Annotated in this window: 55 protein-coding genes and 1 pseudogene (2 of these 56 cut by a window edge); 18 read left to right on the forward strand and 38 right to left on the reverse strand. The window is 44.4% G+C overall.

Going from position 1 to position 57,671, the window contains the following annotated elements; genetic code table 11:
- Positions 1-225, forward strand: partial view of a DUF6944 family repetitive protein gene (locus tag ACQ4XT_RS19785; protein ID WP_446855317.1) — the 3' end only. It extends 321 nt beyond the left edge of the window; the window shows 225 of its 546 coding nt (coding positions 322-546); its start codon lies beyond the left edge, outside the window; its stop codon occupies positions 223-225.
- Positions 226-257: 32 nt separating this feature from the next.
- Here ACQ4XT_RS19785 and ACQ4XT_RS19790 read toward each other — a convergent pair whose 3' ends face one another.
- Positions 258-683, reverse strand: coding sequence for a hypothetical protein (locus ACQ4XT_RS19790; protein WP_446855319.1), 426 nt, complete (start codon positions 681-683; stop codon positions 258-260).
- 17 nt (positions 684-700) lie between these two features.
- On the reverse strand, positions 701-1,528 hold the full coding sequence (locus tag ACQ4XT_RS19795) for a DUF2785 domain-containing protein (protein WP_446855321.1): 828 nt from the start codon (positions 1,526-1,528) through the stop codon (positions 701-703).
- A gap of 133 nt (positions 1,529-1,661) precedes the next feature.
- Here ACQ4XT_RS19795 and ACQ4XT_RS19800 point away from each other — a divergent pair, with 133 nt between their 5' ends.
- Positions 1,662-1,925 (forward strand): NifU N-terminal domain-containing protein, encoded by a 264-nt coding sequence (locus tag ACQ4XT_RS19800; protein ID WP_446855322.1) that lies wholly within the window; start codon positions 1,662-1,664, stop codon positions 1,923-1,925.
- A 28-nt stretch (positions 1,926-1,953) separates the two neighbouring features.
- On the opposite strand, the gene ACQ4XT_RS19805 is transcribed toward ACQ4XT_RS19800, so the two are convergent.
- Positions 1,954-2,868, reverse strand: a complete 915-nt coding sequence (locus tag ACQ4XT_RS19805) for a BsuPI-related putative proteinase inhibitor (protein ID WP_446855324.1) — start codon at positions 2,866-2,868, stop codon at positions 1,954-1,956.
- Positions 2,869-2,931: 63 nt separating this feature from the next.
- Positions 2,932-3,780 carry a YitT family protein gene (locus ACQ4XT_RS19810; protein WP_446855326.1) on the reverse strand — a complete coding sequence of 283 codons (849 nt, stop codon included), beginning with the start codon at positions 3,778-3,780 and terminating at the stop codon, positions 2,932-2,934.
- 181 nt (positions 3,781-3,961) lie between these two features.
- On the opposite strand from ACQ4XT_RS19810, the gene fakB reads away from it, so the two are divergent.
- A complete protein-coding gene (gene fakB / locus ACQ4XT_RS19815) occupies positions 3,962-4,822 on the forward strand; it encodes a fatty acid kinase binding subunit FakB (protein ID WP_446855328.1) in 861 nt (286 codons plus the stop codon).
- Between the two features lie 132 nt (positions 4,823-4,954).
- Positions 4,955-5,881 carry a DUF4349 domain-containing protein gene (locus ACQ4XT_RS19820; protein ID WP_446855330.1) on the forward strand — a complete coding sequence of 309 codons (927 nt, stop codon included), beginning with the start codon at positions 4,955-4,957 and terminating at the stop codon, positions 5,879-5,881.
- A 126-nt stretch (positions 5,882-6,007) separates the two neighbouring features.
- Here ACQ4XT_RS19820 and ACQ4XT_RS19825 read toward each other — a convergent pair whose 3' ends face one another.
- The 8 genes from ACQ4XT_RS19825 to ACQ4XT_RS19860 form a co-directional block, all read right to left on the reverse strand.
- A complete protein-coding gene (locus ACQ4XT_RS19825; RefSeq protein ID WP_446855332.1) occupies positions 6,008-7,420 on the reverse strand; it encodes an alpha-amylase family glycosyl hydrolase in 1,413 nt (470 codons plus the stop codon).
- A 202-nt stretch (positions 7,421-7,622) separates the two neighbouring features.
- Positions 7,623-8,336 carry an SIS domain-containing protein gene (locus tag ACQ4XT_RS19830; protein ID WP_446855334.1) on the reverse strand — a complete coding sequence of 238 codons (714 nt, stop codon included), beginning with the start codon at positions 8,334-8,336 and terminating at the stop codon, positions 7,623-7,625.
- Between the two features lie 10 nt (positions 8,337-8,346).
- Positions 8,347-9,069, reverse strand: coding sequence for a GntR family transcriptional regulator (locus tag ACQ4XT_RS19835; protein ID WP_446855336.1), 723 nt, complete (start codon positions 9,067-9,069; stop codon positions 8,347-8,349).
- Positions 9,070-9,074: 5 nt separating this feature from the next.
- Positions 9,075-9,812: a glucosamine-6-phosphate deaminase gene (gene nagB, locus ACQ4XT_RS19840; RefSeq protein ID WP_446855338.1), complete on the reverse strand. Its 738-nt coding sequence runs from the start codon at positions 9,810-9,812 to the stop codon at positions 9,075-9,077.
- Positions 9,812-10,993, reverse strand: coding sequence for an N-acetylglucosamine-6-phosphate deacetylase (gene nagA / locus ACQ4XT_RS19845; RefSeq protein ID WP_446855340.1), 1,182 nt, complete (start codon positions 10,991-10,993; stop codon positions 9,812-9,814). The genes nagB and nagA overlap by 1 nt, the downstream gene beginning before the upstream one ends.
- Positions 10,986-12,923, reverse strand: coding sequence for an N-acetylglucosamine-specific PTS transporter subunit IIBC (gene nagE / locus ACQ4XT_RS19850; RefSeq protein ID WP_446855342.1), 1,938 nt, complete (start codon positions 12,921-12,923; stop codon positions 10,986-10,988). The genes nagA and nagE overlap by 8 nt, the downstream gene beginning before the upstream one ends.
- Positions 12,924-13,782: 859 nt before the next feature.
- A complete protein-coding gene (asnB, locus tag ACQ4XT_RS19855; RefSeq protein WP_446855343.1) occupies positions 13,783-15,624 on the reverse strand; it encodes an asparagine synthase (glutamine-hydrolyzing) in 1,842 nt (613 codons plus the stop codon).
- A gap of 905 nt (positions 15,625-16,529) precedes the next feature.
- Entirely contained in the window at positions 16,530-16,889 is a 360-nt protein-coding gene (locus ACQ4XT_RS19860; protein WP_446855344.1) for a YisL family protein, read from the reverse strand.
- 161 nt (positions 16,890-17,050) lie between these two features.
- On the opposite strand from ACQ4XT_RS19860, the gene ACQ4XT_RS19865 reads away from it, so the two are divergent.
- A complete protein-coding gene (locus tag ACQ4XT_RS19865; protein ID WP_446855346.1) occupies positions 17,051-18,247 on the forward strand; it encodes an ornithine--oxo-acid transaminase in 1,197 nt (398 codons plus the stop codon).
- Between the two features lie 38 nt (positions 18,248-18,285).
- Here the strand turns inward: ACQ4XT_RS19865 and ACQ4XT_RS19870 are convergent, their stop codons facing one another.
- From ACQ4XT_RS19870 to ACQ4XT_RS19880, 3 genes are read right to left on the reverse strand one after another with little or no spacing between them, the layout of a single operon-like run.
- Positions 18,286-18,789, reverse strand: coding sequence for a GDYXXLXY domain-containing protein (locus ACQ4XT_RS19870; protein WP_446855348.1), 504 nt, complete (start codon positions 18,787-18,789; stop codon positions 18,286-18,288).
- Entirely contained in the window at positions 18,786-19,985 is a 1,200-nt protein-coding gene (locus ACQ4XT_RS19875; protein ID WP_446855349.1) for a DUF2157 domain-containing protein, read from the reverse strand. The genes ACQ4XT_RS19870 and ACQ4XT_RS19875 overlap by 4 nt, the downstream gene beginning before the upstream one ends.
- Before the next feature lie 18 nt (positions 19,986-20,003).
- Positions 20,004-21,194: a DUF418 domain-containing protein gene (locus ACQ4XT_RS19880; RefSeq protein WP_446855351.1), complete on the reverse strand. Its 1,191-nt coding sequence runs from the start codon at positions 21,192-21,194 to the stop codon at positions 20,004-20,006.
- 87 nt (positions 21,195-21,281) lie between these two features.
- Between ACQ4XT_RS19880 and ACQ4XT_RS19885 the strand changes: the two genes are divergently transcribed.
- From ACQ4XT_RS19885 to ACQ4XT_RS19910, 6 genes are all read left to right on the forward strand, one after another.
- On the forward strand, positions 21,282-21,503 hold the full coding sequence (locus ACQ4XT_RS19885) for a spore germination protein (RefSeq protein WP_160911940.1): 222 nt from the start codon (positions 21,282-21,284) through the stop codon (positions 21,501-21,503).
- A gap of 11 nt (positions 21,504-21,514) precedes the next feature.
- A complete protein-coding gene (locus ACQ4XT_RS19890) occupies positions 21,515-21,742 on the forward strand; it encodes a spore germination protein GerPB (protein ID WP_446855353.1) in 228 nt (75 codons plus the stop codon).
- Positions 21,743-21,786: 44 nt separating this feature from the next.
- Positions 21,787-22,341, forward strand: a complete 555-nt coding sequence (gene gerPC, locus ACQ4XT_RS19895; protein ID WP_446855354.1) for a spore germination protein GerPC — start codon at positions 21,787-21,789, stop codon at positions 22,339-22,341.
- Positions 22,338-22,541 (forward strand): spore germination protein GerPD, encoded by a 204-nt coding sequence (locus tag ACQ4XT_RS19900; protein ID WP_446855355.1) that lies wholly within the window; start codon positions 22,338-22,340, stop codon positions 22,539-22,541. The genes gerPC and ACQ4XT_RS19900 overlap by 4 nt, the downstream gene beginning before the upstream one ends.
- The gene (locus ACQ4XT_RS19905; protein WP_446855356.1) at positions 22,534-22,905 is read left to right on the forward strand and encodes a spore germination protein GerPE; all 372 of its coding nucleotides are present in this window, start codon (positions 22,534-22,536) and stop codon (positions 22,903-22,905) included. The genes ACQ4XT_RS19900 and ACQ4XT_RS19905 overlap by 8 nt, the downstream gene beginning before the upstream one ends.
- Before the next feature lie 63 nt (positions 22,906-22,968).
- A complete protein-coding gene (locus ACQ4XT_RS19910) occupies positions 22,969-23,187 on the forward strand; it encodes a spore germination protein (protein ID WP_160911930.1) in 219 nt (72 codons plus the stop codon).
- A 178-nt stretch (positions 23,188-23,365) separates the two neighbouring features.
- On the opposite strand, the gene ACQ4XT_RS19915 is transcribed toward ACQ4XT_RS19910, so the two are convergent.
- The 5 genes from ACQ4XT_RS19915 to ACQ4XT_RS19935 form a co-directional block, all read right to left on the reverse strand.
- Positions 23,366-23,653 (reverse strand): HNH endonuclease, encoded by a 288-nt coding sequence (locus ACQ4XT_RS19915; protein WP_446855357.1) that lies wholly within the window; start codon positions 23,651-23,653, stop codon positions 23,366-23,368.
- The gene (addA, locus tag ACQ4XT_RS19920) at positions 23,637-27,356 is read right to left on the reverse strand and encodes a helicase-exonuclease AddAB subunit AddA (RefSeq protein WP_446855358.1); all 3,720 of its coding nucleotides are present in this window, start codon (positions 27,354-27,356) and stop codon (positions 23,637-23,639) included. Before addA ends, ACQ4XT_RS19915 begins: the two co-directional genes overlap by 17 nt.
- The gene (gene addB / locus ACQ4XT_RS19925; protein ID WP_446855749.1) at positions 27,356-30,856 is read right to left on the reverse strand and encodes a helicase-exonuclease AddAB subunit AddB; all 3,501 of its coding nucleotides are present in this window, start codon (positions 30,854-30,856) and stop codon (positions 27,356-27,358) included. Before addB ends, addA begins: the two co-directional genes overlap by 1 nt.
- 675 nt (positions 30,857-31,531) lie before the next feature.
- A complete protein-coding gene (gene lepB, locus ACQ4XT_RS19930; RefSeq protein WP_446855359.1) occupies positions 31,532-32,068 on the reverse strand; it encodes a signal peptidase I in 537 nt (178 codons plus the stop codon).
- Between the two features lie 54 nt (positions 32,069-32,122).
- Positions 32,123-32,770: a TVP38/TMEM64 family protein gene (locus ACQ4XT_RS19935; RefSeq protein ID WP_226588015.1), complete on the reverse strand. Its 648-nt coding sequence runs from the start codon at positions 32,768-32,770 to the stop codon at positions 32,123-32,125.
- A 210-nt stretch (positions 32,771-32,980) separates the two neighbouring features.
- Here ACQ4XT_RS19935 and ACQ4XT_RS19940 point away from each other — a divergent pair, with 210 nt between their 5' ends.
- Positions 32,981-33,397: a YhjD family protein gene (locus tag ACQ4XT_RS19940; RefSeq protein WP_226588013.1), complete on the forward strand. Its 417-nt coding sequence runs from the start codon at positions 32,981-32,983 to the stop codon at positions 33,395-33,397.
- On the opposite strand, the gene ACQ4XT_RS19945 is transcribed toward ACQ4XT_RS19940, so the two are convergent.
- Positions 33,318-33,845 carry a competence protein ComK gene (locus tag ACQ4XT_RS19945; RefSeq protein ID WP_446855361.1) on the reverse strand — a complete coding sequence of 176 codons (528 nt, stop codon included), beginning with the start codon at positions 33,843-33,845 and terminating at the stop codon, positions 33,318-33,320. The two genes, ACQ4XT_RS19940 and ACQ4XT_RS19945, sit on opposite strands and share 80 nt — an antisense overlap.
- A 306-nt stretch (positions 33,846-34,151) precedes the next feature.
- Here ACQ4XT_RS19945 and ACQ4XT_RS19950 point away from each other — a divergent pair, with 306 nt between their 5' ends.
- Positions 34,152-34,601, forward strand: coding sequence for a DUF3939 domain-containing protein (locus ACQ4XT_RS19950; protein ID WP_446855363.1), 450 nt, complete (start codon positions 34,152-34,154; stop codon positions 34,599-34,601).
- Here the strand turns inward: ACQ4XT_RS19950 and ACQ4XT_RS19955 are convergent, their stop codons facing one another.
- From ACQ4XT_RS19955 to ACQ4XT_RS19970, 4 genes and pseudogenes are all read right to left on the reverse strand, one after another.
- Positions 34,602-35,348: an SDR family NAD(P)-dependent oxidoreductase gene (locus ACQ4XT_RS19955; protein ID WP_446855365.1), complete on the reverse strand. Its 747-nt coding sequence runs from the start codon at positions 35,346-35,348 to the stop codon at positions 34,602-34,604.
- 1,405 nt (positions 35,349-36,753) lie between these two features.
- Positions 36,754-38,295: a fatty acid--CoA ligase family protein gene (locus tag ACQ4XT_RS19960; protein WP_446855366.1), complete on the reverse strand. Its 1,542-nt coding sequence runs from the start codon at positions 38,293-38,295 to the stop codon at positions 36,754-36,756.
- Between the two features lie 159 nt (positions 38,296-38,454).
- Positions 38,455-39,454: pseudogene (lplA, locus tag ACQ4XT_RS19965) on the reverse strand (lipoate--protein ligase).
- 66 nt (positions 39,455-39,520) lie between these two features.
- Positions 39,521-40,252 carry an MBL fold metallo-hydrolase gene (locus ACQ4XT_RS19970; RefSeq protein WP_446855368.1) on the reverse strand — a complete coding sequence of 244 codons (732 nt, stop codon included), beginning with the start codon at positions 40,250-40,252 and terminating at the stop codon, positions 39,521-39,523.
- A gap of 120 nt (positions 40,253-40,372) precedes the next feature.
- Between ACQ4XT_RS19970 and yhfH the strand changes: the two genes are divergently transcribed.
- Positions 40,373-40,501: a protein YhfH gene (gene yhfH / locus ACQ4XT_RS19975; protein WP_074735206.1), complete on the forward strand. Its 129-nt coding sequence runs from the start codon at positions 40,373-40,375 to the stop codon at positions 40,499-40,501.
- 625 nt (positions 40,502-41,126) lie between these two features.
- On the opposite strand, the gene ACQ4XT_RS19980 is transcribed toward yhfH, so the two are convergent.
- Positions 41,127-42,143 (reverse strand): LacI family DNA-binding transcriptional regulator, encoded by a 1,017-nt coding sequence (locus tag ACQ4XT_RS19980; protein ID WP_446855370.1) that lies wholly within the window; start codon positions 42,141-42,143, stop codon positions 41,127-41,129.
- A gap of 188 nt (positions 42,144-42,331) precedes the next feature.
- Here ACQ4XT_RS19980 and ACQ4XT_RS19985 point away from each other — a divergent pair, with 188 nt between their 5' ends.
- The gene (locus ACQ4XT_RS19985; RefSeq protein WP_446855372.1) at positions 42,332-43,276 is read left to right on the forward strand and encodes a nucleoside hydrolase; all 945 of its coding nucleotides are present in this window, start codon (positions 42,332-42,334) and stop codon (positions 43,274-43,276) included.
- Positions 43,277-43,319: 43 nt separating this feature from the next.
- Here ACQ4XT_RS19985 and hemY read toward each other — a convergent pair whose 3' ends face one another.
- The 4 genes from hemY to ACQ4XT_RS20005 form a co-directional block, all read right to left on the reverse strand.
- On the reverse strand, positions 43,320-44,726 hold the full coding sequence (hemY, locus tag ACQ4XT_RS19990; RefSeq protein WP_446855373.1) for a protoporphyrinogen oxidase: 1,407 nt from the start codon (positions 44,724-44,726) through the stop codon (positions 43,320-43,322).
- A 6-nt stretch (positions 44,727-44,732) separates the two neighbouring features.
- Positions 44,733-45,662 carry a ferrochelatase gene (gene hemH, locus ACQ4XT_RS19995; protein ID WP_446855375.1) on the reverse strand — a complete coding sequence of 310 codons (930 nt, stop codon included), beginning with the start codon at positions 45,660-45,662 and terminating at the stop codon, positions 44,733-44,735.
- Positions 45,663-45,696: 34 nt separating this feature from the next.
- Positions 45,697-46,734: a uroporphyrinogen decarboxylase gene (gene hemE, locus ACQ4XT_RS20000; RefSeq protein ID WP_160916990.1), complete on the reverse strand. Its 1,038-nt coding sequence runs from the start codon at positions 46,732-46,734 to the stop codon at positions 45,697-45,699.
- A 107-nt stretch (positions 46,735-46,841) separates the two neighbouring features.
- Positions 46,842-48,992 carry a transglycosylase domain-containing protein gene (locus ACQ4XT_RS20005; protein ID WP_446855377.1) on the reverse strand — a complete coding sequence of 717 codons (2,151 nt, stop codon included), beginning with the start codon at positions 48,990-48,992 and terminating at the stop codon, positions 46,842-46,844.
- 94 nt (positions 48,993-49,086) lie between these two features.
- Here ACQ4XT_RS20005 and ACQ4XT_RS20010 point away from each other — a divergent pair, with 94 nt between their 5' ends.
- Entirely contained in the window at positions 49,087-49,593 is a 507-nt protein-coding gene (locus ACQ4XT_RS20010) for an antibiotic biosynthesis monooxygenase family protein (protein WP_446855378.1), read from the forward strand.
- A 35-nt stretch (positions 49,594-49,628) separates the two neighbouring features.
- Here the strand turns inward: ACQ4XT_RS20010 and ACQ4XT_RS20015 are convergent, their stop codons facing one another.
- From ACQ4XT_RS20015 to liaF, 5 genes are all read right to left on the reverse strand, one after another.
- Complete coding sequence (locus ACQ4XT_RS20015) at positions 49,629-50,126, reverse strand: thioredoxin family protein (RefSeq protein ID WP_446855379.1); 498 nt, start codon at positions 50,124-50,126, stop codon at positions 49,629-49,631.
- Entirely contained in the window at positions 50,123-50,548 is a 426-nt protein-coding gene (locus tag ACQ4XT_RS20020) for a disulfide oxidoreductase (protein WP_446855381.1), read from the reverse strand. Before ACQ4XT_RS20020 ends, ACQ4XT_RS20015 begins: the two co-directional genes overlap by 4 nt.
- 151 nt (positions 50,549-50,699) lie before the next feature.
- Complete coding sequence (locus ACQ4XT_RS20025; protein ID WP_446855383.1) at positions 50,700-51,326, reverse strand: response regulator; 627 nt, start codon at positions 51,324-51,326, stop codon at positions 50,700-50,702.
- Complete coding sequence (locus tag ACQ4XT_RS20030; protein WP_446855385.1) at positions 51,323-52,387, reverse strand: sensor histidine kinase; 1,065 nt, start codon at positions 52,385-52,387, stop codon at positions 51,323-51,325. The genes ACQ4XT_RS20025 and ACQ4XT_RS20030 overlap by 4 nt, the downstream gene beginning before the upstream one ends.
- A 12-nt stretch (positions 52,388-52,399) precedes the next feature.
- Positions 52,400-53,155, reverse strand: a complete 756-nt coding sequence (gene liaF / locus ACQ4XT_RS20035) for a cell wall-active antibiotics response protein LiaF (RefSeq protein WP_446855386.1) — start codon at positions 53,153-53,155, stop codon at positions 52,400-52,402.
- A gap of 227 nt (positions 53,156-53,382) precedes the next feature.
- On the opposite strand from liaF, the gene ACQ4XT_RS20040 reads away from it, so the two are divergent.
- Both ACQ4XT_RS20040 and ACQ4XT_RS20045 read left to right on the forward strand, forming a co-directional pair.
- The gene (locus ACQ4XT_RS20040) at positions 53,383-53,820 is read left to right on the forward strand and encodes a ferritin-like domain-containing protein (RefSeq protein WP_446855388.1); all 438 of its coding nucleotides are present in this window, start codon (positions 53,383-53,385) and stop codon (positions 53,818-53,820) included.
- A gap of 138 nt (positions 53,821-53,958) precedes the next feature.
- A complete protein-coding gene (locus tag ACQ4XT_RS20045) occupies positions 53,959-55,128 on the forward strand; it encodes a M20 metallopeptidase family protein (RefSeq protein WP_446855389.1) in 1,170 nt (389 codons plus the stop codon).
- Here ACQ4XT_RS20045 and ACQ4XT_RS20050 read toward each other — a convergent pair.
- The 3 genes from ACQ4XT_RS20050 to ACQ4XT_RS20060 form a co-directional block, all read right to left on the reverse strand.
- On the reverse strand, positions 55,125-55,826 hold the full coding sequence (locus ACQ4XT_RS20050; RefSeq protein WP_446855390.1) for an EcsC family protein: 702 nt from the start codon (positions 55,824-55,826) through the stop codon (positions 55,125-55,127). The genes ACQ4XT_RS20045 and ACQ4XT_RS20050 overlap by 4 nt on opposite strands.
- A 109-nt stretch (positions 55,827-55,935) precedes the next feature.
- Positions 55,936-57,150 carry an ABC transporter permease gene (locus ACQ4XT_RS20055; protein ID WP_446855393.1) on the reverse strand — a complete coding sequence of 405 codons (1,215 nt, stop codon included), beginning with the start codon at positions 57,148-57,150 and terminating at the stop codon, positions 55,936-55,938.
- A protein-coding gene (locus tag ACQ4XT_RS20060; RefSeq protein ID WP_446855395.1) for an ABC transporter ATP-binding protein crosses the window boundary here: on the reverse strand, positions 57,143-57,671 show its 3' portion. It continues 215 nt past the right edge of the window; the window shows 529 of its 744 coding nt (coding positions 216-744); the start codon falls outside the window, past its right edge — the gene reads right to left on this strand; its stop codon occupies positions 57,143-57,145. Before ACQ4XT_RS20060 ends, ACQ4XT_RS20055 begins: the two co-directional genes overlap by 8 nt.

Genomic DNA, 57,671 nt, shown 5'->3' on the forward strand with positions numbered 1-57,671 from the left:
GGATTTTCGGAAACTTACGAGGCGGATCCTTCTTTAACTAACATGTACAAATTAAATGGAGAATTATTACAGGCGGTTGGGAATTCTATTCAGGCGATTGCTGCAGGACGTGAATTGAAAGAAATGGATGCCAGCCATTTTGCTGCACTTGGAAGTTGGATACAAGCAATTGGAGCCATTATTGTAGCCCTTGCCATTACTAAACAGGAATGGAGAAGAGCATAAAATACATAAAGGCCGGGAGCATTCCCGGCCTTTTACTCAAATCGGTAATAAGACTTCTTCAATGTGATTGCATATAGGACATGCCCGATCAACCAATACAGGATCGCTGTCCCATCTGTCAAAGCTGGGGTCTCTTTAATGGCCAGTATCGTCAACGGTACATAGGTGGTGGCAGCAACGGCTGTAAGCAAAAGAGCGAGCCCCCAGCGATTGCGATTGGTTTCCTTCAACTTATGCATAAAGGCATAACTATATAGGATACCGATGATCCAGGAAATAATCATGTGGAAAAGCCACTCCATGAAAACAGGCCATTCAATGTCACCAATCACAGGGATAAAATCCACATTCATAAGCAAGGTGTACACTTTCTTCCCTGTTATTTTTTCGACAAACCACATATACAAACCAAGAACAATACCTGATGTTGTTCCTATAAAGATACCCCATCGAATCATAAGCAGCCTCCAAGGTTTTAGTAAGCTTCCTGTTTCCTAAGTTCCCTTAATAGCATCTCTAAAACCTGTCTGAGCTCTCGATAATCCCCTTCGAGCATACGGAAGTAAAGAGCTCTCATAAAGTGTTTGCTGTTATTGATGATGATATCCTCATTTGGGTCCTGCCAGGTGTCCCGGACGTAAAGCAATGTTTCCAGCCACTCGACCCGCTCCGCATGGCTGATCTTACCAAACATTTTCATGACCGCTGTCACCATCCGCTCCTCTTCATCAAAAAGATACGGATGATCAATCAGGAACTGATCTCTGATTACAGGCAGCATAGCGAGAATTTCTTCTTTTGTTATTTCTTCACAGGCAGCGACACTGTAGATCGCGTCAGCCGCATGCGCCATCGCATGGGCCCATCCTTTATCTTTCACATATCCGCGATGATCTTTTTCCTGCTGCATATATTTTTTCAAGTGATCCCACACACGATGGACTTCTTCTTCCTTCAAAAACGGGGCATGTCTGTGCTTTTCCATGATAGGCGGAATGAGCAATACGGAAAAACTGCGTTTAAACACAGCATCCTCTTCTTTTTTTGATGTTCCAATTCGGTAGAATAAATAGTTCTTGTTCAATACAGACTGCAAAATATTCTTTAACTGTTCATTTGAATAATGACCACGTTCAATAAACGTTGTAAATATAGAATGGATCAAATCATCTCGCAATACAGGATGGACAGATCCGATTTTTTGTAGCATCATAGTGGTGAGCTCTTGTAAGTTTTGACCTTCAGGCAGCGTGTAATCATTATCTTTGATCGGTTGTAACACTTCAATCAATCTTGATTCCATCGCACACACCTCCTAAACATTGCTCTCATTGTACCACAGATATAGGGCAATCATATATCCAGGAGGTTCAGAGTTTTGAAGGTTATTATTTTTTGATAAAATAAGAGGAGACGTAACAGAGGAGGACACTATTATGACAATTCAAGTACAGGAAACACCAAACCCTAATGCACGTAAATTTACGACTGAGTCTATGATTTTCCAAGGGGACGGCAGCGTGTCTGTCATGCCTGGTCAAACAAGTGAACATAAAATCATGAATGACTTGATGGAACTGGATGGCGTTGATAACGTTTTTGGCTTCCAAAACTTCATCACAGTCAATAAGCTCCCTCAAGCCGACTGGGAGGAATTGACCCCTAAAGTAATGAGTACACTAGAAGAATACGGTTATTAAAAAAAATCCGCCCTAATGGCGGATTTTTTTATTCTTCCGGCTGGAAGTTTTCTAATGGGATGTAATTCACATTCGTAGGACTTCCATCTTGTGCACTTTCTTCAAACAATGTAAGGGTTAATGTTCCAAACATCGGAAGGTCTTCTTCAGGAATATCAATCTCAAGCTCAAATGTAGACCATGAAGGAGCTCCTTCATCGACTTGGAAGGCTGTTGGTTCTACTTGCACATTATGACCGTCTTCGACACTGTACATGAAGCTTCCTTCAAACACACGTGCCTCTCCTTTCACTACATACGAACCTTTTTCTCCTGTCACAGTAAGATCACGGAAAGCCTGGCCATCTCCATCATGGTGAGAGGTTGGGGTTTCTTTTTCAGAGCTTTCTTCCGCTGACTCTTCGTCCTTTTCTGTGTCCTCTTCAATCGTAAAGCTTTGAGTCACTTGGAAAGGATTTGCTTCCAATGGTTGATCATTGATCGTATTCACAAGAAAAGTCATGGTTGCTTCATAAGTTCCAGGTTTATCAATTCCCGTCCACGTTTCTTTCACATCAAAGACATCCCCTTGAGACAATTCTTCTGTCGTCAATTCCTGGGTGAACATTTTATCAGCAGAGAAGGTATACACACTCTCCCCCGCTTCATTCTTGACCTGTATTTCGTACTTTTGACTGGAAGTAAATCCTAGCGTGACCGGTTCTTCCCCTGCATTTTCTAAGGAAAAGTTAAAGGTCGCCGTGTCTGCTGTCGTATCAATCGTCGCGTCCATGGCTATTTGTTCAATAAGAGCCTGCACGTCCACTTCTGGTTCCTGTTCAGATGGTTCTTCCGTCATCTGGTCCTCCTTTTCTTCTCCACTCGCTTCGTTTTCTGTTTCATTCCCACAAGCTGCTAACGAAAGCAGCATGGTTCCTAACAAAATGACCAAAAACTTTTTCATGACCCCACTCCTCTATTTTTTTCTATTTATTACATGAGTCGTTTGTTTATGGAAAAGGTTTCACTATTGGTCATCTTTTCTGAAGAAACCGAAAATACCAGTGGTTTGCACAATGTTCGTGAATGCTTGAGGATCCACTTCCTGAATAATATGTTGCAAATCGTACAGTTCATATCTAGTGATGACCATGACAAGCATATTCTTATCCTGCTGTGTGAAAGCTCCTCTAGCCGGCAACGTAGTAATCCCACGCACCATATGTCCGTGAATCGCTTTTTCTAAATCGGCTGCTTTCGATGTAATGATCATCGCCGTCAGTTTCTCATGACGTGTATGGACCGCATCAATGACCCGGGTCGTCACATACAATGTCAGCAACGTGTAGAGCGCATTCTCCGGCTCATACAGTAACCCTGCAATAGCAATAATCGCGCTGTTAAGTATAAGAAAATAAATGCCGATCGGGCGGTCTTTCATCCGGGACAGTACCATCGCTACAATATCGAGACCACCGGTGGAGGCACCCCATTTCAAAGTAATTCCAACACCCATTCCACCGATAACTCCACCAAACACAGCATTCAGGATGATATCCTCAGATAACTGCTGGACAGGAATCAATTCAAGAAATAGAGTGGTAAAAGCGACGGATATGGCACTGTAAACAGTAAACCCTTTGCCCACCTTCAGCCATCCAAGAATAGCGACTGGAATGTTAAGTAAGAATAGTAGAATACCTGTACTAACCGGGATTCCGGCAAAATCATTCAAAATACTAGTGAGCAACTGGGCAACCCCCGTAAACCCACTCGCATAAACATTAGCTTCAATCAAGAATAAATTCAGCGAAACCGCATTTAACACGGCGCCGAACAGAACAATCAAGATACGTTTTATTTCAACAGTAAACACAAGCGAACCTCCTAGCCTAAATTCATCTATTCATTTTTATCACCGTAGTAGAGTAAAATCAAGATAATTTTAGTAGAATCATGTAAAGTTTTGTCGAATGGTTTGCATCCGGTATATTTTGACTATCTCACGTTTTGTGCCTAAACTAAAAGTACATCCTATAAAATAGAAGGTGACGCGTATGCATGTACAAGTATTGTGTGATTCTGCAAGTGATTTGAACCAAGAAATGTTCCAGAAACTTTCCATCCAATCCCTTCCACTAAAAGTCATCATTAACGACGAAGAATATGAAGACGGCATTGATATCACTCCAAAAGAAGTGTACGACCGGATGCGGAATGGAGAAGCACCTAAAACGGCCCAAGTATCCCCTCAGGCTTTTCGAGAAACGTTCACTACTTTAGCTGAAAAAGGACAGCCTTTCATTTATTTTGCTTTCTCTTCCGAACTATCAGGTACATACCAAACAGCAAAAATGATTGAACAAGAAGTAAAAGAAGAATATGAGAACGCCCAATTTGATGTCATTGATACAAAAGCCGCTTCGCTTGGCTACGGGCTCATTGTTCTAAGAGCTGCAGAAATGGCAAAGGATGGCGCCTCTTACAATGAAGTGCTTGAACTTGGACAATACCACTCTGCTCACATGGAACACATCTTCACAGTCGATGACCTGGAATACTTACAGCGTGGAGGTCGTGTAAGTCGAACAGCCGCATTTGTAGGAGGATTGTTGAAAATCAAGCCACTCCTGCATATGGAGGATGGAAAACTTATTCCTCTTGAAAAAATCCGCGGTTCGAAAAAAGTATTGAAGCGCATGCTCGAAGTTATGGATGAGCGTGGAGCAGACTTTCAAAACCAACGGATGGCCATCAGCCATGGAGATGATCTGGAACGAGCCGAACAGCTTGCGGAAATGATCAAAGAAACCTATGGAACAAAAGAAATCCACATTGATTATGTGGGAGCAACCATTGGAGCCCACTCCGGGCCCGGCACCATTGCCCTGTTTTTCTTGAATGACACTTATAAATAAACATTCCCAAATACATGTAACCCTACTCCCTTAATTACGACTAATAACTAAAGGCGCTGGGAGGTTGGGGATGCTCTTTCAATGGAGCGTTCCACCTCCTGTCCTGCCTAGTCTAATTTAGGGGGTCTTTTTATGTACAAAAAAAGAAGAATGATCTTACTTATTTTCACCCTCATCATGCTGCTCGCGGCGTGCAGCGGAGAAGACAGCAACGAAGAGATCGCAAGTGAGGAATCGACAAGTGAAAGTACTTTGGACCGTACCAATGACTCGATGGACACAGGTACAGAAGATGCACCGAAAACGGGGCTAACGGATGCACCAGAAGCAGCGGAAAATGAAACAGAGCAAACGGAAGCTCAGCAAGAGAGAATGATGATCTATGAAGCACACATCGATATTGAAACCAAGGATTTTGACAAGTTCCAGGAGAACCTTCAGACCCAAATGAATGAACAAGAAGCTTATATGGTGGAAACCAATGTTCAAAGGACCGAACGCGGAAACAGGCAGGGTCATATTCGGATCCGCGTCCCTCAACCAAATTTTGAGGCCATGCTAAGTGGGTTCAATAATATATCAGATCAAATCAAATCCAGGAATATTAATAGTAGAGACGTAACGAAGAACTATGTGGATCTTGAATCCAGGTTAAAAGCAAAGGAAGAAATCGAAGCAAGGCTTCTAAGTTTTTTGGAAGAAGCTAGTGCAACAGAAGACTTAGTGGAAATATCTCAGGATCTGGAACGCGTCCAATCAGACATTGAATCTCTTAAGGGCGAGATGAACTACTTAGAAAATCAAAGTGACTTTTCCACTATAACCATTTCCTTTACTGAAACCAAAGTCATTGTCGGTGGTGTCGATCAGCAAGACCTGAACACATGGGAGCGGACAAAACAAGCCTTTTTCAACAGCATCAACGGGATAGCAAATATTGCTTCCTGGTTGTTCGTAGCAGCGATAGGTTACTCTCCAGTCCTTGTACCCATTCTAATTGTCTCCGCCTTGTGGATTTGGCGCCGCAAGAAAAGAAAGAGCACATCTGCTGACCAATAACCCCTTTCCACAAGTTGTATGTTTGGGGTTGAAAGACACTAAAGAAGATATAAAGGACGTTGACGTTCTACAGATAAAGCTTGCAAAAATATACTCAAAAAAAAACAGGCCTATATGGGGCCTGTTTTACGTTTTATCCGCTTTGCGATTCTTCAAGCTGATCACGATGACTGCTAGGACAAACAAGGAGAGGACTCCACCTACGAATCCTATAAACAACCAATTGTAGCCACTATTCGGTTCCACAATGAAAACATCGGCTGTTTCACGCTCCATTCCAAGACGGTAGGAGCCATCGCTTTGCTGACGGACAAGCCCATCGTGGAGCAAACCTCTCAATTGGTGGTCATCTTCCAGCCCTTCCAGAGTCATCGTCCGGGTCTCTTTAGCATTATTGATGGCAATAACCATTTCATTTTCCTCATAGGTGCGTTTGAAAACGGCGAGCCCGTCCTCGTTATACACTTCGCGGTAATCCCCTCTGGTGAGGGCCGGGAACTGTTCTCTCATTGAAGTCAGTTTTTCTATCCGCTTTTTCAGTTTTTCATCCCCGGCCTTAAAATTCATCATCGGGAGGTTTTGCGGATCTCCCCCATCATCTAATGGGGTTTCCGTTCCGTAGTACACCACCGGGATACCCGGCACCGTAAATACATGCGTTAAAGCCAGCTGCCACCTTGTGATAGGGTTTTGTCCTTCTTCGACAGCTTCATGTGTAAAACGGGACACGTCATAAAAGTCAAGCTGATGCGGTTGTGTAAGATCTTCTTCTGTTAAAAGGTTATTTAGAGTGTTTCCAGCTTGACTAAAAGCCTCTCTAGTCACTTCTCTAAACGTATGATCTTCTTTAGTTGATGAGTTGTACACAATAAGTGAATCATCCTGTAAGGACGTTTCACTTAAATGCGAACCATTCGTGATGGTCCTGAAACCATCCACCCCTGTTTTTTCTTTCCAATAATCCATTGTTTCTTTGAAGTAAGTGCCTACATCTTTCTGATTCACATCGACTTGAAGCATTTGATCAAACCACGGATGCTCGCTTGAGACTTCTTCCCCTGTCAGCCACTCGGACTTAGTATCATTCTCTGCCCACGGATGGCTTTCAGATACAAATCCTATAGGAAGATCAAAAATCACTTTTATATCACGGGCGTGCGCTTCTTCCACAACTTTTCTCGCTTCTTCCATCGTGCCGAAATGTTCTTCAACATTACGGAAGTCTGAAATATGGAAGCCGTGGTAACTATCCCCCTCATTCTTCATAATCGGGGAAAGTTGGATAGTAGTAAAACCCAATTCTTTTATGTAATCCATTTGATCTACAATCCCAGGTAAATCCCCCCCGTGATAAGCCTGGGGATTTTCCAAATCTGCGCCCTTATTGTTGTTCATGTCTCCGTTCATGAACCGATCGACAACAATATAATAAACGCTTTCATCCTGCCATTGCCTCTCTCCACTTTCCTCAGCCTCCGTCGCGATAGGTAACCCCAGCAAAAACGGGAGGCATGCCAACAGCATTATTGCTCTTTTCATCTTTTGTGTCCCCCTTACAGATGTCATACCTCACTCTAGATTATCCCTTCCAACCTTCCTCCGTCAATCGCCTGCCCGATTATCCATGAAATTGACACAGGTCACCTAAAAAAAAAAACAGACCTATGGAAGGTCTATTTTATAACCGAACGTGTTCATTTAGCATAAACTCCAGATTGTTGGATAAAACAACACCCCTCATTTAGAAAGAGATGCGTTTGTAGGCCTGCATCATATTTTGGTTATGTTGGTCAGAGCCATCAACATTACCACTCTTGAAAACAGGAGGGTTTTCTCCACTTTCTCCGATTCTCTCAATCGTTCTTGTCATGAGCTCATGTAAAATCCCTGCTCCTATTACTGAAGAAACTGGTGAATAGGATTGATCTCCTTTTTGCATGATCGTATCCCCAACCGGAACTTCCATGTCAATGACCTCATCTACAACATCCTCAATCCTGTAGTTACTGTGGTGCCGCGAATATTGACTTTCTTTATAATCCAAAGAGGTCAATCCCACGGTGTACAAACCTTTCTCCCTACAATAAATAGCTGTTTCAATAGGAGCTGGATTTCGTCCGGATGTAGAAATAATGAGGACCGCATCTTTTTTCTGCAAGTCTTCCTTCTCCAAATAGGGCTGAACCACTCCAGATTTTCGTTCACTTTCACTAGCTTGCCTTGCTCCTCGATGCAGCATCAATTCTTCTATCCATATCGGATGCACAGGTACCAGTCCTCCCGCCCTGTAAAAAACGTCCTGAGCAAGTAAGCTGGAGTGGCCACAACCAAATGTATGGACAATCCCTCCTCCTTGAATAATTCGGGAAAGGTTTTCACTAACTTCAGCAAATTTATGAAACTGAGAAGATTCAATGTCCAACAATTTCTGGGATACTTTTGTTAAATAGCTCATCTCGAACTCCTTATCGATCAATATCCGTGATGAATTTATAACGATCCGCACGATAGGTGGATTTAACGACTTCAAACGGAACACTTTGAGCAAGAAAGCTTTTTCGTTCGATATGAAGCACTGGCGAATGAGGAGAAATATTTAAGTGTTCGGCTTCTTCCTCATCGGCAGCACGCGCTTCGATAATCTGGCGTGCCTGGCTGATGGCCATGTCTAAATCGTGCTCTACATAATGATAGATCGATCCATGGACAATATCTTCGGTTAAATTTGGCAGTAATTTTTCAGGCATAAAAGTAGTTTCGATGGCCATAGGTTTATCCTCAGCTATCCTTATCCGCTGAATACAGTACACTTTTTCCTCTTCTTCCAAATTCAGCTTTTCCTGAATATCTCTTGGTGCTGCAATGACATCAAAGGCTAGCAGTTGACTGCTCGATGTCATGCCTCTCTGTTTCATGTCTTCCGTAAAACTCGTCAAACCTTTTAGCGGCTGTTCGAGTTTCTTTTCTGCCACATATGTCCCTTTTCCTTTTTCACGATAAAGGACTCCTGCATTTACCAAATTCGTCACTGCCTGCCTTACGGTCATACGACTGACTTCAAACTGCTCGGAAAGCTCACGCTCGGATGGGATCATTTTACCGACCTCATACTCTTGTTGCTCTATTTTTTCCTTCAAATACTCTTCAATCTGATAATACAGTGGTAACGGAACGTTTTTCTTTAACAAAGGATTCACCCTTTCCGTTGTACTTTCTTATACGCATCCTGATCCACGATTAAAGTAATGTCATCATGGCTTTTCAATGAAGAGGCAGGAAACTGCTCATCAAGCTCCCCCCGAATCAGTTGGAGGATGGCCTCTGCCTTTCGTTCTCCGGAAGCCAAAAGAATGATTTTTCTACTTTTCAATATGGAACGGATGCCCATCGTAATCGCTTTTGTCGGTACATCTTCCATAGATTCAAAGAAACGGGCATTGGCTTCCCGCGTTGAATCGGTCAGGTGCACAATATGGGTCTCACTATCAAACGAAGTGCCTGGTTCATTAAAGCCGATATGTCCATTCTCTCCAATTCCGAGTAGTTGAAGATCAGGTGGACCAATCTGGTCGATCACTTTTTCATAACGCCTGCACTCTTGTTCCAATTCCTCGGTTTTACCAAAAGGAATGTGAGTGTTTTCAAGATCGATATTGATCAATCGAAACAAGTGTTGGTCCATGAAATGTCGGTAGCTCTGAGGATGTTCAGGAGCCAGACCAACGTATTCATCTAAATTGATTGTACTTAATAGAGAATAATCTGCACGTCCCTCGTGATAGCCCTTGATCAACTCCTGGTAGGTACCAAGAGGCGTTCCACCTGTAGCTAATCCTAGCACAGAATCCGGATTTTCTGTGATTTGTTCTTCTATCATTCGGGAAGCTGTCTGACTCATTTCCTTATAATCCTTCGCAACGAGTACATTCATCACGCTCCCCCCTTCCCATCATAACTGATAACTCCGCGGCAGATCGTTGTCACTACACGACCCTCTTCATCTAAAAGGACCAGGTCTGCATCTTTCCCTTTCGCAATGCTTCCTTTTCGGTCATATAGCCCCAGCTCACGAGCTGCATTGGCGGAAGTCATTTTTACTAATTCAGTTAGATCTACTCCAGCAAGGGTGCGCATTTTTCTTGCCGCTTCTTCCAATGTTAATATACTGCCTGCAAGCGTGCCGTCAGAAAGGCGGGCTTCCCCATTATTCACCGTCACGTTCTGTCCCGCAAGGTCATAAGTGCCTGCAGGAAGGCACTTGGCCCTCATCGCATCTGTAATTAGTATCGTTCGATCACTCCCAAGGATCTGATAAGCTAATCGGACCGCTTCTGGATGAATGTGGATGTGATCGACAATCATCTCAACGAGAAGCTCCTGGTTCGTTAATGCTGCTCCAACCAAGCCCGGTTCCCGGTGGTGTAAACCACTCATTTGATTGTATAAATGTGTCACATGGCTCGCGCCTTTCTCAACCGCCTCATTCGCTTCGGCCAAAGTGGCCTCGCTATGTCCCAATGAACAGATGACATCTTGTTTCCTGACCTCTTCAATAAAGGAAAGAGCGCCCTCCAATTCAGGAGCCAAGGTTACGAGTTTGATTTGTTGTTGACTATCTTTCTGCCAATTTTCAAAAAGGGTGAGGCTAGGTTCGGTAATATGCTCCGCAGGCTGAGCCCCCGCTTTTGACGGTGAAATGAAGGGCCCTTCGAGATGAATGCCAAGAACTTCTGCTTGTCCATCTCTTTGCTGCTGTTCCATATACTTTCCTACATTTGTGACGGCTTGAGTAATTCTCTCTCTTGATTGTGTCATGGTTGTGGCAAGAAAACTCGTCGTTCCTTCCTTAGGTAACTGAGCGGCCACCCCGCGCAATGCTTCTTCAGTAGCGTCCATCACATCATGCCCATTCGCACCGTGGATGTGTACGTCAATGAATCCTGGAAGGAGCGTAAGGTTTCTGTCTTTCCCATCAATGACAAAAGCCCCATCTTTAACGACGATACCTTCCTGAATTTCTTCTATTTTCCCATCACTCACTGTCACAGAACCAGAAGGAATCGTCCCGCTTTCCGTTACAACGGTTACATTTAAAATGACCAGATCACTCATTTTCTTTGCCTCCTTCCTCTACTCTTATTACCCCTTTTTGTCCTTTTTCCAAGTATCCTTTTTTCAAAAGTTCCACGGTAGCCCCTTCTGCATTTGTGAAGATGAACGGTGTTACGATCGAAGGAGCATTCGCTTTGACAAATTCAAGATCCACACGCAGCAATGGCGTTCCTTGGTCCACTTTTTGCCCAGATTCAACAAGTGCTTCGAACCCATCTCCATTCAACTTAACCGTATCCAAACCTACGTGAATCAGCATTTCCAGTCCATTCTCGAGCTCAATCCCGATGGCATGTTTTGTCGGGAACACTTGAAGGACCTTCCCGTGCACAGGTGAATGGAAAGTATCACCAGACGGATCAATGGCAAAGCCTGGCCCCATCATCCCTTGGGCAAAAACCTCATCCGGGACTTCAGAGAGAGGAAGTACGTTCCCATTCAACGGCATTTGAAAATCTTCTTCTTTTACTTTTCTAGATGGAACCTTCTCTGATTCTTTTTCTACAGCTGGAAATTTTTCATCCAGTACACCTTGAGGAACGTGATACCCATGTTCCATTTGTTTTTTCATTGCATCCGCGACAAACTCGACAGAAGTACCTACAATCACTTGAAGATTCCTTTTTCCGAGTTTCATGACTCCACGTGCTCCTTGACGCTTCAACTCTTTTTCATTGACTTTCTCACTATCTCTCATTTCAAGGCGGAGACGAGTAGTGCAATAATCTAACGTTTCAATGTTTTCAGCACCACCTAACGCATGGAGATAGTGGGAAGCTTTCGCATCATAATCACTGGTTTCTGTTTCAGTGGATCCCTCTTCCACTTCTTCGTCTTCTCTCCCTGGTGTTTTCAAATCCAGTTTGATAATTAGGAAATAGAAAATCAGGAAGTAAATCGCTCCCATAAACAATCCAATTAAAATCAGAGTGAACGGATTCTGTGCGATGTTGTAGTTCAGTAAATAGTCAATTAATCCTGCTGAAAAACCAAAACCATGTCTAACGTCAAACACAAAAGCAAGGATCATCGACACACCAGTCAGCAAGGAGTGAACGACATATAAAAGTGGAGAAAGAAACATGAAAGAAAATTCAATTGGTTCGGTAACCCCCGTAATAAAGGATGTCAAACCAATGCTCAAAAACATTCCTCCGACCGCTGCTTTTCTCTCTTTTTTTGCCGCCGCATACATAGCTAGACAGGCAGCCGGCAATCCGAACATCATAACAGGGAAAAATCCAGCCAGGAAGTAACCAGCGGAAGGATCGCCATTTAGGAAACGGTTGATTTCCCCGCGCACAACTTCTCCAGCCTCTGTCGTAAATGTACCGAAATCAAACCAGATCAGGGCATTCATTACGTGGTGTAATCCAACCGGAATCAGAAGACGGTTCAGCACGCCATAGACACCAACTCCAAGTTCTCCCCCGTTTAAAATCCAGTTTGCCGTAGAATCAAGAACGGCTTGTGGATACACCCATACATATCCAAATACAAAGGAAAGCACGACCATAACTGCTGAGGTGATGATCGGAACGAAGCGTTTGCCTCCAAAGAAAGAAAGGAAGTCCGGGAATTTCACATCATTGTACTTGTTGTACAACATTCCGGCGATCACACCAGCAATTACGCCGGCAAAAACCCCCATATCCACGTCCTTATTTATAGCTTCTATTCCACCATCCAGGACCAAATAACCGATAGCACCCGCTAAAGCAGCTGCCCCATTCCCATCTTTCGCAAATCCCATCGCAATACCGATAGCAAAGATAAGGGCCAAATTCCCGAGAATCCCGTTACCAGCTGCCGTTATAAACGGAATATTCAACATATCTTCCATCCCTAATCGCACAAGCAAAGCCGCAGCCGGCAATGTAGCGATTGGGAACATTAATGATTTACCTATTCGTTGTAAAAAACTTAGCATTGTCGCTAACCTCCTTCAAATTGAAAACGTTTTACTGAAGTCATCTTACCACCATGATTTCTAGTTGTCTATACCAGTTAATAATGTTTGAATATTCTATATAAAAAACAAATAAGATATTATCCTTACCTACATTTTCTACACATTTCTATGATTTAACCTTATTAAAGAATATGGCAGGATTGTGGAAGACTTGATTTCGAGATGTTTGTGTGGGTTTAGGGGCTCCGGGAAAAGGTTCGCTTTCCGTGGGCGAGTGATGAGCCTCCTCGAGCTAACGCTCTGCGGGGTCTCATCTACCACGCACTTCCCACAGGAGTCTCACCGTTTCCCTCCGCCCCTTTACCATATGAGGTTATCGAAATCCCTCTTATAGTACCCTGCCTAAAACTCTTTTAAATCCTGCATAAACCGCGTTGACATAGGCTTCTCAACCATAAAAGCTCCTATTGCTGGAAGGTAGTTTCGAGAATTTCTTCCGGCAAGTGGGCGGAGGGGAATGGCGAGACTCCTAATATAAGTGTGCAGGCGCCTCGATCAGCGGCGTATGGACTGGACTGAGCTGGCGGAGATAAAGGAAACACGGAGAACGAAGTGATTCGATGTTGACTTATCGTACAGAAGCGAGGGAAGTCTCACTAGCCGCTAGGCGCCGGAACCGGATGTCTAGGAGGAAAAAAGTGCAGGGTGAGACCCCACAGGACGCAGTCCGAGGAGGCTCACCGCGCTCCCGCGGAAAGCGAGCTATTCCCCGCAGCCCCATCCACTCAATAAAAGTCTCGAAACTGAGTCTTCAACAAACGGGAGCAATTGTGGGATTGGAGGAATTGAAAAAACCGCCCTGGCTTGGGCGGTTTAGTTAGAATGTGACTTTGTAGGTTCTGAGCCAGTGGTCAATCTGGCAAAGGTGGGCAATTAACTGTGGACCTGTCATTAGCTGACCGAACCATGGTGTATCAATCGACTTCCCTTCCGAATCATTCAACTTCCGCACTTGATCACGATCAAAAATATCGAAAAGAGGTGCATTCGGATCGGCAAGTGTCTCTTCCATCCACGTACAAACAGCCTTCGTATAGTCAGGATGAAAGGTCTTCGGATACGGGTTCTTTTTCCGGAAGAGTACTTTATCCGGTAGAATTCCACGGAGAGCCTGTCGCAGAAGTCCTTTTTCCTGATCATTATGAAACTTCATGCTCCATGGTACATTCCATACATACTCAACAAGGCGGTGATCACTGAAAGGGACACGCACTTCAAGACTTGCCCCCATACTCATCCTGTCTTTCCGCTCCAGTAAAGTCTGCATAAACCAGTTCATATTCAAGTATGACATTTGCCTGTGCTTCTTACTATCTTCATCTTCACCTGCAAGCAGCGGTGTTTCTGCAACGGTTTCCTGGTATCGCTTCAACATATACCATTCAATATCAATATCCTCTTTCAAGTCTTGACGGACAAGAGTAACCCTCTCATTAAGGGAGCGGATCCATGGAAATCCGTTTCTCTCTTTATCTTCTTTCCGGTAAAACCAAGGATAGCCTCCAAAGATCTCATCCGCACATTCCCCGGATAAGGCGACGGTCACGTGATTTTTAATTTCCTCACAAAACCACAATAATGATGAGTCCACATCCGCCATACCCGGCAGATCGCGAAGTTCTACTGCCCGTTTCAAACGTGAAACAAGATCCTCGGTCCTTGCTTCCATCACAGAGTGTTTAGTTTGATTCTGTGCACTGACAAGATTGATGAACGCTTCATCACGGTCTGGTTGGAACGCATTCTTTTTGAAAAATTTCTCTTGATCTTTATAGTCAATCGAAAACGTTTGCAGCGCGCCTAACTGATCTTGTTTATATTTTTCAGCAGCCACAGCTGTTATGGCACTTGAATCGACGCCTCCTGATAAAAATGTTCCAAGTTTCACATCAGAAACGAGCTGGCGCTGAGACGCATCCATAAATAATTCGCGTACGCGCGCAACGGTCTCATCGAATGAATCTTCATGAGGAGCACTCTTTACGTTCCAATACCTATTGATCTTTAGTTTCCCATTTTCAAAGACAGCTCGGTGACCCGGGCGAATTTCATTGATTTCTTGGAAAATCCCCTCCCCGGGAGTTCTCGATGGTCCCAAAGATAAGAGTTCATGGAGACCATTGCTGTCCACAGCAGATGAGACATGAGGATGGGCTAATATTGCTTTCATTTCAGAGGCAAACATGACCCCGTCACCTCTGTCACTGTAAAAAAGCGGCTTGACCCCCAAGCGGTCACGAGCAAGAAAAAGGCGTTCACGTTTTTTCTCCCAGACACTGAACGCAAAGATGCCATTCATATAGTCGACACATGCCGTTCCCCATTCCATGTAACTGACGAGCACTACTTCAGTATCTGAATGGGATTGAAACGTCCAACCTTTTGCCTTTAGTTGGTCTCGAACATCGTCTGTATTGTAAAGCTCACCGTTATAGCATAAAATGTATTCTTCATCCTTAGCCTTGCGGATCATTGGTTGTTTACCTCCGGCAGGGTCTACAACTATTAAACGTTGGTGACCGAACGCAGCAGGGCCCTCTACCCATTTCTGGTAGTCATCAGGTCCGCGGTGCTGCAATGTGTTTGCCATTCGATCCAATATTGAAGCTTTTTCCTGTGTTTTATGTGATGCATCAATCCATCCGACAATTCCACACATCTAGCCTCACCATCCTTTTTCCATACGAAATGCGCAAGTCACGCTCCAGCGCTGGATTTTTACATAAAAAAACCATCATGACTCACTATATGATGGCAGTGTTTTTCTTATGAAACCCTCCTGCAGTATTAAAGTAAATGGCAGGTTTCTTGAAGACTCAGTTTCGAGACTTTTATTGAGTGGGTGAGGCTGCGGGGAATAGCTCGCTTTCCGCGGGAGCGCGGTGAGCCTCCTCGGACTGCGTCCTGTGGGGTCTCACCCTGCACTTTTTTCCCGCAGGAGTCTCCCCATTCCCCTCCGCCCCTTTGCTATATCAATGTCTCGAAACCACTACTTAAAAAATCACTTGTATGGTTATGAGAAGTGAATGATATAAACTCTACCCCATTGACGTTTAGCGAACACAAATGCTTGATACAACAAACTATATGCCCGCCTAGGGAGAAGAATTGGAACCTTACTTATGAATACAGGTGTTCTAATCAACCACTTCCCTCAATCATTCAAGCTGACCATTTTAGAAGTGGTTTCGAGACACTTATAAGGTAAAGGGGCGGAGGGAAACGGTGAGACTCCTATGGGACGTGTGGGACAGGTGAGACCCCGGAAGGCGGAGCCTGAGGAGGCTCACCGCCCGCCCCATGGAAAGCGAACCTTTTCCCGGAGCCCCTAGAACCACACAAACATCTCGAAACTGAGTCTTCAAGTATAGGGAGCTTTTATGGAAGAGAGAAAAAAGTTACAAAAATGTGTTGACATATAAAATGAGAATGATTATCATTGTAATTGATAATAGTTATCACCGTTATCCCCCCAAATAACGGACGAACATCAGACACAGATACAAAGCCCCCTTTTTTTCGATATTAAAAAGCTGCATGCGACGGTCGCATGCAGCTTTATTTTTATGCTGGCAGAATTCCAGCTGGTAAGAAGCCAAACCCGAGAATGATCGCGATGACCCCGGCGATGGCAAGCTGTGCCCACCAAATGCCTGTTGGTTTCTTCTTCTTGTATTTGACAGCAACCATTTCCATGGAAGCAATAGCCCAAAGACCGACAAGCAGTTTAATAATCACAAGCGGTCCGTATTCGGCGTAACTTGCAAACAGTGAACCACCGGAATAAAGAATGAGCAAATAAAAAAGACGAAGAATCATGTGAGAGATCTTTGCCGCTTTTTCACTGCCTTTACGGCTGAACATGGTTACAAGACCGACAAGTACGAATGCGATGACCCATGATGTAATATGTAAGTGCGCCATATTTTGTTATCCTCCTTTTCATATGAATCTACGGTTATGATACCATGACTGTTCTGCATATTCCTATTATTTTGATGCAGACTTCATTTTCGAAATTATAAGAAAATACAGAGCAAACCTGTTATAATTATGAAAGACTGAAATGAAAATGGAGGGATTGCATGTCTGTAATTAGTAGTCAAAACATTATTGATCAAACCCAGGAATATGGTGCGAAGAACTACCATCCACTTCCGATCGTCATTGCTAAAGCGGAAGGTGTATGGGTGGAGGATCCTGAGGGAAATCGTTATATGGATATGTTAAGCGCTTACTCTGCTGTCAATCAGGGACACCGACACCCGAAAATCATTCAGGCGTTGACCGATCAGGCGAACCGTGTAACTTTGACTTCACGTGCCTTTCACAACGACCAGCTCGGCCCTTGGTATGAGAAGATTTGTAAGCTTACGAATAAAGAGATGGCTCTTCCGATGAACACAGGAGCTGAGGCTGTCGAAACAGCTATCAAAGCTGCGCGACGTTGGGCTTATGATGTTAAAAAAGTGGATGAGGACAAAGCGGAAATCATCGCCTGTACCGGAAACTTCCACGGCCGGACGATGACAGCGGTTTCCCTTTCTTCTGAGAAAGAATACAAGCGCGGTTTTGGACCAATGCTTCCAGGCATTAAACTCGTCCCTTACGGAGATATCGATGCTCTCAAAGAGGCAATTACAGAAAATACAGCCGGCTTCATGCTTGAGCCGATTCAAGGGGAAGCAGGCATCGTCATGCCACCGGAAGGCTTTCTTAAAGAAGCCTATGACGTTTGTAAAGAGAACAATGTCTTGTTCATTGCTGATGAAATTCAGGCAGGTCTCGGACGTAGTGGTAAGATGTTCGCTTGCGATTGGGAAAATGTCAGTCCTGACATGCTCATTCTCGGTAAAGCTCTTGGAGGCGGCGTCTTCCCTATTTCCTGTGTGGTTGCAAACAGGGAAGTCCTTGGTGTCTTCAATCCAGGATCTCACGGTTCCACATTCGGTGGTAACCCACTTGGCTGCGCCGTTTCAGTTGCTTCCCTGGAAGTCATTGAAGAAGAAAAACTGGCGGAACGTTCTCTTGAACTTGGAAACTATATGATGCAGGAACTTAAATCGATCAACAACCCGAAAATTAAAGAGGTACGTGGAAAGGGGCTGTTTATCGGTGTCGAAATGACAGAACCCGCCCGCAAGTACTGTGAAGAATTAAAAGAGAAAGGTCTGCTCTGTAAAGAAACACATGAAAACGTGATACGCTTTGCTCCCCCTCTTGTGATTAAGCAGGATGACCTGGACTGGGCCATCAGCCAAATCAAATCAGTTTTAAGCTAAGTATGAAAAAACGGCAGCCTCAAAGGCTGCCTTTTTCGTTATTTAAGAGAAGCAATCTTCTTTTGTTTCCAGGGGGCAAGAACAATCTCTACCTCCCGCTCTTCCCTCTGCTCCCAAAATGTCCCTGTATTTTCTTCGATGTAATATCTTCCAAGACCAATATCCACTTGATATTGTTGGAGTGAAGGATCAGACCACTGATACTTAGAAGAAAGCACCACCTGATTGCTTTCTGTTTCTGGCCACAGGGTGGAGGCTTCTACAAGCTCATAGATTTCATCTTCATTTTCCTCAAGCAGCAAAAATATTTTTTCGCCTCGATTCAATGTTTCTTCGACCAACCATTTCTCTTCAGGAATTTGTTCAATCGTATAGTCCAGTGTTACATAATCCCCGTAAAAGGGATCCCGCGGGTCCACGGGGGCTGTCTTGAGTGTAATCGTCTGTCCCCAGAGATCCATCGCATAATAAGAGGCGGACATGAGAAGAAGAAACAAGAGTTGTAGAGTGACAAGCCCATAAAACCACCAGCGCTTCTTCATTTCTCATCCCCTCCTTTATGGATGGTGCGCCGTTTTTTCTCGAGGAAGTAACTGAGCACAAACAATAAAACGCCGCCGATCAAGAAGAACAACGAACGATTCATGAAATCCCAGGCGAGTTGAAAGTAAGCGATAAAAGTAGTCAGAAGAAAAGCGACCGTTCCTTTGTTGACCCATCTGGACACTTCCTGCTGATAACCTGAGACCAGCCACAGAAGGGAATAAAGAAACAGGATGAGGAGCGACAGCATATCTCCTGATTCAAAACGAAAGACTGGGACAAACAATAACAAGTCAATCCAGTAGTAGTTGGTCGAACTCATAGCAGACCTTACCACAGAGAAGAAAAACAAAATGGCCCAGGCCAGGAAGAAGTAAAGCGATGATTCCGTCAGTTCCCCGACATATTCGTTTCCGAGGAAAAAAACCTGCAAAACCAACATGGTGAAAACGGATAGAATGCTCAGCGTCTTAAATACACGTACATTTCCTTTTTCGAGTAGGAAATCCTCAACCACATACAGCAGTAAGAAAAACGCAATCAACCAATAGTAGGGCATTCCTTCACTAAAGACGAGAATGACAGCGTGAAGCATATAACTGGCTCCAAATGCAGCTAATTGAGTGACTTTCCTTGAGCTCAAGACGAACCATCCCAACCCAAGAATGAATAAAAGGCCAAGCCATATGTGAAAATGCTGAAAAACAATTCCGCTGTAAATCTGTCCCACCGTCATAATTACAAGTGTGGCATAAAAAAATGAATCGTCTTTAAAAATGAGAAACAACCCAAAGGCCACAAGCGACCATAAGAAAAATGGAAAAGCACTAAAGGACGTGTAGTGATACATTTGACCGACTAAGAAAATACTGGAACCAAAGATCATAAGAGCAATCAGAATGAGGCTGATGCCGACACGTTTGGATTTTTTTCTGTACACCCAGTCTCCACACAAATAAAAGGCCGTAAGTGAAGTGAGAAGGATCACCATTCTCCCAATATCCGTCAAATACGACCAGTTTGATGCGACGAAAGTCAAAAACGCAAGACCTATAAAAAGAGCTGCAAAAGTGAGCAGAATGGGTTTGTTTTGTTTTTTAGGGTAGCGTTCCAGCAATTGCTCACGTTGGACTTCACTGATAATCGCATCGTCTACCCATTTCTTGCTTTCTTTCACGAGGTGATCACGATTCAAGACATCTGCCCCCTTATCTTATGAAGCCGCCTCACTCTTTCGTTTCAGTGGCTGCTTCTTCCCGTACGTTAATGTCCGCCATAACCATTCAAGCGGACCATAACGGAACTTTTTCAACCAAGCCTTGCTTATAAAGACTTGACCCGTAAATATAACCAAAACGATAATCAAGCTTCCGATCGGCGGGACCTCACCATACCATCCAAAACCGACGGAATAAAAAAGGATAAAACTGATCAGCGACTGCAAGATGTAATTCGATAAAGACATCCGGCCGACCCATGTTAAAGGATGAACGATACGGGCACCAATTGATGTCTGGAACAATAGAGTAATAGATGAGACATAAAAAACAGCTGAAGCTGAACCGCCGATACTATCCTGGGCCAGTTGAAACCATTCCGGACTTCCGAATAGATGGGGCCCTGCTTTGAAAATGAGGAACAATATACCCGTCAGCACCCATATATTTTTAATGGATCGCAAATGGTCATTTGGTTTATGAAGCCATCGCTTTCGGCAAAAATACATCCCGAATAAAAACATCGGAATTAAACTTAAAGCGAGAAATGGAAGGTTTCCCCAATGGTTGGCATATACCCAATCCGCTAAGTTTTGACGCCAGATATCAACGAGTGATCCGGTTCCATAGTTCCCCAGAGCTTCTTGAATCGCCGGCCGGTTGACAATGCCCTGCACCTGATCCCTGACCATGTACAGCGAAAAAGTCAGTGGAATAACAAGGAAGGAAAGCATTCCGAACGCCCAGTACAGCAACGCTTTTTCATTAACATTGAAAAAGGCCAACAAAACAAGTCCCAGGACTCCATAAGAAAGCAGAATATCTCCATGCCAGATCAGGAAAGCATGAATGAGACCGAACCCTGTGAGTACAAGGAGACGCCTGAAAATCACACGCTGGTATGAAATTTGTTTTTCAACGAGACGATCCTTCATCATTTGGATGCCAAAGCCGAACATGAAGGAAAACAGCGTATAGAAACTGGCTTGAAAAAAAATATCAATAAAATTCTGCACGGTATGACTAAGAGGCGAAGGCCAATATTCCGCTGCCCCTCCATACAAAAAATATGGAGCATTAAACGCAGGTACATTGACCATGAAGATTCCGAGAATCGCAAGCCCCCTGGCCGCATCGACCCATTCGAGCCGTTCCGATTCGCGGAGAGGTGAACCTTTCCTTTTCATATGTATTCCCCCTATGATAGTTATTTTACTTTTCTTACGTCATTTAGACAATGAAGTTTCATAAACTGAAGAAAGGAGTTTTTCGTTATGCCAGCAAAAGTCGGAGCCGTTAAGGTCATTTCTCTGTCGTCTTCAAGTATTTTTAACATCGGTGACGTCTACAATATGGCCCCGGAAGCGACAGCAAAGACTTTTGCCGGTGGAGGTTCCTTCAATACAGGTGATGGCATCCGAATCAACATCAACCGATCGGATACGTTCATTAATGATTCCGAGTTTATTGATCAACCTATTGTAAATAATGCGTAGGAGGTGTGTCTATGAATCTTACTGTTCATCAATCCATCTACATCCACGTCCTAAGAATTGGCTCGGTAGCTAACTCTTCTGTTCTTCAAATCGGAAGCTCCGGGGTCATCCAATCAAAAGCGGATTTGTATAACACAGGCGGCTATACAGGACCTGCGCCCAAAGCCCAGCCCCAAGACGGAGAGGTCGTCATCCCAGAAGCAGGAGGCGGCACGCTTGTTCCACTTTCCATAACATAGATGTCCCCCTTTCTTCATAAAGATAGGATAGGGGGTGAGCGCACTTGAACCAATATTATTCTTGGCAATCGTGGATCCAGCAAATGATGAACCAGATGGAACAGCAGCAGAAAATGATTGAACAATTACAGAAAAAAATAGAGCAGATCCAATCCATCGAACACCCACCAAAGACAGTCATAGAAAAGATTGAATATAAATTTGATCAGCTGAAAATCGAGACGCTCGAAGGAACCCTGCAAATCGGGCTGACCCCTAATGGATCCGATCTCTCTGAAATTGGAGACTTATATAGCAATCAAGGAAAACAATTGCCACAAACGGATGATCAGGCGCTTCACTTTTTACAGGAATATATGGTGTCCGAAATACCGGTCTGGATGAATCAGTACTGCCGTGATCATGATATACAAGTCAGTGAGAAGCATAAAGAAAGAATGATCGAAGACGTCCGTAAACAGCTACCACAGCGCATGGAATATTACCGTAATCAAGAGCCAGAAGCTCCACCTGAAACGCTCTTCCATCAAATACAAACAGAAATCCAACATTCCATTGCGCAATACTTCGATACACTTCAAGGAGATGATGACCGTTGAATCATGTTGTACACAACTATGGCCTGCACGTAGGGAACATCCGCGTGACAGGCGTTTCTGGTTCATCCGTCTTTTTAATTGGAGATAATAAAACCATCCGCCTGCAATCTTTCTTTGACACCCCTCCTGAATCTTTGATTATAGGTCCTTTTGAAAATGTTGAAGAAGATTCTATTGTGGAGATGGAACCGAATGATTAAGAGAATGGTTTACACTCAGCACGTAGACATTACGTCTGTGCTTATTGCCTCCATAGTCGATATCGGTGACGTTTACCGTGCAGCCCCATCTTCAAAAGTCTTGGCTGTACAAAAAGAGGGTTTAGAGTTCAAGGCTGACATATACGATTTTGAGGACTTCCCCATCTTCTCACAGGAGAGTTCGCCTCCGTTACCACCGATTCAAGTTGATTCTTTTCATTACCATAATCGCCCGATTGAAGTCGATTACGTAAGAGTCGTCGGGGTCTCAACAGCTGCTGTATTTCAAATTGGAGGCATCGATCATATAGACGCCATCAATTACACGAAACACTTCAGATTGTTGCGTGAAGAAGAACAATAACGGCTTAACGTGCATACGTTGTAACTATAATGCTTGAATCGCACCAAAAAGGAGGCGATTGCGATGCCGGCTATTGTCGGACCCATCAGTATTAACAGCGTCGGTGGTGGTGTAGTTAACTTTGGAGATTCGTTCTATCTGTCCCCGAAATCTACAGGCAAAACGAATGCCGGATCGGGAGCTCTGAACACCGGAAACTGGATTATTACAAACAATGGACTCAGCTCTACAAACCCATTTGACCCAGACGTTGCCGATCAAAATATTACAGCAAATGCTTAGAGGTTAATGAAGTGCCCTTGATCGTCAGGGCGCTTTTTTGTTGCCGTTTTGAGTTAAGTCACTTTCCCTCAGCGTTAGCGCACTTTCCTGAGCTCTGTTATTCCGGTTCATGTGTTTAGGAACGTATGCTGCACGACCTCCTTAATCAAAAAAGAAACCGGACACGTGTCCGGTTTCTTCATTTCCTCTTTCTTCGCTTCGATTTTCTAGTCGTTATTTTCTTCTCCGGGTCCTGCTTTTTCACCCATCGTAAATACTTCTGCATATCCGGGTGGTCTTTCAAACGTTCGACACTATGATAAAAAGCGGCCAGTTCTTCATTTGTAAATAATGCATGAATCTGGCGGTGACAGGCACTGCACAGCATCGCCGTCGGTCCTTCCACGCCACCGTATTGTTTCGGGATTAAGTGATGTTCTGTCGTCTTGACCGGTGAGCGGGAACATAAATCACAGGTCTCTCCCATGTGTATCGACCTCCACCATGAAGGATCCTTCAAAGAAATACAAACAACTCTTGCGGACAGGCTGCTTCCAAATCTTTTCAAGAGCCATTTGGTACAAGCTCAATTGTGTGCGGTACCTATCCGCCAATTTCGCTGCTGCATCGTCTGCACCTTCAGGAATCGCATCCGATTTATAATCCAGAATCATCCATCCGTCTTCATATGGAATCATAGCATCTATGACACCCTGAATGAAAACCTGCTCCTCCGTCGTTTCTTCCCAGTCTGCGTAAACTTCATCGGCAGGCAAAGTCAAACTGAATGGAACTTCACGTTCAATCTGATCCGTTTGCAAAACATATTGCCCTATATCGGTTTGGAAAAAGTCCGCAACGGCTTTAGTATCAATCACATCCGCTTCTTCGCGCCGGAGTACTTCCTTGAGAACCAAGTGCTCCACGTACTCCTCCACTTCCTCGCTCGTCCACGGTTTTGTAAAAGGCAGATGTTGCATAACGGTGTGCATCGCTGTTCCGCGTTCCGCTGCAGTCATCTGTTTTTCCTCCTGCATGAAACGAGGGCGCTTAACGATTGGTACACGATAAGGGACGAGCAGCTGGTCGCTTGAGTATTCGTCCTTCGTCTCGCGCTGACGTTTGATTTCAGTCACGGTCTGCTTGGCTCTGGTGTGAGCTGCTTTGACATGAGGGTAAACAAAGTCGAGGCGTTTCACATAGGACTCATCCACCTCATCAGGAACCGCAACCGGTTTCCATTTCTCAACCGCATGCTGCAGCTGTTCATCCCGTTTTTCTTTTACTTCGTCAAGGACACTAAATTCACTTCCATGAGCAATGTGCACCCGCCACTGAGATTCGTCATAGTGAATTTCTTCAGCCGTCATCACTTCCACATCTCCCCTGAGATCGATTGTGTGCTGGTGACGAATTAAGGCGGGACCGACCCAATCAAGGTAAGATTTTGCCTCCAAACGATCGTGTGGTGGGAGCACCCAGTCACGGGCATCCACAAAGTTCTTCCATTTCTCCTGTTTCTTTTCAAAAGAAGCGACATTCCCGACCATGACAAGCTTCTCTTTCGCTCTTGTCAACGCTACGTATAAGACTCTCATTTCCTCCGCTAAAAGTTCGCGGCGTTTGGCTTCTTTCAACGCGTGATAAGCAAGCGTCGGGTACATGAGCCTTTTTTCCGGATTGATATAACGTGAGCCGAACCCATAATCTTTATGCAGTAAGTATCGGTTCTTCAAGTCCATCATATTGAACTGCTTATCCATGGCTCCAAGAATGACGACAGGGAACTCAAGTCCCTTACTTTTGTGAATCGTCATGATCCGGACGACATCTTCCTGCTCACCAAGGGCACGGGCCGATCCAAGATCATCGCCTCTTTCTTCCATCCGTTCAATAAAACGAAGGAAGCGGAACAACCCGCGGAAAGAGGTGGCTTCATAGGAGCGGGCACGATCATACAACGCTCTCAAGTTCGCCTGACGCTGACGCCCTCCCGGCATTCCACCGACAAAGTCGTAGTAGCCCGTCTCACGGAAAATGTCCCAGATGAGTTCAGACAAAGCCCCTTGACGCGCCCGTTCCCGAAAGCTTTTCAACAGTCTCAGGAATTCGTCCACTTTCCGCCCTAGATCATCCTTGACTGTATAAGCCTGCATCGCTTCGTAATAGGTCGCGCGCTTCTTCACGAGACGAATTTTTGCAAGCTCATCTTCATCAAGACCAACAATCGGCGATTTGAGTACAGAGGCGAGCGGGATATCCTGCATCGGGTTATCGATTACTTTGAGGAGGCTGAGCATCACTTTAATTTCAATCGCTTCAAAATAACCGGTAGAGAGCTCTGCATAAATGGGGATGCCCTGCTGCTTCAGTTCGTCCACGATGGTCGAAGCCCATGTCATTGAACGCATCAGGATGACGATATCCCTGTACTGTAATGGACGCTTCGTTCCGGTTTCTTTATCCACAACTTGAAGAGGTTCCCCGTCTTCATACCCCAGCCATTTGCGAATCATTTTTCCGTAAGCGCGAGCTTCGAGCTGGGCTTTTTCTAAATCCTTATAAGCCTCATCCTCTTCACTGTCGCTTTCCTGTGATTCCCTGTCAATAAGGAAAAGCTCCGCATCAGCATCATCAGCTGTTAATTCATCATAAATTTTGTTGCTGTAAATGAGCTCTGCTTCCTTTTCATACTCCATCTCTCCTACTTCTTCATCAAGCACCTGGCGGAAGATATAGTTCGTCGCATCCAGCACTTGTTTACGGCTTCGGAAGTTACGAGCCAGATCAATGCGCTCCCCCTCATTTTCATCATTTCCGTAAAGCTTATATTTGTTTAAAAATAAGGAGGGTTCTGCATGCCTGAACCGGTAGATGCTCTGTTTCACATCTCCCACCATAAATAAGTGGCCGGCACCTTTTCCTTCCGTCAAAAGTCGAAGTAAAGTTTCCTGGACAAGGTTCGTATCTTGATATTCATCAATTAACACTTCTGAAAACTGCTTTTGGAAACTTTCCGCAACCTGAGAAGGCACAAGGTCCACAGGAGTCGCTGTATCATCAAGCAATATATGCAGGCAATAGTGCTCCAAGTCTGAGAAATCAACGATCGCTTTTTCTTTTTTCAACTGCTCATATCGCTCTTTAAAGTCCTTCACGATGACGGCAAGCTGTTCCATGACGGGATGCAGGTCCTGCATATCCTTCAAATAACTTTCCAGTGAACGGGAGAACCATTCATCACGAACCTCATTCCACCGTTTCTTATAACGGTCCCGAACCTTTTTCGCCTTTTCTTTTTTATCTGCATGACAGTCCATTTTCTTTCGAGATAGCGTGGCGAATTTCTGTCCAGCCATAAAACTTTGCATCTCTGACCAGGAATGAGCAAGTGCTCCTTTTGCCTGCTGGATCAACTCAAGGTCCGACTCTGCCGTTTCCGCATAAGCATAAGGGCCATCCGGTTCTCGTGTGAGTTCCAAGACTTGCCGGGCTTCTGTTTCCATCGCTTTCAGCTGACTGAACACTTCCTGTTTCAACAGGTTGAGCCATGGCAGGTCCGCCTCACTCTCAACATCGGCCACGTTGTACATGTCTACCATTTGATCAATCCAGGCATCCGGCCACGGATTTTGCGTCGCGAACGTGTACAAATCAAGCACTAATTTCTCTACATCCAAGTCACTCCGGTCGCTTGAAAACCTTTCAACCACATCGAAAAAGCGCTGCTGCTCTTCACCTTCTTTCCCGTACCAATCCTCAAACAGCTCTTCAAGAACCTCTTGTTGAATCAAGTCCGATTCGACCGTATCGGCAATTCTAAATCCAGGGTCAAGATCAAGCAAGTAAGCATAGCGACGCACCACTTCCATACAGAACGAATGGAGCGTCGAGATGGAAGCGTTTTGCAGCAAGGACAGCTGCTTTTTCAAATGGTGGGAGCCAGGATTTTCTTCTAAAGCTTTCGCCAACGCCTGCCCGACACGGTTCCTCATCTCCTGTGCGGCGGCATTCGTAAATGTCACCACAAGCAGGGAGTCGATATCGACAGGATCATCTTTATGAAGGAGCTTTTGAATAATCCGCTCGACGAGAACCGCTGTCTTCCCCGAACCAGCAGCCGCAGCCACGAGGATGTTGGACCCATGAGAATAGATCGCCCGCTCTTGTTCTTTTGTCCAATTGACCATTACGCATCCTCCTTCCCTTTCGTCAGTCTCTCCAGAACATCTTCATCTTTCATGTCCTGCAGTTTGCGATAGTTATGTTCTTCTAATGTCGGGTCGAACTGACAGACAGATCGGTACGAACAAAATTCACAGGCGACCTGCTGGTTTTTCTGAAACGGATCAAGATCGACAGCTCCGTCCGTTATTCTCGTGCCCGCTTCTGTCATCAACCCGCGGATGTACTGTTTCAGTTGTTCGAAACGCTCCTCATCCGCTGTTTTTGAACTCTTATAAAATCCACCATTCGCTTTCAAAGCGGCAGGGACGATTTGACTGTATCCTTTTTCAAGACCTGTATCCATCATTTGAACGACACGTTCATTTTCCAGAAGCAGCCCTTGCATTTTGAACTTCTTGAAAATCTCTTCTTCAATCTGTTCATCTTTAAGGAGCTGTTTTCCTGTAATCATCGGGTTGTGCACATGGAAATAAAGCACACCTCCAGGGGTTGCATTTTTGCCGAGCCAATGTTCAGCGTTGGTCAGTACAACGTCTAAATAAGCGAGCATCTGCAGCGACAAACCATAAAAAACGTCAACGAGACTCAAGCCCTTGCTGCTTGATTTGTAATCAATAATCCTCAAAAATAAATCTTCTTCTGAAAGAGCTTTGTCAACACGGTCAATACGTCCGCGGAGCATAAGTTCATATCCATTCGGCAAGTTGAAAGACAATGGAGGCAGTTTCGCATCGCCCCCAGTCCCGAAGCCAAGCTCCAGACCGACAGGGGAAAATTGACTACTCCTGGCCTGCTCACTAAGGACGAACGTCGCTCGCGCAATAACCTGCTGCAGCTTCTTCTGAATATATTGATAGCGGTTCGAGCTCTTTAGGATTTGATTTTGTAAGATTGGTGCCAGAGTATTGGTCGCTTTTTCTGCATAGAGGTTCGTCTCCTGACGATTTAGTTGCGAAAAGTCACGTCCTTCAGCCTGAACCCACTCTGTGATTTGCTTGAGCGCTTCGTGGAAGAGCTGACCGATATCAGGGGCATCCAACTTATAAGTTCTTCGTTCTTCAAGCCCGAGGCTGTGCTGAGCGAAATACTGATACGAACAACGATGATACGTTTCCAGTCGCGATACACTCGTTTTCACTTGTTTATCAAACAGCTTCCCTGTCGTCTCTTTTGAAAGAGGTACCGGTTTATTTTTGTAAAAGAGGCTCTGTAATACACGGTTCGTCAATCCATGGGAAGGCTCGTGCTCAATATACCAATTCAGCAGGTCCCACCAGACCGGCTGCATCCTATATCCTTTCAAATAGCGGGCAAACTGCGAGGTGAGTGCCGACCTCGTCTTTTGCGGATTCGTAATGAACCGTTCTGCTTCGTACAAATCATCAGGATCCTGTAAAAGCACATGCTCCTTCGTATTCGGGAACAACTCTTCAATCCGTTGGATGAGGGTTGCCGGAACCTTAGACTTCCCTTCTTCGTTACTGAGCGGATAGCTGACCCACAATTGATCTGCGGGCATAGTCAGAGCCAAGTAAACATAAAAACGATCATCCAGCAACTGGCGATTACTGCCGTCGGCAAGCTGAATGCCATGCTCCGCAAGTAAGGAACGCTCCTGTTCGGAAATCATGCCATCACTTGGCGGCTTCATCGGCCACATCCCATCGGTGACGCCGAGAAGGAACGCCGCTTTAATCCCTGTCATCCTTGAACGGTCGACACTTCCGACAATTACATGGTCCATACTCGGCGGAACGTGGGCGAATGTCAGAGATTCCAAACCACTATCGATGGTACTACGGAAGACTTGGAGCGACATTTTTTCATCACCAGCCATTTCCACCATTTCATCGAGCAATTGCAGGAAATCATCCCATACTTGCGCCTGTTCACGCCCCCGCTCAATTTCCCCTTTTTCATCATAAAACGTACGCCAGGACTCGAGTTGATCTGGAACACGCAAACCTTCCAGCCATAAATAAATGACCCGTGCCCTCTCTTCGATTGTTTTGGCTGCCCTAAGCTCTTCATCAAACGGCTGCAGCGCTTGGCGCACTTGGTCACGGTACGCATTGATCCGGGTTTGTTTCGCTTTTTCTTCATCCGTTTGTGCGGACTGTTCAAATCCACGAAAGCGCTGATAAATCCAGGGCTCATCTGAAAACCATTGACTGCGCGCCCGTATGCCGTACTCCAGTACGTAGTTCTCCAGTTCGTCAATCGCATCTTCATTCAATGGATGCCTGCGGTCTGTCGCTGGAATAAAGCCGGTTTTTAATAATCGAAATACAGCATCATACCGGAAATTCCCTTCCACAACATCAAGACCGGAACGGACGAGTTCAATCATTGGATGGTTGAGCATCGTCCTTTTTTCATCGATGAATACCGGGATATCATAATCATCAAAAAGTGTTTCAATCAGACTATGGTAAACGTCCGGCTCACGCATCAAAATAGCTATATCCTTATAGCGATAGCCTTGATCACGAACGAGATGAAGAATCTCCTGTGCCACCCCTTCGACTTCTGCACGAGGATGAACCGCTTCTGCAATCTGAATCGGTACTTTTCCTTCAAACGGAGCTGCCGGCCTTACATCATAATACTTTTCCAAATGTAGAAAGGCGAGCTTGTCTTTCATACGACCAGAGGTATGGTCAAGCACCTCCGTATCTTCCAGCCTGACCCCCGCTTCCTCAGCCACCTTTTTCAGATCAAGGTACGATTGTTTCGTTTCATGAAAAAGGTCAAGCTCAGGATTCTCTTCTCCTGCCGGTTCTTCTGTCGTCAAGGTAACATGAACCGTCTTCACCTTTCTCAGAAGAGTTTCAATGACCTGATACTCCTGAGGTGTAAAGCTGTGGAACCCGTCGATGTATACTTCTGCTCCTTCTAAAAAAGAAGCCTCAGGAATTTTGCTGGCCAGAAGCTTCAGCTGATCTTCACTATCTATGTATTGATCTTTCAGCGCATCAACAAGACGGTCATAAATATACGTCATATCATCCAGCTTGTCCCTAAGTCCCTGCTCCTGACTTGTGGTGTGAACGAACTGATCAAGCGCGTCCATTTGTGCTTGAAGATCCTCCGGTGTAATGCGGTAACGCTTGAATTCTGTGATCATCCCCTCCAGTTGTTCAATGAACCCCTGCTTCTCCACCGCTTTTTGAAACACACGCCAATCGGACGTCCGTTCCTCAACAATTTTGCGCAGCATCATCTGAACCCCTGTAGACGTGATGAATTTCTTCGTCCCCCCTCCGGTTTCCTGGAGCACTCTCCATGCAAGCCGTGAAAAACTGAAGACTTGGGCACGAATCGAGCCTTCCACTCCCTCTCTTTTTAGAAGGCCGTATTCCTGTTGGAAGGTCATCTGGTCCGGAACGATGTAGATGATCGCCGGTCCTCTTGGGTCATCTTTCAGTTTAGCTTCTATTTCATTTAAGCAACGTGTACTTTTTCCTGCTCCTGAACGACCGAGCAAAAAACGCAGCCCCATACCGACCGCTCCTTTCTTTCTCATTCTGTATTTATTTTATCATTTTTGTACCGTTTATGATGCTTTCCCGCTCTCCCACAATCGCTCCCGTTTGTGGAAGACTCAGTTTCGAGACAATTGAGTGGTTCTGGGGGCTCCGGGAAAAGGTTCGCTTTCCATGGGGCGGGCGGTGAGCCTCCTCAGGCTCCGCCTTCCGGGGTCTCACCTGTCCCACACGTCCCATAGGAGTCTCACCGTTTCCCTCCGCCCCTTTGCCAAGGAAGATTCTCGAAACCACTCCTAAAAGGTCAGCTCGTATGATTATGGGAAGCGGATGACTAGAACACCTCAACAGTACGTTAAAGCTTGCTCCACAGCGCTTCACACCTCTAACAGTTGGAGAGTGGAAGAACCATCCAATTTGGTACAAGGGTTCGTTTCTCCCTTACACTGAATGGGGTGGTTGGGAAGCTGCGAGACTCCCGCGGGAATGGATGGACTGGCAAGACCCCACAGTGCGAAGCACGAGGAGGCTTGCCGTCATCCCCGCAGGAAAGCGAGTAGCTTCCCGACCACCCCTGACGCCTAACATAGCAACGAATCCCGGAAATATCGAAATCATATCTTCCACAATCCTGCCATATAGTTGAATAACGATAGACATAAAAAAACCGCCCTTAAAGGGACGGTTGCGTTTTAGAACTGCACGCCGAGTTGGTTCATAGGCCAGTATCGGACATCCACTTTTCCGACGACTGTATCAGCAGGTACAAAGCCGAAGTATCTACTATCCAGGCTGTCCCGTCTATTATCCCCCATCACGAATAAGTGGCCTTTCGGGACTTTCTGGTGTCCGGTCACCTCTTCCAACGTGAAATCTTCCGTAAAAGGCAGTCCATCATCCGGACGAAGTGGATCGAGGTAACTTTCATCAACACGTTTACCATTGATATACAGCTGATCATCTCGAACAGCAATCTCATCCCCGCCGACTCCTATCACGCGCTTCACATAATCTTCTTCTTCATTTGCGTGAAAGACAATAACCTGCTGCCTTCCGATATCCCGCCAATCATAGACAGCTTTGTTGACCATTAATAAATTTCCGTCATAGAGCGTCGGCTCCATTGATTCGCCGTCTACAATATAGCTTGCGAATAAATAAGAGCGGAACACAAAAGCCAGCAACAGGGCGAATAATACCGTTCTGATCGCTCTTTTATACTTTTTCATTGTTTGCGCCTCCAGGTGTTATGCTACAAACATTTTACCCTTGCTGAGACAAACTTAATCCACACTCTGCGCTTTCTGTTCCGCCTTCATTTGTATTCTCTTTTCGATATACTTTCCAAGGACCCAGAAAAGCAGAATGCAAACGCCGACAACAATGGATTTCACTGGATTCTGCGCAAACGATGCAATGCTTGAACCTACATAGGCAATCGTAAAAATCATGACAGCTTTTCCTAAAAGGACGGCTAGGATAAATTGTTGTCTACTGACATGAGATAACCCGGAAACCACATTAATAATGGATGAAGGTGAAAAGGGAAAGCACATGAGCAAGAACAACGGTCCAAACCCATGCTCCTCCACCCACTTCGTCACTCTCTTCACTTGCTTCTGTCTTGTAATCTTCCTGAACAAACGCTTGTCCCCTAATCGGCGAATAATAAAAAATACGCACAAAGATCCGAAAACAGCCCCTAGCCATGAATAAAGAAACCCTTTGAATAACCCATAAACGACAGCATTGGCTAAAACAAAGGCGACAAGTGGCAAAATCGGCAAGAATGCTTCAATAAGAGGAAATAGGATGCCCGGGATTGGTCCAAACCGTTCCAATCCTTCCAGCTGCCTGATGATGTAATCAAATAATTGGTCATTCTCCGCTAAATGGCGCCATTGGTTGATTTTTTCAAACACTGAATCCATGATGCTGCTCCTTATGTACACTAGCGACCAGTGTATGCTTTTCTTTATTTTATCTGAAATCCCGCTCCATGCCTACCAGTATGTGAGTCATTATCTATCATTTCCCCTTCCTGCCATTTTCAACCTTTTTAAAAACTAGCTTGCATACATTGGACCTTTCCGTGGTATAATACAAACAAGAACACTTGTTCGTATTCGGAGGAGAATGACATGAGGTATCTAAAACAAAACGAATTGGATCTCGCTTCCCGCTATTTGTTTTTATCTATGGCCATCACTGTAATCAGGCAGGATCGGAAACACATGGAACAAGGGAAATTCAAAATTAAGGAGCCGTACATGGAGATGCTCGGTAAAATGGAATTGGAAGCGCGGAAAGAGCGGAGAGAACTTAGAAAGCAAATGGACCAAATGAAGTTGCAGGTCGTTGAATCCGGCAGGAACGATTCCTTTACCTCTTTCCTTTTTTTGGCTCATGGATATGAGGAGAAGCGCAACTATTTCAATCCAGCCATCCGAAAGAAAGTGGAAAATATTTTGTTCGAGCTTATGAGAAGGTCTCAGCGATCCGTTCGGCACGATGATCAGCAACCACAGGTGTCGAATGGAACCGGTCCTCAAGAATGACGCGCAAATGAGCGGTTCGTTGAACTTGATTGGCGAACATACCATCAGAAACAGGAAGATTGACGGACATCCCGTTCGTAAATTGAACAGTCGTTGTTTTGTTGGGCTCTCCACGGTAGGAGCGGATATATTTGTGGGCGATCCAGGAGCAGTCTTTTCGTTTCGGGGAGATAATCGGGAAGAAATAAATGCCCATCGCTTCTGATATGACAATCGGGGGTTTATGTGTGTAACCGGTCAGCTGCTTTGTACCAGCGATCCGACCATCGAGGCTGCTTGCAAAGTAACGGCAGGAACGATCAATTAGATCACTTGGACATTTTGAAATGACAAAGCGCTCATCCGTCTCCAAAACTTCCGTAACAGCTTGTCCATCCTCTGCGTTTTTGGCTATAAGAGCAATGGTCTGCGGATTAATCTCATATTCTTTTCCATGAACATATGTCATCCACTACAACACCTCTTTCTTTTCAAGTGGCGGCAGTCTCCACTTAGGTCGATTCTACCGCTCATATTCTTTAATTTACCAAATCACCCAACAAAAGTCTAAACATTCTTAAAAAATGTTTCATTCCGACGATTCTGCTATACTACAATTACACCTTTTCTTCTTTCTGCCCTTTGTTTCCTCTCTGCTCTTCACCACGACCAAAGTCAGGATTAAGTAATGTGAAGAAATCGAGTTCAGGCTGAACCGGTTGATCTTTCATTTGAAACACCTCTCAAGCAAAATTTCATTTAGGAGGAATACAACATGTGGAGCCGAAAAAAAAACAAGAAGCCGAAACTGGAGAAGAAGGATTTATCCATCCACGATGTCCGAAAAGCCGTCCATGCCTATGCGGATGCCAAACCGAAAGATGTTCCTCTGAGTGTGATCATCAAAGAGGACCTTTCCTTGGATTATGACCTTTTAGCCCCCTACTTAAAAGCTGTACCTATTCAAAACTTCTACATGTCCCGGGAAACCTATGAATTGTTTGAAGAACAGGATCGGGATCTTGCCCTGGATATTGACCTCGTTCAACATGCCGTCGATCAATATATGAAACAGACGCAGGAGCTTCCTATCATTGATGATGACCCATACAAACGGATAAGTTATTATAAGCTCGAAAATCATCATTTGTTACAACGCAGACCAGAACGTGACTTTTATCTCACAAAAGAAGAATTTATGATTACCTACAAAAAGCCTAAATGATCATCGATCAGCCGTTCCTAACGTCATTCCACCATCCACAACGATTTCCGTTCCCGTACAATAGGAACTGTCGTCAGAAGCAAGGAAAGCAATAGCTTTAGCTATTTCCAGGGGCTGCCCAATTCTACCGAGCGGGATAGAATTATAAAAATCCGGTACCCCTTTTCCCTCTGTCGCCATCTCCGTCTCCACGCCGCCTGGGTGAACCATATTGACACGAACTCCGGACGGCCCGAGTTCAATAGCTGCAGCTTTCGACATAGCCACCACAGATGCTTTGGTTGCTGCGTATGCAGATGACTGACTAATCGGAGCGAAAGAAGAGATGGACAAGTTATTCACGATGGAACCCTTCCCCTGTTTAATCATATAAGGAACAACGGCCTGCATTCCGAAAAATACCCCAAGCTGATTCACTTGGATCAATTGCTGATACTCCTCCGTTTTCATTTCTATAAAAGGCTTTCGGATTAAAAGACCGGCGTTATTCACAAGTACATCCAGCCGCCCGAACTTTTTGACGATCTCAGCTGTTGCAGCTACCCATTCTTCATTCTTCGTTACATCCAACTGTACAGCCAATGCTTCAGAAGATCCGGTCGATGCCACTACCTCTTCTGCAAGGTGGACATTTCGTGCTCCAAACACCACCGATGCTCCAAGAGATAACAAATATTCTGCAATGACCTTTCCCTGTCCACGATTTGCACCAGTCACCAACACAACTTGACCATCTAACTTTCTCATCACCTTTAAGCTCCCTTCCATCCATCATTCCGTTATTTTAAACACAATTACCAAAGCTCATACTTTCAAATCCAAAGCTCTGCCACACACAACTTATTTAAGTAAATGGCAGGATTTTTGCAGACTAAGTTTCGAGACTTTCCAGGGTTCGTTACCTGGATTATGCGCCAGGGGTGGCTGGGAAGGTACTCGCTTTCCTGTGGGGGAGTGGCGAGACTCCTAGCTTAAGTGTGCAGGCGCCTTGATCAGCGGCGTATGGACTGGACTGAGCTGGCGGAGATAAAGGAAACATGAAGAACGGAGTGATTCGATGTTGACTTATCGTACAGAAGCGAGGGAAGTCTCACTAGCCGCTAGGCGCCGGAACCGGATAACCAAAAGGACGTGTGGGACAGGTGAGACCCCGGAAGGCGTAGCCTGAGGAGGCTCACCGCCCGCCCCATGGAAAGTGTTCAAATGCGGAATCGTCCTGGTAGACACGACTGGCATAAGCAGAACAGCAAAGGAATGTGTTTTTCATTCCTTTGCTGTTCTGCTTATGACGCAAGTGTCTGGACGATGGAGCAAGACGAACCTTTTCCCGGAGCCCCTAGAACCACTCAATTGTCTCGAAACTGAGTCTTCAAGGGAGCTTATATTTAAAAGGCCAGGCATAAAAAAAGTGCCCATGCTCGCGTGAGCATGGGCCAAAAGAGACGACTGGTTAACTTTTGAGTGAGGGAATAAATTGTTGGAAAAGTTCTTTTGAGAGGAAAGACTTTTCCGTGACACTCATCAGTAAACAACGTTACTGACCTATTTATGACAACCAAATCATAAATAGTTATGAGATAAATAAGCATCACCGCTTATCTGTTTCTATTGTAATATATCCTAGGTCGAGCTTCACCGAAAAAAAGTTGCGGAGGTCCGCAAACTGGTGCGAATTTTCTAGTAAATGACATAGGACAACTTTAAATTCTAGTTATATTGTACGGATAATCCGATTCACCTCCTCTGCCAGTACCTCTTCTTCTTTTTCAATTTGACGCTGTTGTATTTCAACATCAAGTAGAACAGCATATGTCTTTTTTCTTGTTCCCTACACTTCTTCATAAGAAGATAGCAATTCCTTTTGAACGAACCAATCCACAAGTAAGCCATCAAAAAATATCCGGTGATGGTCAAACCACCAGATATATGAATATGAATTGCCGAGGTCCTCCATTTAATTTGCGAACTTCCGCAAATATCTTAGTGCGGTAGGGATGGCGGTGTCCGCATCATCCACTCGGGATCCGTAGTAACTAACCACCCATCAAAAATCTCGAAACTGAGCCTTCAAGTAAAGGGAACTTTAGGTAGAAAAGGAAGATCTAAAAAGCTCAAAGTCTATTCGACTTTGAGCTTGGATAGGATCCTAAACTTATTTAGAATTCGTAAGTTGTTCCCGTAAATTTTTGCGAAGAATTTTCCCAGTTGTGTTTTTAGGAAGCTCAGACATAAATTCAATACGAGAAGGGACCTTATACTTCGCTAAATGATTTCGGCAATATTCTTTTAGTTGTGTTTCTGTCAAAGTCGGTTTTTTTGATACGACAAAGCTTATGACTGTTTCCCCCAGCTCAGGATCGGGTGTTCCTACAACCGCAACTTCAGTGACATCTTCATGCTGGTACAGTACTTCTTCTACTTCTCTTGGATAGACATTGTATCCTCCAACAAGGATCATATCTTTTTTTCGATCGACGATGTAAAAATATCCGTCTTCATCCTGTCGTGCCATGTCTCCTGTATATAACCACCCATCACGAATCGTGACTGCGGTCTCTTCAGGAAGTTTATAATATCCCTTCATGACGTTCGGACCTTTGACAATTAATTCGCCTACCTCACCAGCAGGCAGCTCTTCACCAAGTTCATCCACCACTTTATTTTCTACATTTTTTATATTTTGACCTATGGATCCTGCTTTTCTTGGTCGATCCAGGGGGTTGAAAGCTGTAACTGGTGAGGCTTCGGAGAGTCCGTAGCCTTCTGAAACACGTACGTTGAACTGTTTTTCGAATGATTCCAATAAAGCGACCGGCAGAGAGGAACCTCCAGAAATGCAGAGGCGCATGTGGCGGAACGTTGGTGCCTGTTCTTTACCTGTCTGTAATAAATAGTTATACATGGTCGGGACGCCGGCAAACACCGTTGCCTGGTGTTCTTCTGCCGTTGCAAATACTTCTTGAGGAGAGAATTTAGGTACGATTAATACGGTTCCACCATTCATGACCGGTGCATTTAAGCAGACCGTCAAGCAGAAAACATGAAACATCGGTAACGTAGCAATCACACGATCCTCCGAGGTGAATTCCAGGTAATCCGCTACATCCGTCGCATTCGAGTATAAGTTCTGATGTGTGAGCATCGCGCCTTTTGGTTTCCCTGTCGTTCCAGAAGTGTATAGAATAACTCCTACATCCTGATCATCGAGTGAAGGGGCCTCATAATCTAAACGACCCTCAGCAACAACGTTTGTAAACGATTTCATTTTTCCGTTCAAAGAAGAAGTCTCCAAATCCACCCCTGTCCCGGTGTCTGCTACAAAATAGTGGCCGACCTCAAGATCATGGTCCATAACTTCAAACTTCTCGATCAATACATCCATCGTGATGACAGCCTTGACGTCTCCATTTTTCAAAATGTAACTCATTTCATCAACAGTGTACGTAGGGTTAATCGGTATGACGGTTGCTCCTGCCCGGAGTGCTCCGTATAGCCCGATCATGAACAAGGGACTGTTCCCACTCACAAGCGCAAGGTGATCTCCTTTTTCATAACCTAGTTCAGACAACTTAGAAGCGAATTTAGTGACTGTGGCATCAAACTCTTGATAACTCACCCGCTGGCCTTGAAATATGTAGGCATCTTTAGCCGGATGACGCTGAGCCGTAAGCGACAGTTGTTCGCTTAGATTCATGTATGCTCCCCCTTAATTATGAATGAATAGTCATTCATTTTATTAATTTTCAATATAATTATAAAATACTGAAAACTTTTTAGCAACATTTGTCGTCATAAGGCACTTGGAGTGGAATATAGAAAAAGGAACGATCCTTAGATAGGACCGTTCCTTTTGTTAATAGACCATATCAAGAAAGTCTTCTTTGCTGATTTTACCAAGGTAGTGAGAAACATCCAAGTCACCTAAAGCTTCAGATATCGCCTGGCGTTCATACTTCGTACCAATTAATGTTTCTTCAATCTCATTGATGTCCCCCACACCAAAGAAATCACCAAATATTCGCGTTCTGAATATGCCCTTTGGCTACATCAAGACGAATGTCATAGCTTCCGGCACCTTCAATTCGCTTCGTATGCTGAATATTGAATTTCGGGGACTTGCCGTAATTCCAATCCCAATTCTTATAGCGTTCTTCTGCAAGCTTGTAAATGTTATCCCAATCTTCTTCCGTCAACTTATATTGAGGAACATCCTTCACATCTTCGACATCGAAAATATAACGGAGAATCAAGTTCTTGAACTCTTCCATCGATATCTTTTCATCAAGGAATTCAGAGATATTCGCCACACGACTACGAATGGATTTTATTCCTTTCGACTTGATTTTCTCTGTTTTCACGTTCAGCGCAGAAACAACGTTTTCAATCTCTGAGTCCAGCATTAATGTACCATGACTGAACATGCGACCCCGGGTGGAGAATTGAGCATTCCCTGAAATTTTTCGTCCATCTTCTGCAACAATATCATTACGACCGGACAATTCTGCGTTTACTCCCAGCTTCTTCAATGCTTCCGTTACCGGTTTGGTGAATTTAGCGAAATCATGAAAACTGTCCCCGTCATCCTTCGTAATGAAACTGAAGTTCAAGTTTCCGAGATCATGATATACCGCACCTCCGCCAGATAGACGACGAACGACATGGATGCCGTTCTCCTCTACATAGCTTGTATTGATTTCTTCCACCGTATTTTGGTTTTTACCAATGATGATGGAAGGTTCGTTGATATAGAACAGTAAGTAAGTGTCGTTGATATCAAGATTTTTTAATGCGTATTCTTCTATGGCCAAGTTAATGCGAGGATCATTGATCCCCTCATGGTCGATAAAAAGCATGCGTTTCATCCTTTCAGTCCGTAATGTCCATGTACCATTGTAATCGTTTAAGGGCGTGGAAACAATTCATTTACTCCATGTAAGCCCTTCATCCGCCAGTTGAATGGTTCCACCGAAGATACCCTCCGCTTCCTGACGCAACTTCGTCAACTGTCCAAAGTGCGGCAGATGACTGAGCCACAAGTTTTTCACATTAGCCTCTTCAGCAATCGTGGCCGCTTCCGTACTCGTCATATGACCAGCTTTCCTCCCGTCCATGCCTTTATAAAAGTTTGTATCTGTAATAAGAAGATCTGCATTTCTTGCAAATGTTGCCCACTCTTTAAAATAGCTTGTATCTGCTGTGTAAACCGCCGTGTCGTCACCATCAGAAATCCGCATACCATAACAAGGTACTGGGTGATTTGTTTTTTGGAATTGGATGGAGAAAGGCCCTACTTCCAGCGTTTTATCGGGATCATAAGCCATTCCCTTGGTATATTGATGTGTTAGTGTTTCAAACTTCTTTTTCTCTTCTCTATGACCATAGATTGGGAGTGTTTCGTTTGTTTCTGCAAGGGTATTCTGAACAAGGCAGGCATATTGAAGAGGCCCAATATCCGCAATATGATCATGGTGATAATGAGAAAGAACGACCGCATCAAGTTCTTCTACCTTCTTAAACTGTTGCAACCTGGATAACACACCACTCCCACAGTCGATAAGCATCGAGAAACCATTTTTTTCAATTAAATAGCCAGAAGTAGCACTACCCGCTGCAGGATAAGCTCCCCAATAACCGATAATTGTCACTTTCATTTTCATCACTCCTAAAACTTTTTGCCTAATTATAGATTGTTTTATAACAGATGGTTGATTTCTGAATATTGTTATAATACAATGGTTTTACATTAAAAATTAATTGGAGGCGATTTACAGATGATGAGTGTCCTTGAGTTCTTCCGTAACCTTCCGAAAAAGCACTGCTCCAACTGTGGGAATGTGATCCAGGAAAAAGCTGACTGCTACGGCAACATTTGCGACGAATGTGACCACCCGGCCCGCTAAGTCTAGTATTCCACAAAAAACATAACAAAGAACATCAGATTTGGAGCAGCTGTAAAAAGCTGCTATTTTTTTTGCCCATTTCTTCCCTCTTCCATAATAGCTCCCTATACTTGAAGACTCAGTTTCGAGACGTTTGTTGAGTGGATGGGGGCTTCGGGGAATAACTCGCTTTCCGCGGGAGCGCGGTGAGCATCCTCGGACTTCGTCCTGTGGGGTCTCACCATGCACTTTTTTCCCGCAGGAGTCTCGCCATTCCCCTCCGCCCACTTGCCGGAAGAAATTCTCGAAGCTACCTTCCAGCAATAGGAGCTTTTATGGTTGAGAAGCCTATGTCAACGCGGTTTATGCAGGATTTAAAAGAGTTTTAGGTAGGTACTATAAGAGGGATTTCGAGAACCTCATATGGTAAAGGGGCGGAGGGAAACGGTGAGACTCCTGTGGGAAGTGCGTGGTAGATGAGACCCCGCAGAGCGTTAGCTCGAGGAGGCACATCACTCGCCCACGGAAAGCGAACCTTTTCCCGGAGCCCCTAAATCCACACAAACATCTCGAAATCAAGTCTTCCACAACCCTGCCATATAGCGAAATAAACCAGCAAAAAAAACTATCCATCCTGTAGACTGTGCTACTGGATGGATAGTTTTTTTCGTTTTGTAGAATTTCTTACAAGGAGCTGATGAGGATAAACATATCTGTTTGGGGCAAGGGCCCCAGGATGTAACAGTTGTTGGATTAACACTTCAACCGTTTTATCAGCCATCTGTTTTACTGGTTGTTCAACCGTTGTCACAGAAGGAACCATCAATAATGAAATCATCTGGTTATCAAAGCCTACAACGGCTAAATCATCAGGAATGATCCAATCGGAAGAGGTAGACGCTTCATAAATTAAACCAGCCGCAACCTCGTCGGATCCAGTAAACACCCCATCTACATGTGGAAGCTCATCTTTAATCGTATGGAAGACCTTCTGACCATCACTAACATCCATGGCCCAGTCGATGGCTAATTCCTCTTGATAAGGGAGTCCGTGTTCAGACAAAGCTTCGATAAAACCTTCTTTCCGTTTTTTTGCCAAGTGGCTTTCCGGGCCACCGCTTACATAGGATATGTGAGTACACCCCTGTTCCAACAAGTGAAGGGTTGCTTCGTATGCCGCTTGCTTGTGGTCCATATGAATCATCGGAATACTGGACTCGTCCATATATTCATTGCAGAAGACAATGGGGCCACATTCTAAAAAGGATTTAACATCCTCCCACTCATTAACAAGTGAAGCCATAATGACACCATCCACTTGCTTCGTCTTTAATAATTGTAGATAATCCATTTCTTTTTTCTTGGAATCATGTGTTTGACAGACGATGACTTGATAACCCCATTCAGAAGCCTTTTCTTCCATCGCCTCTATCAAATTACCGAAAAAAGGGTTTGTCAATCGTGGCAAGAGAACGGCAATCGTCTCCGTTTTTTGACTTCGAAGACGACGGGCGGAAGAATTGGGGACATATCCAAGGTCGTTCATGGCTTGAATGATTCGTTGTCTTTTTTCATCTGTCACGTAAGGCTGATCATTGATGACGCGGGAGACCGTTGTCCTCGATAATCCAGCCAGTTTCGCTACATCTTCAATCGTAGCCATACTTACTCCCCCTTGATGCTTTCTTGAAAACGTTTCCAATTTTAATCATACTAATCATTCGGGTTTCTTGCAAGCCCTTTCATATATTGAAATAGATTTTACTTCCATCTCCAAAACTTGAATTTAATTTTGAATACACATATTAATCTTACACCTTTAATAAAATGAAAATAGGAAAAAATAGGGAGATGGTTCACCTGAGGAAAGTTCTGATCATCGCTGATCCTGGTGTGGATGATGCATTTGCCATTATGTATGCCCTTTTACATCCAGGAATTGATGTTGTTGGTATCGTCGCAGAATATGGGAACGTAAGTCAGGAAATCGCCTTAAAAAACACCGCCTACTTGCTACAATTGGCTAACAAAACTAATATTCCAATTATTAAAGGTGCCGATAAGCCACTGACAGGCACAGAGCCAGAGTTTTTCTTTGATATACATGGAGCCCACGGTCTCGGAGAGATCATCCCAACCGTTCAGACACCTGACCATAATCGTTTTCAGAGAGTTTACGAGCTAATCCATACATATGGGAAAGATTTAACGATAATAAATCTTTCCCGCTTAACTTCACTCGCTCTTACCTATATTCAATCTGAAAGTAATATCGAAAAAGCTGGGGATGTTTATATCATGGGAGGTGCCTTCTTCGTACCTGGTAATCGTACTCCAGTTGCAGAAGCAAATGTATACGGAGACCCTCAAGCCGCTAAAATCGTAGCTGCTCATGGAGAAAATATCACCTTTGTCCCATTGAATATCAGTAACCGCGCCGTCATTCCCCTGGATACGGTAAAGAAAATGGCAGCAGAAAACGATACACCCTTTTCAAAAATCATTTATCCCATCATGGATTACTACAGCACCCAGTATGCATCCATCATTCCTGGAATTGATGGCGCACCCCTTCATGATGTGACTTTATTCTCCTATTTAATGAATCCTAAAGATTATAAGATTGTAGAACGGCAGGTAAGTGTGAATGCCATCGGTCCATCTAAAGGACTCACTTATGCTGACTTCCGCCCTGCTCCTGATTATATAGAAGATTATCCTATGCACAATATTATTATAGACTTCGATCGAGAAGCCTTCATCGAAGACTTTATTAGAATCATGACAGCCAACTAATAATGCATAGAAAAAAGGAAGCATTCCTGAGAATGCTTCCTTTTTAATGATAGAGAAAGTCTATGACATTTTGAACGGCTGCTTCTCCCTGGTCGATGCAATCAGGCAGACCGATCCCTCGGTAAGAACCACCTGCAAGATAAACGCCTGGAAGGTCCTTCTCCATTTGTTCTGTAATCTCACTTACCCTCTGTTTATGCCCCACCGTATATTGAGGCATCGCGTCATACCACCGGGTAACAATAGAGAACTCAGGTTTAGCCGTAATATTCATCGTTTTGTTTAGATCATTCAAGACGATCTCTTCAATCTCTTCGTCCGTTTTACCTACCACTTCCTGGTCGGAGGGTTTCCCAACATAGCACCTCAAAAGAACTTTCCCTTCAGGTGTCGAATGAGGCCACTTTTTATGGGTCCATGTACAAGCGGTAATGCGGAAGTCACTGTTTCTTGAGACGACAAAACCGGTCCCGTCAATATCCTTTTTAATAGCTGAGGCATCGAAGGCCATGGCGACGTTTGCTACAGATGTAGCATTGGTTTCTTTAAACGGTTCTAAGAAGTCATACTGAGACAGCATGCGCTGCACGGCATAATGGGGAGCAGCTAATATAACTGCCTCTGCTTCTCTTACCGTCCCATCACTTAATAAAAGATGATAACCCTTGGCTTTCTTTTCGATATGATCCACCTTCACGCTTTTTTGGACAGTTCCAGGTTCCAGTTTTTCTTCGATTGCCTCCACAAGAGACCCAAGGCCATTTCTTAATGTACGGAACATGCTCGGTTTCTTTTCACCTTTTTTCGGCTTCTTCATCGGATACGTCTGACGCAATCCTTTAATAAGACTACCGTACTTCTGTTCCAGGTCATAAAAGTTCGGAAACGTGGACTGCAAACTCAAACGATCAATATCTCCTGCATAAATACCGGATAAGAGCGGTTCTATTAGATTTTCAACTACTTCATTACCCAGTCTTCTTCGGAAAAACAAGCCGAGGGACTGATCTCCTTCGACCGCTTTTTTCGACTTGACCAAATCTAAAGCAGCTCTTGTCTTTCCTACTGGACTGAATAACCTTGAAAAAAGGAATGGGCGGATTCTCGTCGGGATGCCCATAAAAGAGCCGCTTGGCATTTTATGAAGTTTACCGTTCACCAAAATATAGGACTGACCTGTACCGTTTGGCACAAGTTCCTCCCCGAGACCTACTTCTCTCGCAAGACGACCGGCACTTTCTTTACGGGCGAGAAAAGAGTCCGGGCCACGCTCGATCGTGAAGCCATCTTTTTGTACCGTATCGATTTTTCCACCCAGGTGATCACTGGATTCCAATAATTGAACATCCAGTGGATAGCCTTGCTCCTGTGCTTCTTTTTGTAAGTAGTAAGCAGAGGTTAACCCTGAGATTCCCCCGCCTACGACGACGACACGCTTTTTCTCTTCCATAAAGATCTACTCTTTCACTTTATCCAGGACAACATCAGCAAGTGTCCGGATAAACTTCGGGTGAGTGTTTGGCATTTCTGGGCGGTAGTAGTCTGCTCCGACTTTATCACAGACCACTTTACACTCGTAGTCATTATCATAAAGGACTTCCAAATGATCGGATACAAATCCAACAGGCGCGTACACAAAACTGCGGTATCCCTTTTCATGATAAAGTTCTTCTGTTAAGTCCTGTACATCCGGACCGATCCAGGGGTCTGGTGTGTTGCCTTCACTCTGCCAGCCGATTTCATATTGTGTAATTCCAGTAGCTTCCGAAATCAATTCCGCTGTTCTCTTCAATTGATCCGGATAAGGGTCTCCCCCCTCCAAAATCTGCATCGGTAGACTGTGCGCAGAGACAATCAGGCAGGCTTTCTCCTTTCCGTCCTCCGTCATCTTAGCGTATTCCGCTTCAATGACATCTTTCCAATAATCAATAAAACCAGGCGCGTCATACCAGCTTTCTACGGAACGTATAGAAATGCCGTGCTTTTCTGCTTCCTCTTTGGCACGACCATTATATGATTTCACGCTGTACGTGGAGTAATGAGGAGCAAGCACGATGGAAACGGCTTCTTCTATTCCATCTTCCGCCATCTGGGCCACCGCATCCTCTACAAATGGTTCAATATGCTTCAGTCCAAGATATACTTTAAACTCAACCTCGTCTTGCTTTTCATTCAATGCATCCTTCAAAGCTTCCGCCTGATCATCTGTAATACGGGCAAGTGGAGAAATACCACCGATGGCATCATAACGATCACGGAGATCCTGCAGCATCTCATCCGATGGTTTGCGTCCGCGTCGGATGTGAGTGTAATACCTCTCTAAATCTTCTTCTTTGTAAGGAGTCCCATAGGCCATTACTAATAAACCCATTTGTTTTTTTGCCATGTTCCTTCACCTCTTCATCTTTTTTAAAACGCCATTAAGATTTCCTGGAATAATCATGGATGAGTTGAGTCAGCCGCTTCAATGTTTCTGGTTTGATATCCGGTGTTACACCGTGGCCGAGGTTGAAAATGTGAGCAGGGTGTTGTCTTCCCTCATCAATAATCTTCTTTGTTCTTTCCTCAATGGTATCCCAGTCCGCTAAGAGCATCGATGGATCCAGGTTTCCTTGAAGTGGCTTTGTGATCCCTTCATTTCTTGCTTCTGTGATCGACATACGCCAGTCCAGACCAAGCACATCAACAGGAAGGTCGTCCCATTCATGAATGAGGTGTCTCGCTCCTACGCCGAAAGTAATCAGCGGTACGCCTTCCTCTTTCAGTTCAGAGAAAATCCGCTGCATCACTGGTTTAATAAACGTACGATAATCTTCGACATTCAAAGAACCAACCCAAGAGTCGAAAATCTGAATGGCACTTGCCCCTGCTGCGACTTGTGCTTTAACATACGCAACCACCATGTCTGCCAGTTTGTCCATAAGTGCGAACCATGTCATCGGTTCCCTGTACATAAGCGACTTGGTTTTATTGTAATTTTTTGATGGTCCACCTTCAATCATATAGCTCGCCAGGGTGAAAGGTGCACCACTGAAACCAATCAATGGAACCGTGAGCTGTTCTTTCGTTAATAGACGAATCGTATCCATAACATAAGGCACATCATCTTCAGGGTCGATGGTTCCAAGCTTTTCAATATCCGCCTTTGTTTTTATTGGATTGTGGATGACCGGTCCGATCCCTTTTTTAATTTCCACATCCACGCCTATAGCCGGAAGTGGAGACATAATGTCTTTGTAAAGGATCGCCGCATCAACACCATACTGCTCCACGGGTAGACGTGTCACATAAGCGCAAAGTTCAGGATCGTGGGTGATTTCAAATAATGAGTACTTTTCTTTCAGTTTGCGATATTCCGGCTGCGACCGCCCAGCCTGACGCATGAACCAGACGGGGGTATGGTCAGTCTCTTCCCCCCGGAAAGCTTTTAAAATCGTGTCATTTTCAATTTTGTTCATCTTCAGAACTCCTTTTCACGTTCAACATTTATCCGCTTACAACTATAACGATTTATTGTTCTTCTGTATAGAAAAATGAAACATTTGTCATGATTTTGTGCTATTTTTCACAGGTCCCAGCTCAGGGTTACCGTATTGGAAGGCTGCCCCTTCTTCCCTGTCAATGGATCCACGGGTACGACGTAATAACTCGTCTGATCGAAGATACCAAAAGCACTGACCTTAAACTCACTTTTTCCCGTCACTTCTCCGACCTTAACATCTTCTCCGTTTTCTTCTCTGAAAATACGGTAAACGATACGCTCATCGTCAGGGGCGGACCAACGAATCGTTCCTCTTAATGAAGCAAGTCCGGACAAATTCAGCCTTCCGGTTACATCCGTTAAAATGGGAAGGTCTACAGGTTCAGGCAGGCTTTTCACCCCTTCCGGCTGTTCAAAACTTGCAGCTAGATTTTTTTCCTGATCGATCCTTCTCAATATTTGCTTCATGAGGCGAGTCGGATAAGCACTGCTTCCATCAATCTCTCCAGATTGATCGTAGCCCATCCAAAGCGATCCCGCGTATTCCGGTGTGTATCCGGCAAACCACACGTGCTGATCCTGGTGAGTCCCCGTCTTCCCTGCTAATGCCTTAGGGTACTCACCTGCCTTCGCTGTCCCTTCCTGTACAGTCGTCTGTAGGATTTCTGTTAAATACCAAGCCGTCTGTGCGTTGAATACTTCTGTCTCCTCAGAATCATGTTCGTGGATCACGTTATCGTTTCGATCCAGAATTTTTGAAATGGTATAGTTTTCTTGTCTTTTTCCGTTTTGTGCCAGTGCACCATAAGCTTCTGTTATTTGCAGAGGTGTGTAACCATCAGACAATCCACCGAGAGCAATGGATAACCCATCATCTTTTGTCGGCAGCCCGGCTTTCTCTAAATATTCTTTGGCATATGAGATACCAATTTGATCAAGGAGCCATACGGCTGATACATTCTTAGACTCGATCAAAGCCTGGTACAAGGAGACTTCGCCTTCATATTGGTCATCATAATTATTTGGAGCATAATCATTGGTGCCAAACGTCTGCTTCTCATCAGATAACAGACTGTATGGATCATAATCTCCTGTCATCATGGCAGGACCATAGACGGCAAATGGTTTAATGATGGAGGCAGGAGCCTGCTTTGCCTGGACACGGTTGAAGTCACCGTGTTTAAAATCACGTCCACCCACAACCGCAATGAGCGCACCTGTCGAGTGATTCATAAGAGTGAAAGCTCCTTCGATTGACTCCGGGGAACCTGGGACAAACTCACCATTTTTCATCTCTTCTGCAGCTATTTTCTGGATGCTGGGGTCCATTTCTACAACTAGTCGGTACCCACCACGTTTCAACTCATCACGGGAGATATGGTACTTCTCCGCTGCTTCACGGATGACGAGATCCACATAACTGTTGGACCAGGTTTCACTCGTTTCCTCTCCCTGCTCCACAGCAAGCGTCGAACCTTGCATTTGCTTCATGACTGCTGCATCAATTTTTCCAGTGTCGTACATCCTCGACAGCACAACATTCCTTCTCTGCTTGGCGTCATCCGGGTTATCGAACGGAGAATAAGTATTCGGTGCCTTAGGTAATCCTGCAAGTAAAGCACCTTGAGCAACTGTCAATTCTGAAACCGTTTTTTGAAAATAGTGCTGGGAAGCCGTTTCTATGCCATACGTCCCTTCCCCGAAATAAATGCGGTTCAAATACAATTCTAAAATGTCATCTTTTGAATAGTTGCGCTCCAAGTATAGGGCCGCCATGACTTCTTTCGTTTTTCTCATCCACGTCTTTTCGTTCGAGAGAAAGATGTTTTTGGCCAGCTGCTGAGTAATCGTACTTGCACCTTCCACCTTTTGCATGGCGATGATGTCTTTATAGACCGCTCTCATAATCCCTTTGAAATCAACACCGGAATGTTCTCTGAAGCGGCTGTCTTCTATGCTTATGAACGCATCCTTGACGTGTTCGGGAACTTCTTGAATGGATACGTTCTTCCGGTTTTTCGTATAGATCCGTTCAATAACTTCGCCTTCGGCAGTCTCCACCGTGGTCATCTCATCAAGAATTAAATCCTCTTCGTTTACGACAAAACGCCCTCCGAATAATATGATCAGATAACCAATTCCTGTGATCATTATAAATGCAAGGACGAAAAGGGCCGGCCACTTCAATCGTCCGGACCAGGAAGGTAAGCGTTTTTTCAAATCTTTGATGTTCAAATTACGTGCATCCTTTCTGTTCTATCCTTCAAACTTGCCACCAAGGAACCCTGCTTGCTAAACTGAAGATACCGCAGGAAAGGAGACATCGGCTATGAAAGTATCGATGACCAATGGTACATTGAATTACTTATCCAAACTGAGTCAACAACACCCTGAAACATCTTTATTTTTCATGCAGGATCAAGACAAAACCGTTGCCTATTATGAAGGGGAAGATACGTCCATTTTTGAAGAAGGACGCAACTATGAAACCGTCGATCACGTCGGCAATATGCAATCCACGGGTTATGTTGTGATGAACAACATCCCTGTTAGTGACGAAGGACGTCCCGTTTTTGAGGACCGCTTCAAAAAAAGAGCGGGAAATGTAGAAAATCGTGAAGGCTTTCAAGCCATCCGCATCCTTCGCCCATTAAAAGGCAACACTTACGTTGTCCTTACTCAATGGCGCAGCGAACAAGACTTCGAAGACTGGAAAAACTCCAAGTCCTTTGATGAGGCCCACAAAAAATCAGGTCCTCAGCACCAGAAGAAGCCTTCGTTTATTGATGGCGATGCGTACATTACAAAATATCAAATGATTGAACTCGAAGAGTAGCATAGGAAAAGTGAGCGGAAAACCGCTCACTTTTTTTATTCCTCTTCTTGTTCTGGTTCACTGTCCATGACTTCCTGCTGGAAGAAATCGTCTAAATCCCGAACGGATTGTTCACCTGAAACTCGTGCCTGTTCTTCCCCGTTTTCGAAATGAATAAGGGTAGGTGTTCCTTCAATCCCGTATTTGTTCCACTCTTCTTTAAATTCTAATACGTTCATTTTTTTGACATCCAGGTCGTATTCATTCACGATTGTCATCATTCTTGGAGTTGTACGTTGACAGTGTACACATTTCGGATCGTAAAAATAAACCGTAGTAGGTTCCCCTGACTGAATTTCTTCCTCAAGTTCATCGGGTTGAATCTGATTCTGATAGTTCGGGTCATCCAATTGATCAATCGTTGCCTGATCCAGGTTTTCTTTCCCATATGGGTTATCTGCAGTTTTCTCGGAGTTTTGATAATTCACGACAAATACAAGAACTACAACAAGCACCACTAGGGCACTTGCAAAGATGATCATACCTTTTTTCATACGTCATTCCTTCCTTTCTTTACAACGACAAATAAATGAATAATAAAAATAATGATGAAGGCAGTGCCTGCTAAAAACGGAATGGTCACGAATCCGAAAACATTGATGTATTGACCATTACAAGGAACAAGGCCGCATGTGTCGGCAGCTGAAAGCGACGGGATCTTCTGCAGCATGTAATGGTAAATAGATACGAACATACCGATTCCGCTCATGATGATGCCGGGGAAAGCCACATCCGACTTCTTTTTCCATAAAGCAGTCCCATAAATGAGCACCAGCGGGTACATCAGTATTCTCTGATACCAGCACAACTCGCAGGGTGCATAGCCAAGAACCTCTGAGAAAAACAGGCTTCCGACAGTAGCAACGAGTGATGTTGCCCACAGGAGAAACAGCGCTGTTTCCATACTTTTTTTCATGATTTTGTATCCTTTCTACCTCTCTCTCATGCCATTATACTAGGTATTGTCTCGAAAACAAAGTAGTTTCATAGTCTTCCACATCATTGTCATTTTTATATAAAAGTCTGATTCGTGAAAAAGAAAAAAACCGCCTATAGCGGTTCTCCCTTCACCCTTTGAGCAGTCCATTCCTATGGGCATAAACGGCGGCCTGGGTGCGGTCCTGCACTTCTAGTTTACTTAAGATGTTACTGACATGGGTCTTCACTGTTTTGACCCCTATATAAAGGGCATCACTGATTTCCTGGTTCGTCATCCCTTCCCCCACGCATTTCAATACTTCAAGCTCACGTTTTGTAAGCTCTTCATGCGGTTTTCGATCTTGACGGAAACGGGTCATCATTTTTGTAGCGACTTTCGGCTCAATCACATTTTGACCGAGAGCGGCTTTGCGGATGGCTTCAGCTATCTCAACGGCTGAAGATGTTTTCAGCATATAACTAAAGGCACCTGCTTCAAGCGCCGGAAAAACCTTTTCATCATCGTAATAACTCGTCAATATGATAATTTTACAAGATTCGGTTTTCATGATTTCTTCTGTTGCTTCAATTCCCGTCCCGTTTTCCATAATTAAATCCATGAGAACAACATCTGGTTTTTTCTCTTTTACAAGCGCTGCTCCTTCATACCCGCTGTTTGCTTCTCCAACAATGTCCAAATCCTCTTCCGTACTTAAATAAGCAATGACTCCTTTACGGACGACATCGTGATCATCAATAACTACGACACGAATCATTCTTTTTCCCCCTTTTCATTAACTTTTACCGGAACACGAACATCAATATGTGTCCCTTCCCCTTTCCTCGAACGTAAGGAGTAGGTACCGCCAATTTCTTCACACCGTTCCCGCATCGTTTTCAATCCATATGATGCCTTATTGGCTTTTTTATCCTCTGTATCAAAACCGACGCCGTTATCGGCAATATGTAGGAAGATCTCCTTTTGGTCATGAGTGGCTTCCACTTTCACCTCAGAGGCACTGGCATGTCTCAGTATATTGGAAAGGGCTTCTTGTACGACCCGGAACAACTGCTCTTCTACGGATGTTGGCAGATCTCCCAAATCTTCCATATCGACGTCAAAATCAATTTGACACTTTTGACGTAATTCTTCAATCAGTGTTTTAATCCCCTCCGTTAGAGGTTCCCCTGATAAATGAACAGGCCTTAAGTGAAGAAGGAGCGCCCTCATTTCTGTTTGAGCCTGAAGCGCCATTTGAGTGATTTCCTGAAGCTGTTCCTTTGCTTTTTCCGGCCGACGATCAAAAATCTTTTCTGTCGCCTGCGCCATCATTGTTAAAGCGAATAACTGCTGACTCACGGCATCATGTAAATCACGTGCAAGTCGTTGACGCTCTTCAATCGTTGCTGCTTTATGAGCCGTACGTGCCAGCTCACTTTTTTCATCTGCGAGCTTTACAAGCGACTCCCTCTGCTGCTCCAACTTCTCGCCAAGGACATTCAATTCATCCCCTACAGCAGCAATCTCATCTTTTTCATTAAAATAAATTCTCTTACTGAAGTTTCCGCGTGAAAGCTGGGTAATCATCATGGAAATGTAATCCAGCCTGTGTTTGACATCCCCACTCGACCGAAAACCCGCATAAAGAGACATAATAAACCCAAGCACCACATAAAGCAGAATGAACATTAAAATGGCCCCTGCACTCAGCCAAGCAGGCTGAAACCATACGTAAATAGATAACAAGATACTGAGCAGGATAAACGTGTTTAAAACAAGTCCATAAAGATGTGATCGGATATACATGTAACGGATACTATTCAAGTGCTTTAACATGCTTCCCCACCTCTACACCTGGTCGATTCGAATCGAACCGACTTTAAGATCGACACCAATGGTTAACCGGCGAGTGGCCATCGAATAATCATCGGTTTCATATTCCACACTTCTGTGCATTCCATCAGCTTTCTGTCCGCCGACACGGATATCCCCTGTCTTCACTTTCGCCTCCACCCGGAAAGGCACATGCTTCGGTATCAGCATTTTGACATCTCCGACCCAGCCACGGACGACAATTGGTGTATCACCATCAGGAATGAAGGCACGTGTGAAATCGAACCGGTAGTCACCAACCCCGTTCCATAAATCCATCGGTTCCACCTTCCAGTTCTCTTCATTGAAAGAATGGTCTCCAATCATCATATGCCTGGACTTCAGCTTGTTTGAAGAAGAACCTTTGGAATCATATTCAATTTTCACTTTAGAGCCGTTTTTCCCTAAAAACATACTAAATCCAAAGTATATGAAAAGAAGAGGCCAAAGCTGCCACACATCACCAAAAGAAAATGCAAAAATCCCTAAACGATCTAATAATAAGAGCGTACTGAAGATGGTGAGGAATGAACCGATGATCCAACTTCCTCCTTTTTTCAATAACGCATCCAACCAAATCTTTAAACCAAAGCCGAATAGAAGGATCGGATAAATATTGCCCCACGTCCAGCTCATTTCCAGGGAAATAATGTTCAAATTCGACAGAAGAAGAACAAATCCAAACCCAACTAATAATAATGCGATGACGATTTTTGAAAATTTATTCTGCATAATACTCACCCTTTTTAACCTTCCGTGAATTACATTCGACAGAAGTCCTTAATTTCCTTTTCTTTTAGTAGTTCTTACAAAAGGTATAGCCTAATCTTACTTGGAAACTGGGGTTTGTAAAACAACCCCGAGAACGGAATTTTCTCCGCCTCAGGACGGAGGTATGTTTAAACGGAAGAGTGATGGGAATATTTAAAACAGAGCATAACAAGAAAGGATGTTGTTGCATGGATCAAAAAATGCAAAATTTAATCGATGGACTCAACGAAGACTTGGCCCATGAGTATGCGGCTTCCATTATGTACACTTATAATGCTGCTGTCGTTACGGGACTTTACCGTTCTGTCCTCAAGCCATTTTTCGAGAGCGAAGTAACGGACGAACAAGGGCACGCTCTTTACCTAGCTGAAAAAATCAGCACTCTGGGCGGAACTCCGACGACAACTCCTGCTGAAGTCAAGCAAATGACTGACGTAAGACCAATGTTAGAAGAAGCACGTGAAGCAGAGCGTCAGACGATCAAGCGGTACGAGGAACGCAAAACACAAGCAGAAGAACTCGGACTAACCGAACTATCTGTGAAGCTGGATGATATGATTGCAGATGAAACCGGTCATATGGAAGAAATCGGTCGTTTACTTCAAGATTCCCGCTTACAAGATTAATTTTTCACCCCCCCTGTCTCAGACTGGGGGTTTTTTATTATCCCTCTGCACGGCATGCATTTGAGAATATTCTGAATGTATATTACAATTTATAAAAATAGTTGCCAAACTTCATCAAAGTGACAAGGAGGAGTAAATATGTGGGAGAACGTCTTCCAAGCCATCGATGACCAATATGAGAAAATGGTTAAAACCCGTCGTCATCTGCATCAATACCCAGAAGTTTCATTTAAAGAAGAAAAGACGGCACAGTTCATCGCCGATACATATGAGAAATTAGGAATCCCTTATGAGACTCAGATTGGGGGAAATGGAGTTCTAGCCAAACTGGAAGGGGGGAAGCCAGGGAAGACGGTTGCGCTGAGAGCAGATTTTGATGCCCTTCCTATTCAGGAGGAAAATGACGTACCTTATAAATCCAAGACTGAAGGGGCCATGCATGCGTGTGGTCATGACGGACATACCGCAGCTTTATTAGGGCTGGCAGAAGCCCTTCTACCTCATAAAGAAGATCTACCAGGAACAATCGTTTTCCTTCATCAGCATGCGGAGGAGTATGCGCCCGGAGGAGCAAAACCGATTGTCGAATCGGGAGCTCTCAGTGACGTAGATGCTGTGTTCGGCACTCATTTATGGGTGAATGCGCCAACAGGAGTCATCCAAACGTCCAAAGGACCTTTTATGGCCGGCGCGGATCGATTCGAAATCAAAGTTCAAGGCAAAGGTGGACATGGGGCCCAACCACATCAAACAAAAGACGCTATCGTCATCGCCTCTCAAGTAGTTTCTTCCTTGCAGCAAATCGTCAGCCGCCGGGTAGATCCATTGAAAACGGCTGTGCTGACCGTAGGAACATTTGAATCAGGAACCACATTTAATGTTATAGCAGATTCAGCAACCTTAACCGGTACAGTGAGAACTTTTGATCCTGAAGTGCAGACTTTGATCATTGAAGAGATGGAAAAAGTCATAAAAGGGACATGTGATGCAAACGACGCCACCTACGAATTCACTTATGAAAAAGGCTACCCGCCTGTCGTGAATCACCCTGAAGAAGCAGACTTAGTATTACAACATGCTCACAAGGCTGACCCTTCTTTACGCACAGAAGAAGTCGAACCGGTCATGGCTGGAGAGGATTTCGCTTACTACTTATTGGAAAAGCCAGGCACCTTTTATTTTACAGGTGCTCAAATTACAGATCATTACTACCCTCATCACCACCCGAAATTCGATTTCGACGAAAAAGCACTTCCGCACGCAGCTAAAACATTATTCCAAACCTTTATTAGCTATCAAGAAAGTTAAAGTAAACGGAGGCGGCTGGACTGAATGGTCGTCTCCCCTAATTTTTCTAATAATCTCCCATTTGCAACATACCCTACCACGGCTCCAAAACCTGGGAGCAATTGAAGAAGTTTCACAAGGTCCAAGGTATCTCTATACTCGATCTGTAACGCCTTCCAGTCCACGTTCTTCTCTTTTATTTCTAAATCATTCCAACCTAACACCTTACGCTTCACTTCCCCGCGGACTTTGTCACTGGAAAAAGCGAGCATGAATACATGGAGCAGGTAAACCCTCTCCTCATAAGAATGAACATTCCATCCATAAACCTGAGCCGCATCAAATAAAAACTTCATCTTTATGCCTAATAACAGCGGGAAATCAGCCGCTCCAAGCCATAAGCCTCCAAAACCCGTTCCAGCCCCTTCCACGGATGCAGTTTTCTTATATTTTTTTACTAAATCACGGACTTGCCTCTCTCGTTCTTCAAAGCTCCAATCCGGATGAACCCTTACAGGGCGGATGTACTCTGAAGATGTTAAAGCAAGCTCAATCATGGAACGAATACTATCCGTTACCACCGTCTGGACACGATCAGGAATCTTTTCATTAATTCTTGACTGCACCTGCTTTGAACTCCTCTGTATAATTGAGGAGCGCTTGTCCAATGATTTACTCCAACGTAAAGCTTCCTCTTTTGCCTTCTCTTCATAAGTCATGTGCCACACCTCCGGTTATTTTATAGGAATAATTTTTTTATTAATATTTACCAGTGCTTATATAGAAGTGGATAGGAAACAGGGAAGACTGCTTAAGTAGTCTTCCCTGTTACGTCAATTTCTTTTTCACGTAGTTTTGTATAAATAGATAACTGAAGATGCTCCCGCCTACCCATACAAGAACAAGACCTATAGGGTTCCATTGGAATATAAACAATAAGCCGAAGAGGAAGGTCTGAAACAACATAATCTGCTGTAACCATTGCAGGATTGCTTTTTCCTTCCATACTTTCTTAACCGGGTAAAGATCCAGCCAGGCAATGGTGCGGTGGTGATTCCACAATGTCATCATTTGAAAAGCACTCAAGTAGAGGAACAGAATGGCAAACGCGACCTTTACCCAAAGATTGGATACAAACCAAATGGCCAGTGCACCAATCACTATGAGTCGGATGTACATACCTAAATAATCGCTGCTTCTTATAAACGTGATTTTATACAAATAAGAAAAGGTCTGGTTTTGCCTGTAAGGAACCCGATCCACAATCGCTCGTACAAGCGTGTTGCGCTTTTTCACTGTATTTTTCAAATGAGGAACATCCACAAACATATTGGCAATTCTATAAAACGTCCTCATCCGCTGCTGATCTTTTTCCACAAGTAAGTCCCAGGCGAGTCCGGCTTTTTGCCTGGAGAGAGAATACGTGTAAAGAACAACACCTACAAGGAGCACGGTCACAATACTCGCATATACCCATTCTCCTTGAGCGAGAAAATAAAAAATGGTAATGTTCAATATCGCTTTGATGACCTGGTCCATGAGTCTTATCCTGGGGTTTCTCTCTTTTAACATCCACCAGTTGGACATCATGTTCCAAATTTTAATGATAAGGACAACACCGATCATCATTAAATAATGCCGGGTACCAAGTTCTGGATACGAGGCAAAATACAACGGACCAAGGGCTGCCGAGATTAGAAAAATGACATAAAGCTGGACAATGTAGCTGTAATATAAGCAGCGGCGGAAGTAGTCACCCAATTGATACTCACCAGGAAGCAGGAAAACCAAATCCGGCTCTTTGAGGAGCGTACGAACCGGGCTGTACCCCGTGATAAACCCAAAAGCAAGCGCTATAATCCATACGGTAGGAAAATCCTCCGGCAAGTCTTGCAACCATTGCCGGTAGTAATAAGCGAGCGCCGAGATAAAGAACAATAATGCAACACCAATGTGTTCATTAAAGATATACTTTAAGTAACGGCTTGTCTCTTTCGTATGTTCAGAGAAACGTTTCTTCCAAAATTCCTTTGCATTAATCATATTGTTCTTCCTTTGTGAGCTGCACGTAGATATCATCAAGAGATGCCCCCGGCTGATTAAAGGACTTCCGCAGCTCCTCAAGCGTCCCTTTTGCTCTAATTTCTCCTTCATGAAGGATGACAAAACGATCACAATACCTCTCTGCAGTAGCAAGGATGTGAGTGGACATCAGAATCCCTGCACCTTTTTCTTTCATATCCTCCATCAACTGCAGGTAGGACTGTATACCAAGGGGATCCAGACCAACGAAAGGTTCATCAACAATATAGAGATCCGGTTCAATTAAGAATGCACACATAATCATAACTTTTTGGCGCATCCCTTTAGAAAAGTGTACAGGGAACCATTTCAGCTTTTTCTCCATACGAAATTCCTTGAGAAGCGGCTCCAACCTCTGTTTGAACACATCTTCCGGCACATTGTAGGCCATAGCGGTTAAGTGTAGATGTTCATATAAGGTCAATTCATCATATAAAATGGGCATTTCAGGGATATAACCAAGCTGCTGTCGATATTCTTCC

It is taken from the genome of Halobacillus sp. 12SKB (assembly GCF_052941655.1).

What these genes read in the sequence shown, in the direction of transcription:
- ACQ4XT_RS19950 (WP_446855363.1), top strand. Translation starts at nt 34,152, where the DNA reads ATGTGGAGCCGAAAAAAAAACAAGAAGCCGAAACTGGAGAAGAAGGAT.
- ACQ4XT_RS20030 (WP_446855385.1), bottom strand. Translation starts at nt 52,387, where the DNA reads ATGTTAAAGCACTTGAATAGTATCCGTTACATGTATATCCGATCACAT.
- ACQ4XT_RS19790 (WP_446855319.1), bottom strand. Translation starts at nt 683, where the DNA reads ATGATTCGATGGGGTATCTTTATAGGAACAACATCAGGTATTGTTCTT.
- ACQ4XT_RS20045 (WP_446855389.1), top strand. Translation starts at nt 53,959, where the DNA reads ATGTGGGAGAACGTCTTCCAAGCCATCGATGACCAATATGAGAAAATG.
- ACQ4XT_RS20020 (WP_446855381.1), bottom strand. Translation starts at nt 50,548, where the DNA reads ATGAAAAAAAGTATGGAAACAGCGCTGTTTCTCCTGTGGGCAACATCA.
- nagB (WP_446855338.1), bottom strand. Translation starts at nt 9,812, where the DNA reads ATGAATGTACTCGTTGCGAAGGATTATAAGGAAATGAGTCAGACAGCT.
- ACQ4XT_RS19985 (WP_446855372.1), top strand. Translation starts at nt 42,332, where the DNA reads ATGGTTCACCTGAGGAAAGTTCTGATCATCGCTGATCCTGGTGTGGAT.
- ACQ4XT_RS19805 (WP_446855324.1), bottom strand. Translation starts at nt 2,868, where the DNA reads ATGAAAAAGTTTTTGGTCATTTTGTTAGGAACCATGCTGCTTTCGTTA.
- nagE (WP_446855342.1), bottom strand. Translation starts at nt 12,923, where the DNA reads ATGCTAAGTTTTTTACAACGAATAGGTAAATCATTAATGTTCCCAATC.
- ACQ4XT_RS19980 (WP_446855370.1), bottom strand. Translation starts at nt 42,143, where the DNA reads ATGGCTACGATTGAAGATGTAGCGAAACTGGCTGGATTATCGAGGACA.
- addB (WP_446855749.1), bottom strand. Translation starts at nt 30,856, where the DNA reads ATGGGGCTGCGTTTTTTGCTCGGTCGTTCAGGAGCAGGAAAAAGTACA.
- ACQ4XT_RS19955 (WP_446855365.1), bottom strand. Translation starts at nt 35,348, where the DNA reads ATGAGAAAGTTAGATGGTCAAGTTGTGTTGGTGACTGGTGCAAATCGT.
- liaF (WP_446855386.1), bottom strand. Translation starts at nt 53,155, where the DNA reads ATGCAGAATAAATTTTCAAAAATCGTCATCGCATTATTATTAGTTGGG.
- ACQ4XT_RS20025 (WP_446855383.1), bottom strand. Translation starts at nt 51,326, where the DNA reads ATGATTCGTGTCGTAGTTATTGATGATCACGATGTCGTCCGTAAAGGA.
- lepB (WP_446855359.1), bottom strand. Translation starts at nt 32,068, where the DNA reads ATGAAAAAGTATAAAAGAGCGATCAGAACGGTATTATTCGCCCTGTTG.
- ACQ4XT_RS20050 (WP_446855390.1), bottom strand. Translation starts at nt 55,826, where the DNA reads ATGACTTATGAAGAGAAGGCAAAAGAGGAAGCTTTACGTTGGAGTAAA.
- ACQ4XT_RS19915 (WP_446855357.1), bottom strand. Translation starts at nt 23,653, where the DNA reads ATGGGAGAGACCTGTGATTTATGTTCCCGCTCACCGGTCAAGACGACA.
- ACQ4XT_RS19935 (WP_226588015.1), bottom strand. Translation starts at nt 32,770, where the DNA reads ATGGATTCAGTGTTTGAAAAAATCAACCAATGGCGCCATTTAGCGGAG.
- addA (WP_446855358.1), bottom strand. Translation starts at nt 27,356, where the DNA reads ATGGTCAATTGGACAAAAGAACAAGAGCGGGCGATCTATTCTCATGGG.
- ACQ4XT_RS19885 (WP_160911940.1), top strand. Translation starts at nt 21,282, where the DNA reads ATGCCAGCAAAAGTCGGAGCCGTTAAGGTCATTTCTCTGTCGTCTTCA.
- ACQ4XT_RS19910 (WP_160911930.1), top strand. Translation starts at nt 22,969, where the DNA reads ATGCCGGCTATTGTCGGACCCATCAGTATTAACAGCGTCGGTGGTGGT.
- ACQ4XT_RS19945 (WP_446855361.1), bottom strand. Translation starts at nt 33,845, where the DNA reads ATGACATATGTTCATGGAAAAGAATATGAGATTAATCCGCAGACCATT.
- ACQ4XT_RS20055 (WP_446855393.1), bottom strand. Translation starts at nt 57,150, where the DNA reads ATGATTAATGCAAAGGAATTTTGGAAGAAACGTTTCTCTGAACATACG.
- ACQ4XT_RS19795 (WP_446855321.1), bottom strand. Translation starts at nt 1,528, where the DNA reads ATGGAATCAAGATTGATTGAAGTGTTACAACCGATCAAAGATAATGAT.
- ACQ4XT_RS19820 (WP_446855330.1), top strand. Translation starts at nt 4,955, where the DNA reads ATGTACAAAAAAAGAAGAATGATCTTACTTATTTTCACCCTCATCATG.
- hemH (WP_446855375.1), bottom strand. Translation starts at nt 45,662, where the DNA reads ATGGCAAAAAAACAAATGGGTTTATTAGTAATGGCCTATGGGACTCCT.
- asnB (WP_446855343.1), bottom strand. Translation starts at nt 15,624, where the DNA reads ATGTGTGGAATTGTCGGATGGATTGATGCATCACATAAAACACAGGAA.
- fakB (WP_446855328.1), top strand. Translation starts at nt 3,962, where the DNA reads ATGCATGTACAAGTATTGTGTGATTCTGCAAGTGATTTGAACCAAGAA.
- ACQ4XT_RS19865 (WP_446855346.1), top strand. Translation starts at nt 17,051, where the DNA reads ATGTCTGTAATTAGTAGTCAAAACATTATTGATCAAACCCAGGAATAT.
- ACQ4XT_RS19800 (WP_446855322.1), top strand. Translation starts at nt 1,662, where the DNA reads ATGACAATTCAAGTACAGGAAACACCAAACCCTAATGCACGTAAATTT.
- ACQ4XT_RS19870 (WP_446855348.1), bottom strand. Translation starts at nt 18,789, where the DNA reads ATGAAGAAGCGCTGGTGGTTTTATGGGCTTGTCACTCTACAACTCTTG.
- yhfH (WP_074735206.1), top strand. Translation starts at nt 40,373, where the DNA reads ATGATGAGTGTCCTTGAGTTCTTCCGTAACCTTCCGAAAAAGCACTGC.
- ACQ4XT_RS19890 (WP_446855353.1), top strand. Translation starts at nt 21,515, where the DNA reads ATGAATCTTACTGTTCATCAATCCATCTACATCCACGTCCTAAGAATT.
- ACQ4XT_RS19830 (WP_446855334.1), bottom strand. Translation starts at nt 8,336, where the DNA reads ATGAGCTATTTAACAAAAGTATCCCAGAAATTGTTGGACATTGAATCT.
- ACQ4XT_RS20015 (WP_446855379.1), bottom strand. Translation starts at nt 50,126, where the DNA reads ATGAAAAAAGGTATGATCATCTTTGCAAGTGCCCTAGTGGTGCTTGTT.
- ACQ4XT_RS19960 (WP_446855366.1), bottom strand. Translation starts at nt 38,295, where the DNA reads ATGAATCTAAGCGAACAACTGTCGCTTACGGCTCAGCGTCATCCGGCT.
- hemE (WP_160916990.1), bottom strand. Translation starts at nt 46,734, where the DNA reads ATGAACAAAATTGAAAATGACACGATTTTAAAAGCTTTCCGGGGGGAA.
- ACQ4XT_RS20040 (WP_446855388.1), top strand. Translation starts at nt 53,383, where the DNA reads ATGGATCAAAAAATGCAAAATTTAATCGATGGACTCAACGAAGACTTG.
- ACQ4XT_RS20010 (WP_446855378.1), top strand. Translation starts at nt 49,087, where the DNA reads ATGAAAGTATCGATGACCAATGGTACATTGAATTACTTATCCAAACTG.
- ACQ4XT_RS19825 (WP_446855332.1), bottom strand. Translation starts at nt 7,420, where the DNA reads ATGAAAAGAGCAATAATGCTGTTGGCATGCCTCCCGTTTTTGCTGGGG.
- ACQ4XT_RS19860 (WP_446855344.1), bottom strand. Translation starts at nt 16,889, where the DNA reads ATGGCGCACTTACATATTACATCATGGGTCATCGCATTCGTACTTGTC.
- ACQ4XT_RS19880 (WP_446855351.1), bottom strand. Translation starts at nt 21,194, where the DNA reads ATGAAAAGGAAAGGTTCACCTCTCCGCGAATCGGAACGGCTCGAATGG.
- ACQ4XT_RS19970 (WP_446855368.1), bottom strand. Translation starts at nt 40,252, where the DNA reads ATGAAAGTGACAATTATCGGTTATTGGGGAGCTTATCCTGCAGCGGGT.
- ACQ4XT_RS19905 (WP_446855356.1), top strand. Translation starts at nt 22,534, where the DNA reads ATGATTAAGAGAATGGTTTACACTCAGCACGTAGACATTACGTCTGTG.
- hemY (WP_446855373.1), bottom strand. Translation starts at nt 44,726, where the DNA reads ATGGAAGAGAAAAAGCGTGTCGTCGTCGTAGGCGGGGGAATCTCAGGG.
- nagA (WP_446855340.1), bottom strand. Translation starts at nt 10,993, where the DNA reads ATGAGTGATCTGGTCATTTTAAATGTAACCGTTGTAACGGAAAGCGGG.
- ACQ4XT_RS19940 (WP_226588013.1), top strand. Translation starts at nt 32,981, where the DNA reads ATGAGGTATCTAAAACAAAACGAATTGGATCTCGCTTCCCGCTATTTG.